Origin of the sequence: Blattabacterium clevelandi (genome assembly GCF_003268615.1) — a bacterium.
GTDB classification, from domain to species: domain Bacteria; phylum Bacteroidota; class Bacteroidia; order Flavobacteriales; family Blattabacteriaceae; genus Blattabacterium; species Blattabacterium clevelandi.
The window spans coordinates 576,715-617,422 of sequence record NZ_CP029844.1 but is presented as its reverse complement, the minus strand read 5'-3'; the positions used below and the strand labels follow the sequence as shown (position 1 = coordinate 617,422).

Below are 40,708 nucleotides of genomic sequence, written 5' to 3'. Positions count from 1 at the left end.
GAATCTTTTTTATTGATATTTTTTTTATTATGTATGATATGAATTCAAATATATATAAATAATAATATTCACTCAATTTAAATTAAAAATATTTTTATAAATCTTAAAAATAACATACATAAAAAAATATATATAATTAGTATATTGTAATAATAAAAAAATAAATGTCATTTATATATTGAAAGAGCACAATCTTTTTTTATTACAAGGAAGTAATAAAGAAAATAGAAAAAAATATTTAGATGAATCTTTAGTTTTAATTTCCAAAAAAATTGGAAAAATTATTCAAAAATCTTCTTATTTTGAAAGTGAAGCATGGAGCATGAAAAAAGATACATATTCTTTTTACAATAGAGCTTTACATGTAAAAACATTTTATTCTCCTATTGAGATATTAGAAAAAATTTATGATATCGAATTTTTGATAAGAAAAAAATCTATAAAGAATAAAAAAGTAAAAAATCAATCATCCAAAAAAAATACAAAATTTTATAAAGATAGAGAAATTGATATAGATATTTTATTTTATGATCGAATTATAATACATAGTTCTATTTTAACTATTCCACATTCTTTATTACATCTTCGAAAATTTGTTTTAGTTCCTATGTGTGAAATTTCACCAAAAAAATATCATCCTATATTTAATACTACTCTTTTAGAAATATTAGGAGTATGTGAAGATCAATTAAAAATAAAAAAAATAGAATTTGAATAGATTATTTTTATATATCCTGATGTATATTATATGATCAAATTATATTACATATAATAATCATAAAAATAAAGTATATAATGAAAAAAAATATTATTATTAATCAATCTGATTAATTGAATTTTTTTTAAAAAACTTGATTAAGTTGTATACAAAAAAATGGATTTCTATATCCGCAATAATATTCTTTTTTTTTCTATATACTATTTTTAGTGATGCAGAGGAAGAAAAAAAAAAAGAAGAGCTAAAAACAATTGATGAATCTAAAATTGAACCCTCTTTAAATTTAAACAATATAACAAAATTAAAAAATATTGTTATAAAATATCGTTCAAATGTACAAGAACATCATATAGATGATGGAAAATCTTATTTAGATGGAAATGCATTTATAGAATATCTTGATACAAAAATTAAAGCAGATCGTATAGAATTTAATTGGAAAAATGGAGATTTATATGCTATAGGGAAAAAAGAAAATGTAATTATTATCCAAAAAGGAGATAATCAATATTATACATCTAGACGTTTTCACATAAATTTAGATAATAAAAAATGGAATGCTGATAATGTTTATATACAAGAAAAAGATTATGTTATTATAGCAAAGGATATAAAAAAGGAGAATGATTATAGTTTAATGAAAAAAGTGATTTATACAGCAGATCCATTTTTTATAGATAAAAAAGATAAAAATCCTGATTTTTATTTAAAAACAGATTTCTTAAAATATTTTCATAAAAAAAAATATTTTATTACCGGACCTGTATTTTTTTATTGGTATCAAGTTCCAATTCCTATAATTTTTCCATTTTTATATATTCCTTTGAAAAAGGACAATAGTATAATTTCTTCTTTTGGAATTACCTATCCTAGGTTGTTAATTCAAAATAAGAAGATATCTATAGAAAATCTAGGGGTCTATTTTCCTATTTCCGATTATTTTAATTTTTTAATTTCCAGTTCTATATATGGAGGTGAACAATGGAGATTAGAAACAGAAATGGAATATAAATTTAAATATTCGTATAATGGATCTATTCATTTTAATTATCAATATTTATCAAATAAAAAATTTGATTATCAATTTAAATGGAAGCATTATAAAGATGATAATTCAAATTCTGAAATAAAATTTAACGCAGATATAAACTATTATTTCGATAATTTTTCTCCAGTTATTTCCAGAAAAAATGAAGAAATGAATATTTCTAATATTAGTATAAAAAAAATTTTTCAAAATTATTTTTTGAATATGGAAGCATATATAATTCAAAAAAGAAATGAAGGAGTAACGCAATTAAGAATTCCAGAAATTAGTATTTCTATGCGAGAAAAACCTTTTTTTACAAAAAATCCGTTTTTTTATCCATTAATAATTGATTATCATATATTTGCACATAATTATATAGAATATTATTCAATTCTTCCTTTACTAAAAAAAATAAAACAAAAAATAGATATCCAAACAGGGATAAAACATACTATAAATATTTCTACCTTTATTCCTGTTTATCCTTATTTTAAAATTTATCCAAGAATTCATTATAAAGGATATTCTACTTGGAATTTGAATTCATGGACCTCAACCTTATTTCAAACGACAGATGCATTAACAGATATATTATTTTCCTCTTTAGAAGGTCATTTAGAATTAAATAATAAGGATTTTGTATTAAGACATCAAATATCTCCTATAGTTTCTTTAAGAATTAAATCTTATCTTCCTTTAAATCAAAATAATAAAAAAAATTTTCTTGAAAATAGAATCATTTTTATATTAAATAATAATTTGGAATTAAAAATAAAAAATAATAAAAATTTAAAAGATTTTACATATAAAAAAATAAAAATAATGGATCTTTTTCAGGTAAAAACTTTTCATTTTTTTGATAAAAATTCTTTTCATTTAGAAAAATTCTATTTTATGGGTTATACTAATTTTACGAAATATTTAAAAATGAAATATAAAGGGGGGATCAATTTATATGATAAACGGAAATACAATACTTTTTTATTTGATAGTAGAAAAGAAAAAAAAAGAATGTATTTTAATTTTTCCTTTTATGAAAATATTGAACATGAAATCAATTTTATTAATAATAAATATGAAAAAAAAGGAAAAAATCGTTATGAATACTTTTTATTTGATAAATATAATTATGCAATATATCCAATTCCATTGAATTTGAAAATTGATTTAAATTCAACTTATGAAAATTATTTTAATCAAAAAAAATTATTTAATGTTTTTTTAAGTATAAATGGATCTATAAATCTAACAAAATATTGGAATATAGGAATAAATACAGATTACAATTTATTGAAAAATAAAATAAGTTTTTTAAAGTTGGTTTTTTACAGAGATTTGAGAAGTTTTAAAATGAATTTTGATTGGGTACCTATAGGTGAAGATCACTATTGGTCTTTTTTTATTGGAATAAAAGATCCAAATTTAAGTAATTTATTACAATATAAAGAAATAAATTATTATTAATAAAATGAAAAAAAATCATTTTAAGAGTTTCATTTTATGGTCTATAAAATGGATAGAAAATTTTTTATTTATATATGGAAAAATTACCATTGATTCCAAAATTGAAAATTTAATTTCTAAAATAATAGAATGATAAAAATCTATAATTATTCTTTCATAAAAAAGTTTATGGATTACCCCAAAATTCAAATATAGAAATATCTTTAATAGTATACAGAAATTTCAAAAATGAAAATAATCCTTTCATGAATTACTTTACTGATGAATAAATGAGTAATAAATATTATTCTTTATTAATAATTTTATTATTTTTCCTTAATATTGACTATTCTTTTAACAAGAATCTTCAAAAATCGATAAAATTAATTCATGCCGATTTTATCCAAAAAGAAGATCATAATGATACTATTTTTTTAACAGGTCATGTTCATATTAAACATAATGAATATCAACTTTTTTGTGATAAAGCTATTTATAAAAAAAATAATAAGTTTTACGGATATGGAAATGTTCAATTCAAATCAGAAAAAAATAAAATTTTTTCTCAAAAAATAGAATATTCCGAAAATATGAATAACCTGAAAGCTTCCGGTAAAGTTATTTTAGTTCAAAAAAATATAAAATTAACAGCAAATATTATTAATTATAATTTTAGAAAAAAATTTTTTCAGGCAATCCAAAATGTAGTTTTATTATTAGATGAATTGAAATTATATACCAATATTTTAGAATACGATCTTAATTTTAATAAAATTTTTTATAAGAGAGGTAGCAACCTTTTTTATAAGGATTATAATATATATAGCAAAGAAGGAAGTTACTTTCCTTTAAAAAAAAAGGCAAAATTAAAATATGAAGTTAAATTAATTAGTAAAAATTATACGGTATATTCCAATTCAATAGAATATCTATTTCCAATAGATAAAATAAAATTTTATAGCCCTACCATAATAATAAATAATAATAAAATAGATAATTTTTTCTATGCTAAATCAGGTGATTTTTTTATAAAAAAAAATATTTTTTTATCCAAAGAATATTGTAGTCTTCATTATAATGATAAAATTATTCAAGGAAAATATTGGTTTTTCGATTATAATAAAAAAAGTGGATTTATCAAAAATATTTTTTTTGAAGATCAAAAAAAAGGATATTTTTTTATAGGAGATAATGGAAATTTTGATTTATACTCTGGATTAATTTTTTTAAAAAAAAATATAGTATTTATAAAAATAAAACCTAAAGAGGATTCTTTTTTTATTTATTCTGATTTTATCCGAATAAATTTAAAGAATGATTCTATATTATCAATTAAATTTTTTCCTGTTATAGGTTTTTTTTTAAATGAAGAACTTCAAATAAAAAGTGACTCCTTAATATATGAACCGTCAAATAAATCAATAAAATTTAATGGAAATCCCATTTTTTGGATCAAAAATCAACAAATAACTGGAGATTCCATTTTTATTCATCTTAAAAATGATTTTTTTTTAGATTATTTAAAAGTAATGAAAAATGCTTTTTATATAAAAAAAATCAATTCAAAAGAATTTAATCAGATACAAGGAGAAATTATGATAGGTTTTTTTGATAAAAAAAATGTTTTAGAAAAAATTTTGATTCAAGGTAATGCTAAAAGCATTATTTTTCATTATAATAATTCTTCATTGAAAAAAATAATCAATAAATCATCTTGTAACATGATATATGCAGATTTAGAAAAAGGGAAAAAAATAAAAAAAATTTTCTTTTTAGAAAAATCTAACTCAGAACTATTCCTGTTATCTAACAGTATATTTGAAAAAAATTTATTTCTTCCTAAATTTTCTTGGAAAGAAAAAGAAAAATATAAGAATCAAAAAGGCTTAATCTATGAAAAAATAAAAAAATATAAAAAAGAAAATTTAGAAGAAAAAAAAGAAATTGAAAAATTAAGAAAAAAAAATTAATATGTATGAATAAATTAGAGAAGGATTTTATTCGATATCAAACTCAAATAACATCTAACCCTATGAAAATTTCAGTCGATTATGCAGATGGAAATTATATTTACGATAAAGATGGAAAAAAATATTTAGATTTTGTCGCAGGGCTTTCTGTAAATACGTTAGGACATGGAAATAAAAAAATAAAAGAATCTATAAAAAATCAGGTAGAAAAATATTTACATACTATGGGCTATGGTCAATTTATACAGGAACCTTGTGTAACCCTTTGTAAAAAAATTGCAGAGATTACTCCATATCCATTAAATAAAACTTATTTGGTTAATTCTGGAACTGAAGCTGTAGAAGGAGCATTAAAATTAGCAAAATGTTATACAGGTAGGGAAGAAATTATTTCTTGCAAATTAGCTTATCATGGAAGTACACTTGGATCCATGAGTATTATGGGGTATGAAAAAAATAAAAGACCTTTTAGACCTCTAATCCCATTAGTGAAATTTATAACATTTAACCAAATAGATGAATTGATTTTCACTATTACAGATAAAACCGCTTGTGTTATTTTGGAAACAATACAAAGTTCTGCTGGAGTGGTATTGCCTAATAATTCTTTTTTAAAAGAAGTCAAAAAACAATGTAAAAAAAGAAATTCTTTAATGATACTGGATGAAATTCAAACAGGATTTGGAAGAACAGGAAAGTTTTTTGCTTTTGAACATTATGGAATTATACCTGATATTTTGATAATGGGAAAAGGAATGGGTGGAGGAATGCCAATTAGTGGTTTTATGTCCTCAGATGAAATTATGAAATCTTTTTCTGATGATGTTCCAATGGGTCATTTAACAACTTTTGGAGGAAATTCCGTAGCTGCTGCAGCTTCTTTAACTACATTAAATCAACTTATTCATTTTAATATTATTGAAAAAGTTTCTATCAAAGAAAAATGGATTAGAAAATATTTAGTTCATGATCAAATAAAAAAAATTCATGGAAAAGGACTCCTCTTATCTTTTGAATTAAAAAATAAGAATCACGTTGATGAAGTATTACAATCTTGTATAAAAAAAGGATTAATTATTTTTCGTTTTTTATTCCATAGTAAATCTTTACGGATTTCTCCTCCATTGACTATTACGAAAAAAGAAATTCAAAAAGGATGTTCTATTATTATAGAATGTTTGAATGACCTTAAAAAATAAAATATTATTTTATATTTTTCAAAAATAAAATGAGATTTTTCATTGAATTAGCTTATAATGGTAAGGATTATCATGGATGGCAAATCCAAAATAAAGTGAACTCTGTAGAAGAAAAATTAGAATTTTGTTTATCAATATTATTAAAAACTCCTATCAATATAGTAGGAGCTGGAAGAACAGATAAAGGGGTCCATGCAAAACAAATGTTTGCACATTTTGATATTGAAAAAAAAATCAGCAATAATTTAATTAAACAATTAAATATTTTTTTACCTAAATCTATTCATGTATTCAATATTTTCCCAGTAAAAAAAGATGTTCATGCTAGATTTAATGCAATAAGTAGAACCTATAAATATTATTTAACATATAAAAAAAATCCTTTTTTTCAAGATTTTTCTTGGTATTGTTTTTATCCATTAAATATGAAACTTATGAATGAGGCTACTAAAATTTTAATAAAATATAAAGATTTTAGTTCTTTTTCTAAAAGAAGAAATGAAAAAAAAAATAATATATGTGAAATATACTATGCCAATTGGTCCATAAAAAATACTCATTTTTGTTTTACTATTGAAGCCAATCGATTTTTAAGAAATATGGTAAGGTCTATAATTGGTACATTAGTTGATGTAGGAAGAGAAAAAATTAGTATAAATAGATTTATAGAAATTATAGAGTTAAAAAATAAGGATTACTGTAGTAAAACCATACTACCACCATGTGGTTTATTTCTTTATAAAATTCTTTATCCAGAGGATATTTTTTTATGAAAAAAAAATCTTCCTTGAAACAACTTTTAAGAATAAGTTTAAATCATAAACTTATTTTAATAACAATAATTATTATTTCTATATTCATATCTTTTATATCTGCTTATCGTCCTAAATTGATACAAAAAGCGATAGATGTTCATATAGTTTATAAAGATTTTTTTGGTCTTAAAAATATTTTAATATGGATTATTATACTTCTTATCTTAGAAAGTTTATTCCATTTTATTTTATTATATTTATCCAATATTCTTGCTCAAAAAGTTGTTGAAAAAATTCGAATTCTTTTATTTGAAAAATTGTTATCTTTTAAAACTTCTTTTTTTAACCAAACTCCAATTGGTAAACTGGTATCCTATTCTGTTTCGGATATAGAAACTATTATTGTAATATTTAACGATGGTATATTACTTTTATCTGGAGATATTTTAAGAATAATAATGATCGTAATTATGATGTATACAGTGCATAAAAAATTATCTATTATTATTTTTTTTACTATTCCATTTATGTATTTGATTACTCGTTATTTTCAAAAAAAATTAAAAAAAACTTTTCATGAAGAACGTATACAAACTTCACGTTTAAACAGTTTTTTACAAGAAAAAATCGTAGGTATGTCTATAATACAACTTTTCCATAAAGAAAAAGAAGAATATTTAAAATTCCAATCTATCAATCAAAGATTGATGAATGCTCATTTTAAAACTATTTTTTATTTCTCTATATTTTTTCCAATAGTTGAATTTATATCTGCTGCTACAATAAGCATTGTAATATTTTATGGAGGGTTTCATTCTTTTGAAAATAAAGGAGGGGATAATATAAAATCAGGACAAATTATTGCTTTTATTTTTTTTATTTACCTTATTTTTCGTCCAATGCGTCAAATAGCAGATAGATTTAATATTATACAAAGAGGTTTATCTGGTATAGAACGTATATTTTCTATATTAAATTCTGATAAAAAAATAATTATTAATAAAGGAAATATACGAATAAAAAAATTAAAAGGAAATATTATATTTCATAATGTCTATTTTTCCTATATCAATAATGAAGAAATGACTATTAAAGGAATTTCTTTTGAAATACTTCCTGGAGAAAATGTAGCTATAGTAGGGACAACTGGTTCTGGTAAATCTACCATTACACATTTAATTTCCAGATTATACGATATAAAAAAAGGAAAAATTTTGATTGATGGATATGAAATTAAAGATATTGAACTTATAAATTTAAGATCTCATATAAGAGTGGTTACACAGGATACATTTTTATTTAATGATTCTATTATTAATAATATAACTTTAGGAAACTCTTCAATTAGCCTAGAAAAAGTAGAAAAAATGGCAAAAAATATCGGAATACATAGCTTCATAAAATCTTTACCTAATGGATATAAATATATTGTACAAGAAAGGGGTGATCTTTTATCTATTGGAGAAAAACAGTTAATTGCTTTTTTAAGAGTACAAATACATCCTTATTCCATACTTATACTAGATGAAGCAACAGCATCTTTAAATCAAGAATTAGAAAAATTGATTTATCATGCTACATATCGTTTAACTAAAAATAAAACTTCTATTATTATCACTCATCGTCTATCTACATTAAAAAATGTAGATAAAATATTAGTTCTTAATAATGGAATTCTTGTAGAAAAAGGCCCCCATCAAGATCTAATTCAATTAAATGGATATTATACAGAATTATATTATAAAGAAACATTTAATAATCAAATAATATAATTTAATTTATGGACAAACCCTTTTTAAGTAAGTTTTTTTTAATTGAATTTTGACCCAATTTTTAATTTTTTCTTCTTGTTTAAGAATCTTTACCAAATTTTTTAATTCCGTATAATCTTTTTCAAAAGAGATTGGATGAGAAGGTATTTTTTCCAATAATTTAACAATAAAAAAAACTTCTTTTCCATTTAAAATTTCTTTATACGTATCAGAAATTTCTCCATTTTTTTTTAAATGAATTAAAGATTTTTTCATTTTTTTTGATAGATCTTTTTCTTCTATACAAATTTTTTTCCATATGTAAGAATTGACTATTTGATTATTTATAGGATTTTCATCTGGGATCGTTTCGAAAAATATTTCATTATTTATTAAACGATTTTTGATTAAATCTACAAATTTTTTTGTTTTGGTTAACTCTTCTTTTGTATATTTAGGTTTAATTAAAATATGCCTTATATCTATTTCATCACCTCTTTTTTCTTCTACTTTTACTAAGTGAAATCCTAAATTTGTTTCAAAAGGTTCAGATATTTGTTTTTCTTTTAGAGCATCAACTACACGTTCAAATTCTTTTGGTATATTTTTCTTTTTCAACCCCTTAATAATACCACCTTTCAATGCAGAAGAATAATCTTCTGATAATAAAATTGCTTTCGTAGAAAAATCTCTATCAGAATGAATTTCATTTTTTATTTTTTTTAAAAAATCCAAAATTTTATTACGGTGTTTTTCAATTAATTTTGGATAAAAAATCATATAAGAAATACATATTTTTTTTGGAATTATAGGTAATTTTTCCTTTTTTTTATTAAAAAAATATTTAATCTCTTCAGGAGATACTTCTATATCGTCTATTATTTTTTGATAAAATTTTTCTATATACTGATTATTTTTGATGGTTTCAGTTAGGTCTGCCAAAAATTCATCAGTATAGGAATTTTTATTTAATGTCTTTAAAAAATTTTCTTCTAATATGTTAGATACTTTTGTTTTTAATTCTTGATCATCAATTTGTAAATTGGGATCTTTTTTTGCATGATAAAGAATTAATTTGTGAATTAACAAATTTTTTAATCCTTGACATGGAGAAATATTTTTATTATAATCTAAATAATTTTTTATCTCGGAATCTAAAATTATTTCATCTCCTATGATAACAGAAATACCATTTACTTTTTCTAATTCTAGAGCAAAAGAAAAATTACAAAAAATTATCAAAAAAAAATTAAACTTAAATAAAATATTTTTGATCATATTACTAACATAAATAAATTTGCAATTTAACAATCAAATTTATTTATTAAAAATAAAAATTTTTATCATCATGGTTTTGATAGCGAAAAATATATACAAAAAATATAAAAAAAAAATGTTGTAACAAATGTTTCTTTTTGGTTAAATCAAGGAGAAATTGTTGGTTTAATTGGGCCAAATGGAGCAGGAAAAACAACTTCTTTTTATATAATTGTAGGACTTATTCGCCCGGATCAAGGACAAGTACTTCTTAATGAAGAAGATATTACTAACGATCCAATATATAAACGCTCTAGAAAAGGAATTGGATATTTAGCACAAGAACCATCTATATTTAGAAAATTATCTGTAGAAGATAATATTTTATGCATATTAGAAATGAAAAAAAATTCTTATAAAGAAAGGAAAAAAAAAACCGAACAACTTCTTGAAGAATTTGGATTACAACATATACGAAAAAATCGTGGAGATCTTCTATCTGGAGGAGAGCGTAGAAGAACTGAAATTGCTAGATGTCTAGCTTCAAATCCTAAATTTATTCTTTTAGATGAACCTTTTTCTGGAATAGATCCTATAGCTATAGAAGAATTACAAAAAATTATTCTTTCTTTAAAAGAGAAAAAAATTGGTATATTGATTACCGATCATAATGTACAAGAAACTTTTATAATTACGGATCGTCTTTATTTAATGTTTGAAGGAAAAATATTGAAACATGGACCTTCTAAAGAATTGATAGAAGATTCTATGGTAAAAAAAGTTTATTTAGGAAATCATTTTATAAAAAATCATAAAATCATAAAATAAAAATGTATCATCGATTTCAAGGTCCCGAAGTTGGATTATTTCTTAATGGTACCCCTCCTCATATTTATTTCAAAAAACATTTTTTTTACAAAAAAATATTTGCAGTTGACGGAGCCTTTTACTATTTAAAAAAAATGGGAGTACGAGTGGATTCTATTATTGGAGATTTTGATTCTTTTTTAAAAAAAAATTTTATAGAAAAAAAAAATAAATTTTTTGAAATTTTTGAAACCAAAGATCAAAATTACTCCGATTTTGATAAAGCTTTACGAATAATCCATTCTAAAGGATATTTTAATATAAATGTTTGGGGGGCTAGTGGGAAAGAACAAGATCATTTTTTAGGAAATCTATCTACTGCTTTAAAATATAAAAAAAAATTATCCATAATTTTTCATGATAATTATCATTATTATTTTTTTTCTGATAAAAAAAATTTTTTTTATCAGAAAAAAAATAAAAAGGTTTCTCTTTTCCCATTTCCAAAAGTAGAAGGATTATTCACTTATGGGTTAAAATATCCTATCAATGATGGATTATTAAAAATAGGTAAAAATATAGGAATAAGAAATGAATCAACTGAACTACTACAAAAAATCGAAATAAGTTATAAAAAAGGAGAATTATTAATTTTTTTAGAAAAATAAAAATATTTTTTATTGTATCCATTCATTAATCCTAAAAATAATTTTATCTGTATAATTTTCCAAATAACATGATTTTCCGTACATTTTTACCATATGGATGGAAATCTGAACATATCCATGATAAATCATATTACAAATATGAGCTGTTTGTTGAATAGGACGTAAGAATTCATCTATAGTAAAATTATTTTTTTCTCCTGCATGAAATGTTTTTTTTTCTGATCCTGTAGTAATAGATACCAATAAATGTTTTCCAGAAAGAGATTTTTTTTTATATAATTTTGTAAAAACTTTATCTTTCCACTCTTTTAAAAGAGATGGATAACTATACCAATAAAATGGAAATTGAAATACTATAAATTTTGTATTCAAAATAATCCTTATTTCTTCCTCTACCTTGATTTTAAAATCAGGATAAATATTATATAATTTTCGTATAATGATATTTTTTTTGTATTTATTATGATGAATATTCTGTATAATTTTTTTATTTAAAATAGAATTTTCTATATTAGGGTGAGCTACTAAAAATAAAATATTATTTTTCATGATTAAATCAAAATTTATATGATATTATTCAATTTTTTCATCATATTTTTTATATGATTAGCAGAATTTTTCAAAAGTAACATTTCTTCTTTGTTCAATTGTAATTCTATAATTTTTTCTATTCCATATTTTCCTAAAACTACTGGAACTCCTAAATACACATTTTTTAAATTATATTCTCCATTTAAAAAAACAGAACACGATAAAATTCGTTTAGAATTTTTAAGAATAGCTTTTACCATATTTACAACAGAAGCACTAGGAGCTATCCAAGCTGATGTCCCTAATAAATTTACAATTTCCCCACCTCCATTTTTAGTTTTTTCAATAATGATTTGATTTTTTTCCTTCGATAAAAATTCTATGATAGGAATTCCAGATATTGAAGTATATCTATATAAAGGTACCATAGTTTCTCCATGACCTCCTAGTAATAAAGTTTGTATATCATGAGGAGAACAATTTAATTCTTTTGATAAAAAAAAACGATATCTAGTTGAATCTAATATTCCGGCCATACCCATCACCCGAGAAGGATCTATTTTAGCTGTTTTATAACATACATAGGTCATCACATCCAATGGATTAGATACTATTATAAATTTTGCATTTGGAGAAAAATAAATAGATTTTTTAGTTACAGTATGAATAATTTTTGCATTTATATTTACTAAATCATCACGAATCATTCCTGGCTTTCTAGGAAAGCCACAAGTAATAATAATTATTTCGGAATTTTTTGATTTTGAATAATCATTAGTAGTACCAATAACATGAGTATTTGATCCAACAAGAGGTAACATCTGAGATATATCTAAACTTTTTCCTTCAGCTAATTTTTCTTTTATATCCAATAAAACAATTTCTTCTACTATATCTATTTTAGCTAATAAACTAGCACATGATGCTCCTATATTTCCTGCTCCAATAATAGTAATTTTCATTTTGAATTTTTTTATATTAATATATAAATTTTTTTAACGATCGTTCTTAACTATTTTTTTATGAAAAATTTATCTAAATTTCTCTAACTTTAATGAAGTTAAATACAATTTATATTTTTATGAATGAGAATTTTTTTATAAAAAAATTCTATTCCCGACATATAGGGCCTTCTTGTGAAGAAATTCACGAAATGTTGAAAATATTAAAATACAAATCCATAAAAGATTTAATAAATAATACTATTCCAAAAGAAATACGTTTAAAAAAAAGATTAAATCTACCAAATTCTATCTCTGAATATCAATATTTAAATCATATTTATAGAATCAGTAAAAAAAATAAAATTTATCGTTCTTATATTGGATTAGGGTATAAAAATACTATAACTCCATCTGTAATTCAAAGAAATATTTTAGAAAATCCAAGTTGGTATACCCCTTATACTCCATATCAATCCGAAATATCTCAAGGACGTTTAGAAGCTTTAATTAATTTTCAGACTATGGTTTCAGATATTACTGGAATGAAAATTAGTAATGCTTCGATGTTAGATGAAGGGACCGCTATAGCTGATGCTATGTTAATGATTTATAAGGAAAGTTTTAAAAAAAAAATAAAAAAAAACTTTTCCTATTTTTTTGTTTCAGATGAAGTTTTTCCACAAACATTTTCCATTTTAAAAACAAGATGTTATGGTTTAGGAATAAAATTGATTAAAGATTTTCATGGAAACTTAAATGAATATAAAAAAGAAAAAATATTCGGATTATTACTTTCTTATCCTTCTCCTTCAGGAGAAATATATGACTACCGTGAAACAGTAAAATATGCAAAAAAGAAAAATATATCAGTAATAGTATCCAGTGATTTACTCCCCCTAACTTTATTAAAACCTCCTGGAGAGTGGGGTGCTGATGTTGTTGTAGGATCTACTCAATCTTTTGGTATACCTCTGGGGTATGGAGGGCCTCATGCTGCTTTTTTATCTACTTGTGAGAGATATAAACGATTTATTCCAGGAAGAATTATTGGAGAATCTATGGATAGAAAAAATAAAAAAGCATTTCGTATGGCTTTACAAACAAGAGAACAACATATAAAAAGAGAAAAAGCTACTTCTAATATTTGTACATCACAAGTCTTACCTGCTATAATGGCTTCTATGTATGCTTTATATCATGGTCCAAATGGATTAAAAATAATAGCAAAAAATATTCATCAAAATACTAAAAAACTAGAATATTTATTAATGAATACTATTGGTGATCATATTCATCAAATGAATACATTTTATTTTGATACCCTTAGAATAAAAATCAAAAATTCAGATATTTTTTTCTTTGAAAAATTAAAAAAAATATCTGAACGTAGAAAAACTAATTTCAGATATGTAGATAAAAATTATTTAACAATTACTTTAGATGAAACAACTTGTAAAAAAGATATTGACCATATTGTTTCTATTTTTCATCAAGTGAGTAATAATAAAAAACCAAAAAAAAATTTTATAGAAAAAAAAAAATATAGAATTCCAAATTTTTTAAAAAGAACATCTAATTTTTTAGTACATCCAATTTTTCATAAGTTTCATTCAGAAAATGAACTAATGCGTTATATCAAAAGATTAGAAAAAAAAGATCTTTCTTTAACTCATTCTATGATCCCTTTAGGATCATGTACTATGAAATTAAATGCCTCTGCAGAATTATTATCTTTGAGCCAATATGAATGGAGAAATATTCATCCTTTTTCCCCTAAAAATCAGACAAAAGGATATCAATTTATTATTAAAAATTTGGAAAAATATTTGAAAGAAATAACTGGTTTTTCTGGAGTTTCTTTACAACCAAATTCGGGAGCTCAAGGAGAGTATGCTGGACTTATGGTAATCAAAGCTTATCATGAGTCATTACACGAATATAAAAGAAATATAGCCTTAATCCCTATTTCATCACATGGGACTAATCCTTCTTCAGCAAGTATAGCTGGAATGAAAGTCATTTTAATTTTGACTAAAAAAGACGGATCGATCGATCAAAATGATTTGTTAAAAAAAGTAAAAGAAAATAAAAATTTCATATCTGTATTAATGATAACTTATCCATCTACTCATGGAGTATATGAGTCCAATATAAAAAATATCATAGATCTTATTCATGAATATGGAGGATTAGTTTATATGGATGGAGCTAATATGAATGCACAAATAGGATTAATTAAACCAGCAGAAATTGGAATAGATATATGTCATATTAATCTACATAAAACGTTTGCTATACCTCATGGTGGAGGTGGTCCTGGAATGGGGCCAATTTGTGTTTCTAATCATTTAAAACCATTTCTTCCTAATCATCCTTTTCAAAAAAATTTAAAACAAAAAAAAGAATTAACCATTTCATCTTCTCCATATGGATCTTCTTTAATTTTAACAATTTCTTATGCCTATATTCGTATGTTGGGTCCAGATGGACTTAAAAAGTGTACTGAAATATCTATCTTAAATGCTAATTATATAAAAAATAAATTAAAAAATTATTATAAAATATTATATGTTGGGAATAAAAATACAGTAGCACATGAATTTATTATAGATTGTAGAGTTTTTAAAAGTATTGGAATAGAAGTGATAGATATAGCAAAAAGAATGATGGATTATGGATTTCATGCTCCTACTATATCCTTTCCTGTAGAAGGATGTATGATGATAGAACCTACAGAAAGTGAATCTAAAAAAGAATTAGACCGTTTTATTGAAACACTTATAAAAATACGTGAAGAAATCAACGAAATAGAAAAAGGTCTGTTTACGAAAAAAGAAAATGTATTAAAAAATGCACCTCATAGTTTAGATATATTAACAGGAAATAATTGGATATATCCTTATACTAGAGAAAAAGCTGCTTATCCATTAAATTGGGTTAAAGAAAGAAAATTTTGGCCATCAATAGATCGAATTAATGATGGATATGGAGATAGAAATTTCATTTGTAGATGTACTTAAAAATTTTTAGAATTTTTGAAATTTTGTATATGGAGTTACATTGATAGAATCAAAAAAATTTTTTTTGTATTTAAATAGTCCTGTAATAGCTATCATAGCTCCATTATCTATTGAATATTTTTTTTTTGGAATAAAAATTTCCAATTTTTTATTTTTTTTTGCAAAAAGAATAAAATTACGTCTAATTTCATTATTAGCGGAAACTCCTCCTGCTAAAACTATTCTAAAAATTCCAGTTTTTATAGTCGCTTTATGTATTTTTTCCAAAAGTATTTCTGATATAGTTTTTTGCACAGAAGCACATAAATCAGCTAAATTATTTTTAATAAAAAATGAATCTTTTTTTGATTTTTTTTTTATATATTGAAAAATATGGCTTTTAAATCCACTAAAACTAAAATCTAATTCATTAACATTTGGCTTTGAAAAATTAAATTTTTTTGAATATCCATTTTTAGAAAAATGATCTAATAAAGGGCCTCCAGGATAATCAATACCAAACATTCTAGCTATTTTATCAAATGCTTCTCCTACAGAATCATCTAAGGTAGATCCTAATATTTCCATTTTAAAAAAATCATTTACTTTTATTATTTGGGTATGTCCACCACTAATCATTAAACATAAAAAAGGAAATTTTGGAAAAGAATTATTGATATTCGCATTTTTTATAAAATGTACAAGGACATGTGCTTGTACATGATTTACAGTTAGTAAAGGTATTTTTAATCCAATTGAAAAAGATTTTGCAAAAGAAGCGCCTACTAATAAAGATCCGATTAATCCTGGTCCTAAAGGAAAAGATACAGCATCAATTTCATATTTATCTATCCTTGCTAAGGATATAGCTTTATTTACAGCTAAATAAAGATTTTTATCATGAAATCTTGAAGCTAATTCAGGAACTACCCCCCCATATTTTTTATGAATTTTTTGACGGATAATTACATTAGATAGAACTTTTCTATTATTAATAATAGAAACAGCGGTATCATCACATGTGGATTCTATACCAATAATAATAAGTTTTTTTTTCATAAAAAAAATAACAATATATTTAGAAGAATTAAGAAATGAATAATTGTTTTTTACAAAAATTTATTTTTCAAAATAAAAAAATATTTTTATTCTGTATAATAGTCCTTTTTTTTATAATAGGGATATTTTATACTATTTATTATCAAAAACATACAATAAAAGAAAAAATAGTTTCTTTTCTTTTGGAAAAAGTCAAGGACCATATTAGTGGTAAAATTTATGTAAAAAATATAACTTTTAATATTCTTAAAAAAGAATTTTCTTTTCATGATGTAAATATCATAGATCATCATAAATTTTCTTTTGTTCATTTTTCTAAATGTAAAATTTCTATTGAAAATTTATTTCAATATATTTTAATTAATTCAAAATATTTAAATATAGGAAATTTAATTATTGAGAATCCAAAGATATTTGTTAAAAAATATTTTAATGAAAAAGAAAACAATTTATTTTATCTATTAAAAGAATTTGTAATAAAAAAAAAATTGAGTAAAAATTCTATTGGAATTATTACTTGCTCTAATTTAAAAGTAAAAAATGCTTATTTAACATACGAAAATATAAATTTAAAAAAAAGTTATAGAATTAAAAATTTTTTCTGTCGTTTTACATATGATCCCTTAAAATTAAAAATTCATAATTTCTTTATAAAAACAAATAATAGTTTTTTAAAAGGAAAATTTATATTCTATAATAATGGATATGAAAAATCTTTTTTTTACGAAAAAAATAGGAATATACAAGGGGAGATTTTTGAAGGGTCTAAACTAGGAATAGATTTAATCAATCTATTTTTTTATACTAAAAAATGGTCTTCCAATTCTATGTTTTTTATTCAAGGTATTATAAATGGAAAATTTAATAAAAAACTTTCTTTTTCTAAAATTTTAATAAAAAATGTTTATGGAAATAAAATTTTTTCAGATAAAATTAATATTTTCTATTTTAATAACAAATGGAAAAAAATTCAATTTTTAAAAACCATTCTTCAAATTTCATCTCATGAAATACAAAAATTAACTTTATCAAATTTTGATTTAAAATTTAATTTTCTAAAAAATTATTCTAAAAATTTTATTTATAGAGGAAACTTGATTATAAAAAAAAGGTTAATTAACCTTAATGGAAATATTCAATATAATAATATTAGAGCAAATATATATAATACTTGTATTCGTATCAATGATAACAATATACAGTATACAGGTGAAATTTTAACAGAAAAAAATAATATATTAAAAATATCAAAAATACCATTTTTTAGTAGTTTCCCATCAGGTTTATGGATTTTTAAATTTAAAGGAATTTATAATAATTTTTTTTTTAAAAAAAAGGTTAAAAATGATTTTTACAACTTTTTTACTACTTTATTTTTTCCTAATTCTGAATCGAAAATAAACTTAAATAGAAAAAAAAATTCATATTTTCAAAAACTTTCTATAAATATAGCTAAATATAAAAATGAAAATCGATTTTTTATAAAAGTATTTTCATTTGAAAATAAATCATTAAAAAAACTTTCTATAAATATATCCGATATTATTATCGGTCATATTTATGGAAATTTTGAATGGAATAATTTATTAAAATCATTCAAAAATGAGATATATTGTTTAATTACAAAAAAAAAAATAGAAAATAATTTTTTAGAAAAACAATATGCTTACTTTAATTTATTCATTAAAAAATCTTTTTACAAATTTTTTAATCAACAAAAAAAAATGAAAATATTATCTGATAATATTCAATTATCAGGATTATTAAAAAATAGGAAAATAAAAATTCATTTTTTTACCAAAACAATTAAATTAAATGAAATTTTTATTAAAAATATTTCTATTAAGGTAAATTCTTTTTTAAAAGAAAAAATACAATTATCCATTGAAAAGATTTTTTTTAAAAATTTTATATTTAAATATATAGATCTATCTATTTTAGATAGAAAAAATTATCTATTGATTTATTCTCATTTTTTTTTCAATTTTCAAAAAAAAGAAGTTAAAAAACAAACCGTTAATCTAATTTTTAAAAAAATTAATGATCCATATAAAAAATATAAGGAAAATCATTCTCTTATTTTTTTTATTATTTTTTCTCAATTAAATATAAATGGATATGATTGGTTTATCATTAATCATATCAATAAAAATATTGGAAAAATCACAATAGACTTAATCAATCATAGGGGGAGCATTAATAATCTTATGTTATCTTCAACTTCAAAAGAAAAAAAACAAAAAACAATTGTAATAAATTACGATTTTATTGAAAATAATTGTAATAAATTTAGATTTATACTAAAAAATATAGAATTAAAAAGAATAATTCCAAAAAGAAATATAATGATAGATGGGATGACAAATGGTTTTTGTATTCTACAAATAAAAAAAAATAAAATTGAACTTAATAACATGAATATAAAAATTAATAATGTATTAATTGAAAAAAAAGTTATTGGAGATTTTTATATTCATTCTTTTCCATATAAAAAAAATTATAAAATTCATGGAATTTTAAAAAAAGGATCTTCTGAAATTTTATTTTTATCTGGAAATATTAATAATAATTTACAAAAAAAATCAAATATTGATTTAAATATCAATATTCAAAATTTAAATATGAGTGATTTTTCCTTTTTTTGGAAAAAAATTAATAGCGAAGCGAGAGGAATTGTTATAGGGAAGATTCAGATTAAAGGATCTTTAGATAATCCTCATTATTTTGGAAAAATAGAAATTAAAAAATTTGGAATAAAAATAAACTCTATCAATACAGATTATGAAATGATCAATACAACTTATATCTATCTTATTCATAATTATTTTATTTTAAATTCATCTCCTTTTATAGATACAAAATACCATACAAAAGGTTATATAAATGGATTTTTTTTACATAATAATTTTTTTAAATGGAATTTAAATTTATCTATAAATACAAATAAATTGCTTGTTTTAAATACCAAAAAAAAATATAATACTTTTTTCTTTGGAAGAATTTTTTCTAATGGAAAAATTAAAATAATAAAAAAAGATAAAGATTTAAAAATTTATATGAAAAAAGGAAATATTTTAAATTCTTCTCATTTATATATCAATCCAAAAGGATTAGAATATAAAAATAATAATTTTATTGACTTTATAAATCCTAATAAGACAAATTTCAATAAAAATGATATTCAAAAAAATGAAATAAAAAAAGTAGAAAATGAGAATAAAGAAAATAAATTTTCTTTAAATATAAAAACATATATAAATAAAAATACAAAAGTTTCAATATTATTAGATAATAATTTAGAAAATTTTATAGAATTAAGAGGCCAAGGGCCTTTATTTTTAAAAAAAAATATAGATACGAATATTCAAACCAGTGGTACCTATTTTGTCAAAGACGGATTTTATCATTTTTCAAATAAAGAAAAAATTCCAATTTTAAAATTAAAAAAGCAATTTAAAATCAAATCAGGTGGAATGATTACTTGGACAAATAATTTCAATCACTCAAATATTAATTTGACAGCATATTATACTAGATATGTATCTAATGTAATAGATTATTTAGATATCCAAAATTTTTCAAGTACTTATGATCCAATAATCATATATACAAAATTAAAAATGAGTATTTATGGAGATATAAAAAATCCCAAGATTAATCTTGATATTTTATTTCCAAATAGTAATGAAGAAATTAAAAAAAAATTATTCAAAAAATTAAATTCTTATGAGGAAAAAAATATTCAATTTTTTTCTATTTTAACCTTAGGAAAATTTTTGAAAAAAAATTTTCCAAAAAAGAATTTTTTATCCTCTCTTATTTATAACTTATGTTTGAAACATATAGAAAATATTATTTCAGAAATAAGTCCATCATTGAACGTTCATTTTGATTTTATCGAAAGAAAAAAAAATAAATATAGAAGTATACTTTCTTCAATATATTATGAAATTAATAATCGTATTTCTATAAGAAGTAATATAGAATTTTTTATAAAAAAAATGAAAAAAGAAAAAAGAAATCTATTTAGAATAAAAGAAATTCAATTAGATTTCAATCTCCATCGTACTAAAAATAGTCATTTAAAATTCATAATTTTTTCTCGTTTCAATAATAATTTGATTTTTTCTCATTCTAAAAATAAAAAAAATAAAACTAGAAATTATGATATTTATCCACTTTATGGAAATGAAATTATTTATAGAATTTCATCAGATTTTTTATGGAAAAAAATTTATGAATTTTTTTTCCATAAAAAAAAATTACATAAAACTAATAAAAAATATATTGAAAAATAAGAAAATATATCTTAAAAAGAAAGTTTTGTATCTTGTATTTTTATAATATTTTTATGTATAAGAATGATTTTAAGATATAATACAATAAAAATGAAATATGGAATAGATCATACTATGGTCAGAATATTGAATCTAAATACTAACTAAAAATTAAAAAATTTTATAATTATATTTTACTTTATTTATGGTAAATATAATTTTTTTGTCAAATTAATTATTGCTATAAATCCTTCATATGCTAGAAATATTATTTCGAAAATTGAATAAATTAAAGAAATGCTTAAAACATAATCTACTATTTTTTTTGAGAATAAATCCGATGAATATATTTCAAAAATATGAATATTCTTAATATTTAATATTTTTCAATTTTTTTTAAATTTTATAAGAAAATATTTATCCTTCCATAAAATTGAATAATTGTATAGTTTCAATTTTTTATTAAGGTAATATCTAAATGATTATTAAATATTGATTTATATAAAAACAGATAAGATTTTTATAATACTGATTTCTATCTTATCCTTGATCTTTTTTTTCCCAAAAAAAGATATTTTAAAATACAAATTTTATAAGAAAAAAACTTATTTTTATGAAGCCCCCTTTTATTCAATACTAAAAAAAAATAATAAAGATATTTATTTTATTATTCTAAAATTAAAAAATTGGAATAAAATTTATTGCAATAAAAATAATATTATAGATGAATATAAATTTCAAACATGTTCTTTTTTTAATAAAAAATATGAATTTAGAATATGGAATAAAAAAAAGTATTATGGTTTAATTATAGGATATTTTTTAATAATAAGTATAATATTGAAGATATTATTTTTATATCTTTTTTATTTCCAAAATAAAATATTTCAAAATAATAAAAAAATAAATTTTTTAATCATCAATATGTTATTGATATTCTTAATAACAATATTAACTATAATATATCATTCTAAAAAATTATATTTGATACCATTTTGTATTTTTCCTATAAGTATTCGTGCATTTTTTAATATAAATTTAAGTCTTCTTATCCATTTAATAACAATTTTATTATTATCCTTAATTACACCAAATAGCTCTGAATTTATTTTTCTTCAAGTGATTACAGGATTTCTAGTAATGCTAAAAAATAATTATAATATAATTAATTTATTTTTTTCAGTATGTAAAATAACTATTACTTATATAATTACTTTTTGTTCACTTACTCTAATTCGTCAAGGATCCTTAAAAAATATTTCCTTAGATACTTTTTATCTATTTTTTTTTAGTGGAATATTAACTTTATTTGTTCATCCATTAATATTTTTTTTAAAAAAATTATTCAATATTACTTCAGATATTTCATTATTAGAATTTTCTGATATAAATACTCCAATATTAAGATTACTATCTAAAAAAGCTCCAGGAACTTTACAACATGTTTTAACTGTAGCAAATATAGCCGAAGAAGCAGCTATTTCTATTGGAGCTGACTCATTATTAGCAAGAATCGGAGCTATTTATCATGATATTGGAAAAATTCCAAATTCTATATTCTTTACTGAAAATCAATATAATAATATACTTAATCCCCATGAAAATATAAGCCCAAAAGAAAGTGCTAAAATTATATTGCAACATGTTCCAATTGGAATTGAGTTAGCTAAAAAATATCATTTACCTGATCTCATTATGGATTTTATACGAACACATCATGGAAATCGTATTGTTCATTTTTTTTATGAAAAACAAAAAAAAATATATCCAAATATGATAGTAGATGAAAAACAATTTCAATATTATGGACCTAAACCATTTTCTAAAGAAATGGCTATTGTTATGATTTGTGATTCTGTAGAAGCTGCTTCCAAAAGTATCAAAAATCCATCTAACAAAAATTTAGAAAATATAGTAGAAAATATTATTAATAAACAAAACAAAGAAAATCAATTTTCTAATGCAAATATCACTTTTAAAGAAATAGAAAAAATAAAGAAAGTTCTTAAAAAAAAATTGATAAATATTTATCATACTAGAATTGAATACCCTATTTAATTTGTTTATTTAATAGATCTACTTTAGATTTGTATATAAGTAAGGATAAGGAGAATTGCCGGAGTGGTTAACGGAACAGTTTGCTAAACTGTCGGTAAAAAAATATCGCGTGGGTTCGAATCCCACATTCTCCGCTTTTTTTTTTTACGGGGTATAGCGTAGTTTGGTTATCGCGCCTGGTTTGGGACCAGGAGATCGTAGGTTCAAATCCTGCTACCCCGATTGTTTTATGGGTCACGTAGCTCAAATGGATAGAGCAACTGCCTTCTAAGCAGTAGGTCACAGGTTCGAATCCTGTCGTGATCATTTTTTTTATTATATTTTTTTTGCCTTTAGAACTTCGTCAATCATCCCATATTCTTTAGCCTCTTCAGAAGTCATCCAGTAATCTCTATCTGAATCTTTTTCGATTTTTTCAATTGATGATCCAGAATGTATAGAGATAATTTCATAAAGTTCTCTTTTTAATTTTAAAATTTCACGAACTGTAATTTCAATATCTGAAGCTTGCCCATGTGTCCCTCCTATAGGTTGATGAATCATAATTCTAGAATGTTTTAATCCAGATCTTTTATTTTTAACTCCAGAACAAAGTAAAACGGCCGCCATAGAAGCAGCAACTCCTGTACAAATAGTTGCTACATCTGGTTCAATAATCTGCATTGTATCATATATTCCTAATCCAGCATGAACATTTCCTCCAGGAGAATTAATATAGATTTGTATATCTTTTGAGGAATCTACCGATTGAAGAAATAAAAGTTGTGCCTGAACAATATTAGCTATTTGATCTTCTATAATAGTTCCTAAAAAAATAACACGATCCATCATTAAACGAGAAAAAACATCCATTTGTGCTATATTTAATTTACGTTCTTCAACAATATATGGAGTCATCATTTTAATATATTGATCTATCAATAAACTATTTATTCTTTGATTTTTTACAGCAAATTTCACAAATTCTTTGGAATTTTTTTTATGATAATTCATTTTTAGTTACTATAGATAATATTTTATCAAATTTAATCATAATTACTATCATCTATACATAGATTAAAAAAAATAATGTAGAACTTAGAAAGTCCTTTAATTTTGATAAAAAAGTTTTGAATTTGTGTATAAAAAATTATTGATTCAAACCATCATTTATTCTATAGGATTTCTTTTCCCAAAGATTATTAATTATGCTTTTCTAAAATTTTTTACTAAATATTTAAAAAGAGAAGAGTTTTCGCTTTATACAGATATGTATGCCTTATCCTTTTTAGTTATAGGGTTTCTTTCTTTTGGATTAGAAAATACTTATTTTAGATTTTTATCAAAAAAGAATCACAATAAGGATGTGATTTTTTCAACAATCGTGATTATACAATTTTTTATCACCTCTTTATTTTTAATACTTTCTGTAAATTCAATCAAATACTTAGTTTCTATTGCTGGATATAAAAATCATCCAGAATATTTTTTCATGTTTTTTATAATTATATTTTTTGATACTATTTGTATTCTTCCTATGGCTTGGATTCGTGCTAATGAAATGGCTTTAAAATATACTACTATAAATGTTATAAATATATTGGTACAATCTATTTTTATAATATATATGTTTTATTTTTATACATCATTAAAAATGATTCCCTTTATTCCAAAATATTATTCTTACATTTTTGAATTGATTAATTCTTTTACAGATAAAATAGGATACATATTTTTTGCAAATATGATTGCTTCTTTAAGCAATTTTCTTTTAATTATTCCTATTTTTTTAAGGAAAGTAAGTATAAAAAAGTTTAATAAGATTCTAGCTAAAGAAATGTTAAATTATGGAATTCCTATTATGCTTGGAACTATGGCATTTTCTATTAATGAAAATCTTGATAAGATATTGATTAAAAGATGGCTTTCCGATGAAATAAACGGGGCTTATTCCGCTTGTTATAAAATTGCTTCTTTTATGAGTTTATATATTCGTGCATTTCGATTGGGGATCGAACCTTTTTTTTTTAAAAAATCTGAAGATTCTGATGCAAAATATTATTACGAAGAGATTATTTATATATTTATTATACTAGGTTTAATATTTTACGTATTAATCTGTGGAAATATTACCATTCTCATAGATTTTTTAATCGATAAAAAATATCATATTGCAATATCTATTATCCCAATAGTAATGATGGGAAATTTATTTTTAGGAATTTATACAAATCTATCCATTTTTTATAAAATTATAGATAAACCTATTATTGGAACTTATATATCATTAATAGGTGTATCTATTACAATTTTATTCAATATAGCATTTATATTAATTCCTAATAGTAGTTTTATGATACCTGCTTGGGGAACTATAACTTCTTATGGAAGTATGGTATTAGTTTTATATTTTTGGGGTAAAAAAAATTTTCTTAAATTTTATACAAAAAAATGGAATATTATTCTTCATTTATTATTTGCTTTTTTCTTAGTTTCATATATAATTAATAATAAAAATCGGATAGAAATTCATTTTTTTTTACAATTTTTATATATAATTATTGTTTTTTTACTCGAAAAAAATAATTTTTTTTCTAAATTAAAATAGAAACATAAAAAAAAGGAATATTTTGTATACAAAAAGTGATCCATCAACATTTATTTTAAAAGCAAATATTCAAAATCCAGTTTCCATATCTTTTTTGGAAAGAAAGTTAATTTCAACGGGTTTTTATTTTAATTTTTATAAAAATTTTAAAAAAATTTTTTTTATCAAAAAAAAATTCATTGATACTGGGACCATTTGTATGATCCATATTTCAAATAAAAAAAAAAAATAGAAAAAAAATATTACCAATATTATAAAGAATTAAAAATAATTATAATAAATATCTCTTTAAAAAATATTTTAATTCAACCTAACGAAAAAATTTCCATTATAGATATTTATCCCAAAATAAAAATAAAATGGAAAAAATGTTCTATTTTAAATAAAAGTAAAAGAGGAAATAATAATTTTGGAAGTACCGGAATATAAAATTTTGGATATAAATTAAGTTTATGAAAATCATAATTCCTATGGCAGGAGAAGGATCACGTCTTCGTCCCCACACTCTAATAACCCCTAAACCTTTGATCCAAATATTAGGAAAACCAATATTGAAAAGATTACTTGAAAGCTTATTTAAATCTATTGAAATTCTTTCAATAAAAGAAATAGTTTTTATTATAGGAAAAGTAGAAAAAAAAATAGAAAAACAATTAATAAAAATATCTAATGATATAGGATTTCACAAAATTGTGATATACTATCAAGAAAAACCATTAGGAACTGCTGATGCCCTTCTTAAAGCAAAAAATTCTTTAATAGGACCCATAATTATTGCTTTTTCCGATACTTTATTTTACAATGATGATTTTGAAATCATAAAAAATACAAAAATAGAAAATATTATATGGACAAAAAAGGTTAAAAACCCCAATTTATTCGGAATTGTAGAAAGTGATTCATCAGGATTAATTACTCGTTTTATAGAAAAACCAAAAAATAACGTATCTAATTTTGCTATTATTGGTCTTTATTATTTCAAAAATAGTTCTCTATTAAAAAAAGAATTACAATATATCCTAGATCATAATATTAAAAATGATCAAGAATATCAATTAACTTCAGCATTAGAAAATATGAGAAAAAAAGGAATGAAATTTACTAGTAAACAAGTTCAGATATGGATGGACTTTGGAAATAAAAAAAGAACTATTTCCTCTAATTCAAAAATATTATCTATCGAATCCAAAAAATTCGAATTAATTCATGAAAAAACGATTATAAAAAATAGTTTTATTATAAAACCTTGTTTTATAGGAGAGAATACAATTATTGAAAATAGTGTTATTGGACCTTATGTTTCAATAGGAAAATTCACAAAAATAAAGAACAGTAACATTAAAAAATCTTTAATACAAGATTATACAATAATAAAAAATGTGAATATTTACAATTCTATGATTGGTAATTATACATCTTATATAGAAATGCCAAAAAAAGTAAATTTAGGAGATCATTCTATTTTAAATTTTTAATTTTTTATTTACATAAAAAACTAAAAATTTAAAAAATACTTTGAAGTAAAAATTTCATATTAAATGAAAAATTCATAATTTTTTTTATATTTGAGTAAAATTTCCATTCAATGGATTTATTTTTTATTTTTTTTATATTACTTGGAACATTCGGAACCACGGAAATTGTGGTTATTGTTATTCTTGCACTTTTACTTTTCGGTGGTAAAAAGATACCAGAATTAATGAGAGGATTAGGAACAGGGTTAAAAGAGTTCAAAAAAGCTTCTGAAAACGAAAATTCTACAGAAGAAAAATAGAAATTTCTTTCATTTTCTGTTTTTTTATTAGCACTTTTTTTTAACTAATAATTAATGAATGAAAAAGATAAGAAATATTATTTTTTTTATGCTCATATTAAAAAGCCTGATTATACAATCTGTATCAAAATCATTGATTGAACAGAAAAGTAAAATAAATTATAATAAAAGTATACCTATTCAAAAATTTGATATCAATCATATATATATAGATAATTTATGGAAAAAAATATTTGGAATTAAAAAAAAATATTTTTTTGGAAAAAAAAATTACTTACAAAATAAAAAAACTCTTATTATTACAAATATAGATGCAAATGAATTAAAATCTAGAATCAATAATCTAAATCAAAAATCTCAAATAAAAATACTTAAATATAATACCATTATACATGCATCTATAGAAAGCTATCTTCGTATGGGAAAATATATAGGAAAAATTATTTCCTTATCTAATTTTTATTTTCCTATGTTTGAGGAAAAATTAGAAAAATATCGTATACCAAAAGAATTAAAATATATAGCTATTATAGAATCTAATTTAAATCCTACCATTACATCTAAATCTGGAGCTCAAGGAATTTGGCAATTTATGCCTGAAACTGGAAAAATATACAATCTCCATATTAATAATATTTATGATGAAAGAAATGATCCATTTAAATCTACAGAAGCTGCTTGTCGATATTTTAAATATTTATATAAAAAAATAGGAAATTGGGAATTAGTTCTAGCTGCCTATAATGCTGGACCAAGTACCATAGATAAAATAATACGACTTCATAATAAAAAAGATTTTTGGAGTTTATGGAATTTTTTCCCGAAAGAAACCAAAAATTATATTCCAAAATTCATTGCTATTAATTATGTCATGAATTATTATAAAGAACATAATATCCAACAACCCTTATATTCTCATTTTCGTATTAAATTTAATGATACCGTATTAGTTCCAATAAAAGAAAAAATTTCTTTGAAGAGTTTTTCTTCCGAATTAAATATTTCCTATAAAGATTTAATGTTTTTAAATCCACAATATCTTGTAGATATTATTACTCCTGAAAATGGAGATAAATATTTTTTAAGATTACCAAAAGGTAAAATTTCTATTTTAAAAGAAAAATAAAATAATAATTAATAATGAAATGAATGGATAAACTTTTTATATCGAATACCATTTGACTTACAAGATTATGAACGAAAAATTTGAACAAAAAAAAAGATCTTTAAGACTTGTATTAGATAAAATGGATAAAATCTATGGTAAAGGTACAGTCATGCGGATGGGAGATACACATATAGAAAATTTAGAAATTATTTCTTCTGGATCTCTTAGTTTAGATATAGCATTAGGTATAAAAGGATTTCCTAAAGGTCGTATTATAGAAATATTTGGACCAGAATCTTCTGGAAAAACCACTTTAGCATTACATGCTATTAGTCAATCACAAAAAATAGGTGGATTTGCAGGATTTATCGATGCAGAACACGCTTTTGATTGTGTTTATGCTAAAAAAATTGGTGTAGATATCAAAGAATTAATTATTTCTCAACCAGATAATGGAGAACAAGCTCTTGAAATAGTGGATAATTTAATAAGATCAAAGATCATTGATATGATAGTAGTAGATTCAGTAGCAGCTTTAACTCCAAAAAGTGAAATTGAAGGAGAAATGGGAGAGTCTAAAATAGGACTACAAGCAAGATTGATGTCACAAGCTTTGAGAAAGCTAACTTCTAGTATAGGAAAATCGAAGAGTATACTTATATTTATTAATCAATTAAGAGAAAAAATTGGAGTTTATGGTAATCCTGAAGTAACTACAGGAGGTCATGCTTTAAAATTTTATTCTTCTATACGTTTGGATATTCGAAAAGGAAATCAAATTAAAAATGGAGAAAATATTTTAGGAAATAGAACAAAAGTAAAAGTGGTAAAAAATAAACTTTCTCCCCCTTTTAAAACCGCTGAATTTGATATTATGTATGGAGAAGGTATTTCAAAAATAGGAGAAATTCTGGATATAGGAGTTAATTTAGGGATTATTAAAAAAAATGGATCTTGGTTTAATTATGGAGATATGAAATTAGGTCAAGGAAGAGATTCCGTAAAAGAATTTTTAAAAGAAAAAAAAAATATTATAAATGAAATGCAAAAAAATATAATTAATCAGCATTTTAAATAATAAAAATAATATATGAAAATTACTTTTTTAGGAACTGGTACCTCACAGGGAGTTCCTATTATTGGATCCAAGCATCCAGTATGTTTATCAAATAATCGAAAAGATAAAAGACTTCGAAGTTCTATTCTTATTGAAAAGGATAACAAATCCTTTTTGATAGATTGTAGCCCTGATTTTCGTTATCAAATGTTAAGAAGTCATCATGAAAAACTGGATGCTATTTTTATTACCCATGAACATCATGATCATATAGGAGGATTAGACGAAATCAGACCTATTAATTTTAAAATGAAAAAAACAATTCCAGTTTATGGATTACATCGTGTATTAGAAAATTTAAAAAAAAGATTTTACTATATTTTTTCAAAAAATAAAAATTCAAATACTTCCAAAATTTCTATCTATGAATTGGATGATTATATGGATTCTTTCGTAATAGATTATTTGAAAATAATTCCTTTAGACATATGGCATGGAAAACTTCCTATTTTAGGATTTCGTATAGAAAATTTTGCCTATATAACAGATGCAAGTAGTATCCCTATTCATACCATGAAAAAATTAATGGGGTTGAATATTTTAGTTTTAAATATATTAAGAAAAAAAACAAAAAATCCATCTCATTTTACATTATCCGAATCATTGGAAATGATCCAAAAAATTGGACCTAAAAAAACTTATTTTACACATATAAGTCCCTTTTTTGGATTTCACGATAAAATTCAGATTCAATTACCTAAAAATGTTTATTTAGCTCATGATGAATTGAATATAACTATATAATTTTCAACAATCTTTCTTTTATACATCTATGATGTATATCTAATTTAGAGAAATCAAAGTTCAGACATTATAACTATATTATAATTTTTTTTTGACAAAAAATATTCAATAGATATCAGTATGCGAACGTTAAAAAATTTTCTTTTTTCCACAAAAATTACTTCTGTTTTATTTTTATTTTTAGCCCTTTCTATGGCAATAGCAACTTTCTTAGAAAAGAAATATTCTACAGATATAGCAAAGATATATATTTATGAATCTACTTGGTTTGAAACCATGATTATTCTCATTGTAATAAATTTAATAGGAAATATATGGAAATATAAACTTTGGAATAAAAAAAAATTTCCTTTATTAATTTTTCATATATCATTTGTATTTATTTTTATTGGAGGGATGATTTCTAGATACTATAGTTTTGAAGGAATGATGTCTTTAAGAGAAGGAGAAACTAATGGAAAAATTAGTTCTAGAAAAAATTATATAAAATTGAAAATACATAGAGGGATCAATACAATGGTTTATAATGATCCTTATATTTTATCTTCTTTTCATAATGGATATAAAGGAAATTTTTTTTTTGAAGGTAATTTATTGAAAATAAATATTATAAAATATATTCCATGTGCAAAAGTTTTTATTTCGAAAAGAAATACGGAAGAAAAAATTATAAAAATAGTTTCAAATAATAAACAAGGAAGAATGGAAAATTTCCTTAAAAACGGAAAAATAATAAAAATAAATGGATTTTTATTTTCTTTTAATAAGGATATTCCTTTTGGAATTCAAATTTTTGAAAAAAATGATAAACTTTATATAAAATCTTCTTTTTTCGGAAAAAGGATGAATATGATCAATAAAAAAATTACATTTTTATCCAAAAATACTACTACATCTCTAAAAATAAGAAGTTTTTATCAAATAGAAAATAAAAAAAACATAATTCAATGGGTAATTCCTGAAGGAATTGTAAAAGGAAAATTAGAATATATTAATTCTTGTAATGATGATAAAAAAAAGGATAATTTATTAGACGCTATTACGGCTAAAATATCGTTTCAAAATCAATATAAATTAGTCACTTTTTTAGGAGGAAAAAATAGAATGGAAATGAGTGACCCTATATTTTTTAATAATCACCAAATTTCTATTGGATATGGATCGATACTTTTGAATATTCCTTTTTTTTTAAGGTTAAATAAGTTTAAGGTCGAAAATTATCCAGGTTCTGAATTTCCATCTTTTTTTATTAGTCATATAACTTTAATAGATAAAGAAAAAAAGAAAAATTATTTGATTTATATGAACCATGTCCTGAATTATAAAGGATATAGATTTTTCCAATCTGGATATGATCCAGATAAAAAAGGGACTCATTTTTCTGTAAATAACGATTATTTAGGTACTAATTTTTCTTATTTTGGGTATTTTTTGATGAGTATAGGAATGTTTCTTACTTTATTTTGGAAAGGAACTAGATTTAGTTTCCTTAAAAGAAAATTAAAAAATTTATCTAAAATTTCTATATTTTTTATTTTTTTTTCATTAATTAACAGCAATTTTATTTTTGCTCATATTCATAAATTAAAAAAATTCAAAAAAATTTCTTTAAAAGAAATTTCCTATAATATTCATATTTCTAAAAAACATGGAGATAATTTTGGCCATTTATTAGTACAAGATAATAAAGGAAGAATAAAACCTATACATACTATGGCATTAGACCTTCTTCGGAAGATACATAAAAAAAGTAATTTAGGAATTTTAGATGCTAATCAATGGTTTATATCTATACATCATAATAATATTTTTTGGACAAAAATTCCTTTTATTAAAGTTGATAAAAGAGGAGGACCTGAATTTTTAATTCAAACAAAAGCTAATAAAGATGATTATGTATCTATGATAGATCTTTATACTGTAGATTCAAAAACATCAAAATTAAAATTTAATCTACAAAAAAATTATGAAAATGCTTTTTCTAAAAGTCCTATTCAAAGAACCGAATATGATAAAGCAGTTATTGCCCTTAGTGAACGTGTAGGAATTCTTCATGGAATTTTTCAAGGTAAATACTTACGTATTTTTCCTATTCCCAACGATATCAATCATACATGGTCTAGTTGGATAATTCCAGATACTAATAGTTTAAATCCAATTGGATTATTGATGTTAAATAATTATTTTAAATCTTTATTTTATGCACAAAAAAAACAAAATTGGAATATTTCTGATAACGAAATAAAAAAAATACAATTGTATCAATTTAAAAATTCTAAATCTATTTTACCTTCAAAGAGAAAAATAGATTTAGAAATTTTTTATAATCAATTAAATATTTTTTACTTTTTACCTTTTTTTTATTCCGTTATTGGAATAATAATTCTTATGATTACTTTTATAAAAATTTTTTTTGAAAGAAAATACATATTTTGGATCTATAAAATTTTAATTTCATTTTTATTCGTTCTATTTATTTTTGAATCTTTAGGTTTAATTTTAAGGTGGTATATTTCTGGTCATGCTCCATGGAGTAATGGGTATGAGTCTTCTATTTTTATTAGTTGGTGTTTGGTAGGTATAGGTTTAATCTTTTATAAAGATCAATTTGTTTCAGGAATGACCGCATTAATTTCCTCAATTTTATTGATTATAGCAGCACATAGTGATACTATGGATCCAGAAATTACTAACTTGGTTCCAGTTTTAAAATCTCATTGGTTGATAATACATGTAGCTATTATCACATCAAGCTATGGCTTTTTTTTCACAGGATCCTTTTTAGGATTTTTAGTTCTTCTTTTATATATTCTTTTAAAATATAATTCTCACAAAAAATATAAGAAAAAAATTCAAATACATATCAATAAATTAACTATTATTAATGAAATGAGCCTTACTATAGGACTTTTTCTATTAACTATAGGAACTTTTTTAGGATCTATTTGGGCTAATAGTAGTTGGGGGCGTTATTGGAGTTGGGATCCAAAAGAAACTTGGGCATTCATTAGCATAATGATATATGCTTTTGTATTACATATTCGTTTAATACCAGGAATTAAAGGATTATTTTTTTTTAATTTTTCCAGTATATTATCCATAAGTTCTATTATTATGACTTATTTTGGAGTGAATTATTATCTTTCTGGATTACATTCTTATGCTAGAGGAGAGCCTATTTCTATTCCTTATTGGATTTATTATAGTTTACTAATTTTAGGATTCATTTCTCTTTTATCATATTATTCATATTATTCGGATAAATTTAATGAAAAAATTACGGAAAAAAATAGATAAGTAATATTCCTTATTTTATATATTTTTTGTATAAAAAAAAAAAAAAAAATTGAAAAAAAAGGTGGGTACTCTATTTAGAGATGCGTTTGGAAATTTTCATTTCGTAAAACGTTTTTTAATTTTCACCTTTGGTTGTATTTCTTACAATCGATATAATGGATTTAATCAATTAAAATTAAAAGGAACAGAATATATTAAAGATCTTCCTGATAAAAAAGTTCTTTTTGTATCTAATCATCAAACATATTTTGCAGATGTTTTTGCTATGTTTCATGTTTTTTGTAGTGTAAAAAATGGATTTATAAATACGATTAAAAATCCTATTTATCTTTTAAATCCAAAAATTAATCTATACTATGTAGCTGCTAAAGAAACAATAAATAAAGGAATACTTACAAAATTATTTACTTATTCAGGAGCTATTACTGTAAAAAGAACATGGAGAGAGGGTAAAAAAAAAGTAAATAGATCAGTAGATCTATCTGAAATTTCTCGTATGGGAACTGCTTTAAATGACGGATGGCTCATTACTTTTCCTCAAGGAACTACTAAAGAATTTGCTCCTGGACGTAGAGGGATTGTTCATGTTATCAAAAAATTTAATCCTATTGTAGTCCCTATTGTGATAGATGGATTTCAAAAAGCCTATGATAAAAAAGGAATTAGAATTAAAAAAAAAGGAGTTTTACAAAAAATGATTTTTAAAGAACCTATTAAACTGGATTTCAAAAATGATACTACGAATATAATTATGGAAAAAATTATGGATTCTATAGAACAATCTCCTAAATATTACAAAAGAAAAAAAATTAAATTATGAAATATAAATATGTAAGAGATATTTTCCTTGATTTTTTTCAAAAAAAAAAACACAAAATAATTCCTTCTTTTCCTATTTATTTAAGAGACGATCCTACACTTTTTTTTATTAATGCCGGTATGAATCCTTTCAAAGATTACTTTCTAGGATATAAAAAACCTAAATTTCGAAGAATCGTTAATATTCAAAGATGTCTTAGAGTTTCCGGTAAACATAACGATTTAGAAAATGTAGGATATGATAATTATCATCATACTATGTTTGAAATGTTAGGAAACTGGTCTTTTGGAGATTATTCTAGAAAAGAAACTATAGAATGGGCTTGGGAATTATTAATACAAAAATATAACATTCCAAAAAAAAATATTTATATATCTATTTTTATTGGAGATGAAAAAGATGGATTATCCATGGATAAAGAAACATATCAATATTGGAACTCATTAACCAGTAAAAATAATATCCTTTTTTTTGGAAAAAAAGAAAATTTTTGGGAAATGGGTGCTACAGGACCTTGTGGCCCTTGTTCTGAAATTCATATTGATTTTCGTAATGAAGAAGAAAAAAATAGATTACCAGGAAAATACCTTATTAATAAAGGACATCCTAAGATGATAGAAATTTGGAATTTAGTTTTTATAGAATTTTTTAGAAAATTAGATGGATCCTTAGATAGTTTATCTACAAAACATGTAGATGCAGGTATGGGATTAGAAAGATTATGTATGGTTTTACAGGGAAAATCATCTAGTTATGATACGGATATATTTTTTCCAATAATTAGAGATATAAAAGATTCTTTAGGAAATATTTATAAAAAAGAATTTTATCAAGATGTATCTATACGTATTATAGCAGATCACTTAAGAGCTCTAGTAATTTCTATCTACGATGGTCAATTACCATCAAATAATGGAGCTGGTTATGTTATCAGAAGAATTTTAAGAAGATCCATTATTTATGCTACTCGGTTTTTATATAAAAAAAAACCTTTTCTTTACAAAATTGTGGAATCTTTAGTAAGAGAAATGAGAATATTGTTTCCTGAATTGGAAAATAAAAAAGAATATATCAAGCATGTAATTGAAGAAGAAGAAACCTCTTTTTTTAGAGTAATTGAAAAAGGATATGAACGATTTCATCATTTAATCATCAAAACTAAAGAAAAAAATAAAAAAATTATTGATGGAAAAAGTATTTTTCAATTGTACGATACTTATGGATTTCCCATAAAATTATCTAGAATATTGGCTAAAAAAAATGATTTTTCTATAGATGAAAAATCATTTCAAAAAGAATTATTAAAACAAAAAGAAAAATCTAAAAAAGATAATAATACACTCATCAAAAGTGATTGGATAAAAATTCATAATAATCAATTTGAGTACGAAAATGAAAATTTTATAGGATATGATTTTTTAGAATATGAAATTATGATTTTAAAATATAGAAAGGTAGAAAATCAATCAGTAAAAAAAAGAAAAGATTCTTATTACGAATTAGTTTTTTCAAAAACTCCTTTTTATCCTGAAGGAGGAGGACAATTAGGGGATACTGGTTTTATAAAAAATAAAATAGATAAAATTATTATTGAAAATACAATAAAAGAAAATTCTTTTATTTTACATATTGTTCGAACCCTTCCTTTAAATATTTATTCATTTTTTCAAGCAATAGTAAATAAAAATAGAAGAATCGAAATTGAAAAAAATCATACAGCTACTCATTTATTACATTTCGCATTAAAAAAAGTTTTTGGGGAACATATTCAACAGAAAGGATCTTCTATTAGAGAAGATTATTTACGTTTTGATTTTTCACATTATAAAAAAATCACTACAGAAGAATTAAATAAAATAGAAAAATTAGTTCAAGAATTAATTTTTTCTAATCTTTTTTTAGAAGAAAAAAGATCTTTTCCATTAAAAGAAGCAATAAAAAAAGGTTGTTTAGGAATATTTCATGAAAAATATAAAGAAAAAGTACGTGTAATCACGTTTGGAGATTCTTCCGAATTATGTATTGGAACACATGTCAAATGTACTGGATTAATTCAAGTTTTTGAAATTTTATCAGAATCTTCTATATCGTATGGAATACGAAGGATCAAGGCTATAACTTCAAAAAAAGCTATTCAATATTTAAAATCTATTCATTTTCAATATAAATCATTAAAAAAAATTCTGAAATATCCGGAATCTCCAATAAAGAGTTTTCTTAGTTTACAAATAGAAAATAAAAAATTAAAACAAGAAATTGAAAAAGGCTATTCACAGAAAATTAAAATTTTAAAAAAAGATTTTTTATTAAAAGCAATCCAATTACCTTTTATCACATATATATGCGATATTTCTAATGAAAATAAAACATTAAAAACTAACCTGGTTAAGAAAATTGTTTTAGATTTACGAAATGAAGTATCGAATTTATTTATGGTGGTAAGTTTTATACAAGACAATAAAATAATGATTTTGATATCGATTTCTGATTCTGTTATCAAAAATAAAAATATTCATGCTCATAAAATTATCCGTAAAATGGCGGATCATATCCATGGAAAATATTGGGGAAAATCTTTTTTTTCTATGGCAATAGGTATAAATATAGACGGATTAAGTTTAGTTTTGAAAGAAACGAAAGAATATTTAAAATTTTTTAAAAATGATGATGGAATTTCTTTTTGAGAAATTTTTTTAATTTGTTTAAATTTGAGAAATTTTTTTAGGTAAAAATTGGCATATGAATGATCATCGATATTCTTTTCTAAACGATATCCATAATATCGAATTTCTTTATAAAAAATATAAAGAAAATCCTAATTCAGTAGAACCTAGTTGGTGTGCTTTTTTTTATGGATTTGATTTTCATGAAAAAATGAATCAACTATCTACTAATAATCAAGTTCTAAATGTTCCAGTGATTAACACATCTCATATAGAATTTTTAGTTTATAACTTGATTCAATCTTATCGAAAAATTGGTCATTTTTTTACTAAAACAAATCCTATACAAAAAAGGAAAAACCATTTACTATCTTTAGATTTAAAAAATTTTGGATTATCTGAAAAAGAACTTGATGTTTCGTTTGAAGCAGGAAAATTAATTGGTATTGGAAAAAATACTTTAAAAAATATTATTCAACATCTAAAAAGTATTTATTGTAATTCTATAGGTATAGAATATATGTACATATCGGATACTAACAAAATAGAATGGATTGAAAATTGGTTTCGAAAAGAAAAATTCGAATTTTCCAAAGAAAAGAAAAAATTTTTTTTAAAAAAATTAAATGAAGCAGTTTCTTTTGAAAATTTTATTCATACTAAATTCATAGGGAAAAAAAGATTTTCTATAGAAGGAAATGAATCTATATTACCTGCATTGGAAGAAATGATAGATTATACTTCCAATAAATATATGACCGAATATTTTATCGTAGGTATGTCTCATAGAGGACGTTTAAACATACTTTCTAATTTTTTTAAAAAAAAATATTCTCATATTTTCAGTGAATTTCAAGATAAAGAATATAAAGAAAAATCATTTTCAGGTGATGTTAAATATCATTTGGGTTTTACAAAAATTAGAAAAACTTACAGTGGTAAATATATAAAAATAAGTCTTGTTCCAAATCCATCTCATTTAGAATCAGTAAATGCTATTGTTGAGGGTCTAACTCGTTCTAAAATAGATATTGATTATAATCAAAATAGTAATTCAGAAAAAATTGTCCCCATTCTTATTCATGGAGATGCCTCTTTATCAGGACAAGGAATTGTATACGAAGTAATACAATTATCTAAATTAAAAGGTTATAAAACGGGAGGGACAATTCACATTGTAATTAATAATCAAATTGGATTTACTACAAATAATACAGAAGGACGTTCTAGCCACTATTGCACAGATATAGCAAAAGTAATTCTTTCTCCAGTCTTACATATTAATGCTGATGATATAGAATCTGTTATTCGAGCCATTCATTTTGCGGTAGATTTTAGAATGCATTATCATGAAGATATTTTCATAGATTTACTTGGATACAGAAAATATGGACATAATGAAGGAGATGAACCTCGTTTTACTCAACCTACTTTATATAAAGTTATTTCCAAACATACAAACTCATATAATTTATATAAAGAAAAATTAGAGAAAGATGGGGTCATTAATTCAATTGAAATCCAAAAAATGGAACAACAATATGAAAAAATTCTCAATATAGGATTTGATGAAGCAAAAACTATTAAATGGAATATTTTAAATTCATTTTTAGAAGAAGAATGGAAAAATTTTCCTTCTAAAACTAATGAAATTTTGAATAAAGTCAATACTCAATTTTCCATTGAAAGGCTTATAGAGATTTCCAATAAAATTTTTACTCTTCCTACGGATAAAATTTTTTTTAAAAAAACGAAATTTATCTTTCAACAAAGATTAGAAATGGTTAAAAAAAAATTAGTAGATTGGAGTATTGCAGAGTTACTATCCTATGGAACACTTTTAGATGAAGGATTTAATATTCGTCTATCAGGAGAAGATGTGGTAAGAGGAACTTTTTCTCAACGACATATCATTGTAAAAACAGAAGAAGAAGAGGATATTTTTTTGCTTAATCATATTCGATTAGGACAAGGAAAAATTCAAGTTTACAATTCTCCACTTTCCGAATATGGAGTTTTAGGTTTTGAATATGGATATGCTATGTTATCTCCTTATACTTTAACTTTATGGGAAGCTCAATTTGGTGATTTTGGAAATGGAGGACAAATTATTATAGATCAGTATATATCCTCTGGAGAGGATAAATGGAAAATTAAAAATGGGATTGTAATGCTACTTCCTCATGGATACGAAGGGCAAGGTCCAGAACATTCATCTGCACGTATTGAACGTTATTTACAACTTTGTGCTAACAATAATTTATTTTTAGTTAACTGTACTACTCCTGCTAATTTTTATCATCTTTTGAGAAGACAAATGAAACTAAATTTTCGAAAACCACTTGTAGTTTTTACTCCTAAAAGTTTACTTCGTCATCCAAAATGTATATCAAAAATGGAAGAACTTTCTGAAGGAAAATTTCAAGAAATTTTGGACGATACTTCAGTTATAGATATTAATAAAGTAACAAAATTAATTTTTTGTTCTGGAAAAATATATTATGATTTACTAAAGAAAAAAGAATCTATGAAGGATGAAAAAACATCTATCATTCGTATAGAACAAATTTATCCTTTAAAAAATAAAAAAATTATAGAATTATTTAATAAATACAAAAATAAAAAAAGAGTCTTTTGGGTACAAGAAGAACCAGAAAATATGGGATTGTGGAGTTTTATTTTTAGAAAAATAGGAAATAGTCTTTCATTTAATTTAATAGCACCATCGGAAAATTCTAGTACATCTACAGGATCTTATATAGATTTTTTAAAAATTCAAAATAAAATATTAGAAAAGGCGTTTCTATAATTTGAAAATTATAAAATAATACTTAAAATTTAAATTATCTATGATAATAAAAGTAAAGACCCCTTCTCCAGGAGAATCAATTACAGAGGTAGAGGTAACCTCATGGCTTGTTAAAGATGGAGATTATGTATCCAAAAATCAATTAATAGCTGAATTAGATTCAGATAAAGCAACTTTAGAAGTTTCTGCAGAGGAAAATGGTATAATAACCTTGATGGTAAAAAAAGGAAAAAAACTAAAAGTTGGGGAGACTCTATGTACTATAGATACTTCTAAAAAAAGAGAAACTTATGAGAAAGAATCTCACAAACTATATCCTGAAA

The 40,708-nt window shown here is 22.5% G+C and carries 26 protein-coding genes, 3 tRNA genes and 1 pseudogene (1 of these 30 cut by a window edge); 25 read left to right on the top strand and 5 right to left on the bottom strand.

What is annotated here, in order from left to right; all coding sequences use genetic code 11:
- Positions 1-178 precede the first annotated feature (178 nt).
- From folK to DM817_RS02970, 6 genes are all read left to right on the top strand, one after another.
- Positions 179-718, top strand: a complete 540-nt coding sequence (folK, locus tag DM817_RS02995; RefSeq protein WP_201260532.1) for a 2-amino-4-hydroxy-6-hydroxymethyldihydropteridine diphosphokinase — start codon at positions 179-181, stop codon at positions 716-718.
- Between the two features lie 133 nt (positions 719-851).
- Complete coding sequence (locus DM817_RS02990; protein WP_152025807.1) at positions 852-3,212, top strand: putative LPS assembly protein LptD; 2,361 nt, start codon at positions 852-854, stop codon at positions 3,210-3,212.
- Positions 3,213-3,481: 269 nt separating this feature from the next.
- Positions 3,482-5,161 (top strand): OstA-like protein, encoded by a 1,680-nt coding sequence (locus DM817_RS02985; RefSeq protein WP_113738527.1) that lies wholly within the window; start codon positions 3,482-3,484, stop codon positions 5,159-5,161.
- Between the two features lie 5 nt (positions 5,162-5,166).
- Positions 5,167-6,360 carry an aspartate aminotransferase family protein gene (locus DM817_RS02980; protein ID WP_113738526.1) on the top strand — a complete coding sequence of 398 codons (1,194 nt, stop codon included), beginning with the start codon at positions 5,167-5,169 and terminating at the stop codon, positions 6,358-6,360.
- Between the two features lie 29 nt (positions 6,361-6,389).
- Entirely contained in the window at positions 6,390-7,133 is a 744-nt protein-coding gene (truA, locus tag DM817_RS02975; protein ID WP_113738525.1) for a tRNA pseudouridine(38-40) synthase TruA, read from the top strand.
- Positions 7,130-8,887: an ABC transporter ATP-binding protein gene (locus DM817_RS02970; protein WP_113738524.1), complete on the top strand. Its 1,758-nt coding sequence runs from the start codon at positions 7,130-7,132 to the stop codon at positions 8,885-8,887. The genes truA and DM817_RS02970 overlap by 4 nt, the downstream gene beginning before the upstream one ends.
- A gap of 6 nt (positions 8,888-8,893) precedes the next feature.
- Here DM817_RS02970 and DM817_RS02965 read toward each other — a convergent pair whose 3' ends face one another.
- The gene (locus DM817_RS02965; RefSeq protein WP_113738583.1) at positions 8,894-10,144 is read right to left on the bottom strand and encodes a peptidylprolyl isomerase; all 1,251 of its coding nucleotides are present in this window, start codon (positions 10,142-10,144) and stop codon (positions 8,894-8,896) included.
- 70 nt (positions 10,145-10,214) lie between these two features.
- Here DM817_RS02965 and lptB point away from each other — a divergent pair.
- Positions 10,215-10,951: pseudogene (gene lptB, locus DM817_RS02960) on the top strand (LPS export ABC transporter ATP-binding protein).
- A gap of 2 nt (positions 10,952-10,953) precedes the next feature.
- Complete coding sequence (locus DM817_RS02955; protein WP_113738523.1) at positions 10,954-11,598, top strand: thiamine diphosphokinase; 645 nt, start codon at positions 10,954-10,956, stop codon at positions 11,596-11,598.
- A 9-nt stretch (positions 11,599-11,607) separates the two neighbouring features.
- Here the strand turns inward: DM817_RS02955 and DM817_RS02950 are convergent, their stop codons facing one another.
- The gene (locus DM817_RS02950) at positions 11,608-12,147 is read right to left on the bottom strand and encodes an NAD(P)H-dependent oxidoreductase (protein WP_113738522.1); all 540 of its coding nucleotides are present in this window, start codon (positions 12,145-12,147) and stop codon (positions 11,608-11,610) included.
- Positions 12,148-12,161: 14 nt separating this feature from the next.
- Positions 12,162-13,091, bottom strand: a complete 930-nt coding sequence (gene mdh, locus DM817_RS02945) for a malate dehydrogenase (protein WP_113738521.1) — start codon at positions 13,089-13,091, stop codon at positions 12,162-12,164.
- 119 nt (positions 13,092-13,210) lie between these two features.
- Here mdh and gcvP point away from each other — a divergent pair, with 119 nt between their 5' ends.
- On the top strand, positions 13,211-16,093 hold the full coding sequence (gcvP, locus tag DM817_RS02940; protein WP_113738582.1) for an aminomethyl-transferring glycine dehydrogenase: 2,883 nt from the start codon (positions 13,211-13,213) through the stop codon (positions 16,091-16,093).
- A 6-nt stretch (positions 16,094-16,099) separates the two neighbouring features.
- Here gcvP and tsaD read toward each other — a convergent pair whose 3' ends face one another.
- Positions 16,100-17,131, bottom strand: coding sequence for a tRNA (adenosine(37)-N6)-threonylcarbamoyltransferase complex transferase subunit TsaD (gene tsaD / locus DM817_RS02935; protein ID WP_113738520.1), 1,032 nt, complete (start codon positions 17,129-17,131; stop codon positions 16,100-16,102).
- A 35-nt stretch (positions 17,132-17,166) separates the two neighbouring features.
- Between tsaD and DM817_RS02930 the strand changes: the two genes are divergently transcribed.
- The 5 genes from DM817_RS02930 (at position 17,167) to DM817_RS02910 (ending at position 23,772) form a co-directional block, all read left to right on the top strand.
- A complete protein-coding gene (locus DM817_RS02930; protein WP_113738519.1) occupies positions 17,167-21,429 on the top strand; it encodes a translocation/assembly module TamB domain-containing protein in 4,263 nt (1,420 codons plus the stop codon).
- Between the two features lie 525 nt (positions 21,430-21,954).
- Positions 21,955-23,466, top strand: a complete 1,512-nt coding sequence (locus DM817_RS02925; RefSeq protein ID WP_235610874.1) for an HDIG domain-containing metalloprotein — start codon at positions 21,955-21,957, stop codon at positions 23,464-23,466.
- A 49-nt stretch (positions 23,467-23,515) separates the two neighbouring features.
- Positions 23,516-23,600 (top strand) — tRNA-Ser (locus DM817_RS02920).
- A gap of 13 nt (positions 23,601-23,613) precedes the next feature.
- A tRNA-Pro gene (locus DM817_RS02915) sits at positions 23,614-23,688 on the top strand.
- 10 nt (positions 23,689-23,698) lie between these two features.
- Positions 23,699-23,772: transfer RNA gene (locus tag DM817_RS02910), tRNA-Arg, on the top strand.
- Between the two features lie 9 nt (positions 23,773-23,781).
- Here DM817_RS02910 and DM817_RS02905 read toward each other — a convergent pair.
- Positions 23,782-24,459 carry an ATP-dependent Clp protease proteolytic subunit gene (locus DM817_RS02905; protein WP_113738517.1) on the bottom strand — a complete coding sequence of 226 codons (678 nt, stop codon included), beginning with the start codon at positions 24,457-24,459 and terminating at the stop codon, positions 23,782-23,784.
- Positions 24,460-24,583: 124 nt separating this feature from the next.
- Between DM817_RS02905 and DM817_RS02900 the strand changes: the two genes are divergently transcribed.
- From DM817_RS02900 to odhB, 11 genes are all read left to right on the top strand, one after another.
- Entirely contained in the window at positions 24,584-26,053 is a 1,470-nt protein-coding gene (locus DM817_RS02900; RefSeq protein WP_113738516.1) for a lipopolysaccharide biosynthesis protein, read from the top strand.
- 452 nt (positions 26,054-26,505) lie between these two features.
- Positions 26,506-27,528 (top strand): sugar phosphate nucleotidyltransferase, encoded by a 1,023-nt coding sequence (locus tag DM817_RS02890; RefSeq protein ID WP_113738515.1) that lies wholly within the window; start codon positions 26,506-26,508, stop codon positions 27,526-27,528.
- A 110-nt stretch (positions 27,529-27,638) separates the two neighbouring features.
- Positions 27,639-27,827: a Sec-independent protein translocase subunit TatA/TatB gene (locus DM817_RS02885; RefSeq protein ID WP_110477768.1), complete on the top strand. Its 189-nt coding sequence runs from the start codon at positions 27,639-27,641 to the stop codon at positions 27,825-27,827.
- A gap of 58 nt (positions 27,828-27,885) precedes the next feature.
- On the top strand, positions 27,886-28,953 hold the full coding sequence (locus DM817_RS02880) for a lytic transglycosylase domain-containing protein (protein ID WP_113738514.1): 1,068 nt from the start codon (positions 27,886-27,888) through the stop codon (positions 28,951-28,953).
- A gap of 67 nt (positions 28,954-29,020) precedes the next feature.
- Positions 29,021-30,013 (top strand): recombinase RecA, encoded by a 993-nt coding sequence (recA, locus tag DM817_RS02875; protein WP_113738513.1) that lies wholly within the window; start codon positions 29,021-29,023, stop codon positions 30,011-30,013.
- A gap of 12 nt (positions 30,014-30,025) precedes the next feature.
- A complete protein-coding gene (locus DM817_RS02870) occupies positions 30,026-30,796 on the top strand; it encodes an MBL fold metallo-hydrolase (RefSeq protein ID WP_113738512.1) in 771 nt (256 codons plus the stop codon).
- 120 nt (positions 30,797-30,916) lie between these two features.
- Positions 30,917-34,093, top strand: a complete 3,177-nt coding sequence (gene ccsA, locus DM817_RS02865; protein WP_113738511.1) for a cytochrome c biogenesis protein CcsA — start codon at positions 30,917-30,919, stop codon at positions 34,091-34,093.
- A gap of 49 nt (positions 34,094-34,142) precedes the next feature.
- A complete protein-coding gene (locus DM817_RS02860) occupies positions 34,143-34,913 on the top strand; it encodes a lysophospholipid acyltransferase family protein (protein ID WP_113738510.1) in 771 nt (256 codons plus the stop codon).
- Positions 34,910-37,597 (top strand): alanine--tRNA ligase, encoded by a 2,688-nt coding sequence (gene alaS, locus DM817_RS02855; protein WP_113738509.1) that lies wholly within the window; start codon positions 34,910-34,912, stop codon positions 37,595-37,597. Before DM817_RS02860 ends, alaS begins: the two co-directional genes overlap by 4 nt.
- A 55-nt stretch (positions 37,598-37,652) precedes the next feature.
- Positions 37,653-40,385 (top strand): 2-oxoglutarate dehydrogenase E1 component, encoded by a 2,733-nt coding sequence (locus DM817_RS02850; RefSeq protein WP_113738508.1) that lies wholly within the window; start codon positions 37,653-37,655, stop codon positions 40,383-40,385.
- Positions 40,386-40,425: 40 nt separating this feature from the next.
- Positions 40,426-40,708 carry the start of a 2-oxoglutarate dehydrogenase complex dihydrolipoyllysine-residue succinyltransferase gene (odhB, locus tag DM817_RS02845; RefSeq protein WP_113738507.1) on the top strand. 962 nt of this gene lie beyond the right edge of the window, so only the first 283 of its 1,245 coding nucleotides appear in the window; the start codon lies at positions 40,426-40,428; the stop codon falls past the right edge of the window.

Excerpts from the sequence above, each read along its gene's own strand:
- DM817_RS02905 (WP_113738517.1), bottom strand. The coding sequence starts at position 24,459 with ATGAATTATCATAAAAAAAATTCCAAAGAATTTGTGAAATTTGCTGTA.
- DM817_RS02980 (WP_113738526.1), top strand. The coding sequence starts at position 5,167 with ATGAATAAATTAGAGAAGGATTTTATTCGATATCAAACTCAAATAACA.
- DM817_RS02965 (WP_113738583.1), bottom strand. The coding sequence starts at position 10,144 with ATGATCAAAAATATTTTATTTAAGTTTAATTTTTTTTTGATAATTTTT.
- DM817_RS02870 (WP_113738512.1), top strand. The coding sequence starts at position 30,026 with ATGAAAATTACTTTTTTAGGAACTGGTACCTCACAGGGAGTTCCTATT.
- DM817_RS02950 (WP_113738522.1), bottom strand. The coding sequence starts at position 12,147 with ATGAAAAATAATATTTTATTTTTAGTAGCTCACCCTAATATAGAAAAT.
- DM817_RS02880 (WP_113738514.1), top strand. The coding sequence starts at position 27,886 with ATGAAAAAGATAAGAAATATTATTTTTTTTATGCTCATATTAAAAAGC.
- recA (WP_113738513.1), top strand. The coding sequence starts at position 29,021 with ATGAACGAAAAATTTGAACAAAAAAAAAGATCTTTAAGACTTGTATTA.
- DM817_RS02850 (WP_113738508.1), top strand. The coding sequence starts at position 37,653 with ATGAATGATCATCGATATTCTTTTCTAAACGATATCCATAATATCGAA.
- DM817_RS02970 (WP_113738524.1), top strand. The coding sequence starts at position 7,130 with ATGAAAAAAAAATCTTCCTTGAAACAACTTTTAAGAATAAGTTTAAAT.
- DM817_RS02885 (WP_110477768.1), top strand. The coding sequence starts at position 27,639 with ATGGATTTATTTTTTATTTTTTTTATATTACTTGGAACATTCGGAACC.
- tsaD (WP_113738520.1), bottom strand. The coding sequence starts at position 17,131 with ATGAAAAAAAAACTTATTATTATTGGTATAGAATCCACATGTGATGAT.
- mdh (WP_113738521.1), bottom strand. The coding sequence starts at position 13,091 with ATGAAAATTACTATTATTGGAGCAGGAAATATAGGAGCATCATGTGCT.
- truA (WP_113738525.1), top strand. The coding sequence starts at position 6,390 with ATGAGATTTTTCATTGAATTAGCTTATAATGGTAAGGATTATCATGGA.
- DM817_RS02930 (WP_113738519.1), top strand. The coding sequence starts at position 17,167 with ATGAATAATTGTTTTTTACAAAAATTTATTTTTCAAAATAAAAAAATA.
- DM817_RS02890 (WP_113738515.1), top strand. The coding sequence starts at position 26,506 with ATGAAAATCATAATTCCTATGGCAGGAGAAGGATCACGTCTTCGTCCC.
- DM817_RS02985 (WP_113738527.1), top strand. The coding sequence starts at position 3,482 with ATGAGTAATAAATATTATTCTTTATTAATAATTTTATTATTTTTCCTT.
- ccsA (WP_113738511.1), top strand. The coding sequence starts at position 30,917 with ATGCGAACGTTAAAAAATTTTCTTTTTTCCACAAAAATTACTTCTGTT.
- gcvP (WP_113738582.1), top strand. The coding sequence starts at position 13,211 with ATGAATGAGAATTTTTTTATAAAAAAATTCTATTCCCGACATATAGGG.
- DM817_RS02955 (WP_113738523.1), top strand. The coding sequence starts at position 10,954 with ATGTATCATCGATTTCAAGGTCCCGAAGTTGGATTATTTCTTAATGGT.
- alaS (WP_113738509.1), top strand. The coding sequence starts at position 34,910 with ATGAAATATAAATATGTAAGAGATATTTTCCTTGATTTTTTTCAAAAA.